Below are 55,118 nucleotides of genomic sequence, written 5' to 3' on the forward strand. Positions count from 1 at the left end.
ACCACGACTCAACCTGCTCAACCGTCAACCCATAGGCACACAGTCAAGACAACGAACACCTACACCCACAGTCACGCCCAGATGCGGTTGCAGTACTAACCGTTCCCGGCGACCAGGGAGTTGGTGAGCCGGTCGGCGACGGTGGCGTCGAGGGGGGCGTGGCCGAGGAGGAAGCGGTACCAGAAGACGCCGTAGACCTGGTCGACGATCAGGTCGAGGTCGGTGTCGTCGGCGAGTTCGCCGCGTTCGCGGCCGCGGGCGAGGAGGTCGCGCAGGGCGGTGCGGCGGGTGGCGGTGAAGGTCTGCATGAGGTCGGCGAGGTGGGGGTCGCGGGCGGCTTCGCGGACGAGGGTGCGCAGGGCGGGGGCGGTGGTGTCGCGCTGGGAGCCGTCGAAGGTGGTGGCGATGAAGGCGCGGAGGTCGGTGCGCAGGGTGCCGGTGTCGGGGCCGGGGGCGTCCTGGTCGGCGCGGTCGGTGAGGGCGTCGAGCAGGACGGCGCCCTTGGAGGGCCACCAGCGGTAGACGGTCTGCTTGCCGACGCCGGCGGTGCGGGCGATGGCGTCGATGGTGACGGGGGTGCCGTCGGACTCGGCGAGCAGGTGCAGGGCCGCGTCGAGGATCGCCTGGTGGGCGGCTTCGTTGCGGCGGCGTCCGGTGTGCGGGCGGGCTTCGGTCATCGTGTTCCCTTTCCTCGTCCCCCGCTTGACAAGACTAGCAGTCTCGATAACATTATTGACGGAACTAGCGGTCTCGACAAGATGAAGGACACGCCACCATGGGCACCACGTCAAACCTCTTCACCGGACAGCGCGTCGTCGTGATGGGCGGCAGCTCGGGCATCGGCGAGGCCGCGGCCACCGCCTTCGCCGCGGACGGCGCCGAGGTCGTGATCACCGGCCGCGGCCGGGACCGGCTGGACGCCGCCGTCGCCCGGATCGGCGGCAAGACCGTCGGCCACCAGCTGGACGCGGCCGACCCCGAGGCCGTCGCGGCCTTCTTCGCCCGGTCCGGCACCGTCGACCACCTGGTCGTCGCGGTCAGCGGCGCGGCCGGCAGCGGCCCGTTCGCCCAGCTCGACCTGGCCGACCTCGCCACCGGGTTCGACGCCAAGTTCTGGCCGCAGGTCCGCGTCCTCCAGGCGGCGCTGCCGCACCTGCGGTCGGACGGATCCGTCACGCTGATCACCGCCGCCTCCGCCCGCGCCGCGATCCCCGGCACCGCCGGACTCGCCGCCATCAACGGCGCGCTGGAGGCGATGGTCCCGCCGCTGGCCGTCGAACTCGCCCCGCTGCGGATCAACGCCGTCTCGCCCGGCGTCATCGACACCCCGTGGTGGGACCGCGTCCCGGCCGAGCAGCGGACGGCGCTGTTCGACGGCCTCGCCGCCACCACCCCGGTCGGCCGCGTCGGTCGGGCCGAGGACATCGCGCAGGCCATCCACCTGCTGGCCGCCAACACCTTCGTGACGGGCGTGGTGTTCGACTGCACGGGCGGGGCCAACCTGCCCACCGGGCGCTGAACGAACCGTCGGCCGACCGGGCCCGCGGCCCGCAGCCGTATCCGGCCCGCAGTCGCGCCCGGTCCGGAGCCGTCTCCGGGCCGGGCGTTGTCACAGCTCAGCCGTACGGTTCGGTCATGAGCGTTCCCGACCTGATCCCCATCCGGTACGAGCCCGACTGCCGCACCCGCACCATCGGCCGGTGCGAGGGCGGCCAGTTCCTCGCCTCCGTCACGGCGGCCTTCCCGGAGGTCGGGGCCGACGTCGAGAACTGGCAGGCGCAGAAGCGCTGGTTCGCGGTGCTCCACCGCTTCGACGACGCCGGCCGGCACCTCGACTCGCGCATCCGCTCGACCGGCACGACGGCGGACGGCGAGAAGGCGGCCGTCGAGGCCGCCCGCGCACTCCTCGCCGACTGGCTCGACGCCCTCCCCGGCCGCGCCTACGGGGACATCGCCATCGCGCCGTTCGCCGTCCGGGTCGAGGGGTCGCTGTTCGGGCTGGTCATCGAGACGGACGAGGAGAACGAGGAAGAGGACGAGGAGGACGGCGAGGGCGGGGTCTGGGCCGAGCTCTACCCCGACGGCCTCGGCTTCCACGCCCCGTGGGACGGCTGCTACGACACCTGAGCCGCGGCCGCCGTCACCACTTCGCCTCCTGGCGGTCCTTGAGGAACACCCCCGACCGCCGGGCCGACCCCCGCCCGCCGAGGCGGGGGTCGGCCCGTGTGGCGCGGTCAGCCCGCGTACTGGGCGAAGATCTTCGCGAACTCGTACGGCTGCTGCGCGATGTTGGTGCACTTGGAGAGCGAGCCGCCGGTGCAGGCGTTGGCGTCGCGGGTGGCGTCCCAGAAGGCCAGCAGACCGAGGTGGTTCTGCCGGGCGAAGGTCACCAACTGCTGGGCGGCGGCCTGGTTGTAGATCTGGTGGTCGTCGTTCTCGCCGATCATCGGGGTGACGCCGACCATGGCCCACAGCTGGGCGTCGGTCTTCGCCGGGTAGAGCGCCTTGAGCTGGCCGAACAGGGCCTGGGCGGCCTGCACGGCGGCGTTGCCGTAGTCGGTGCCGGTCCGGTAGTAGTCCATCGCCATGATGTTCACCAGGTCGACGGCGACCCCGGCGTCGCGGGCGGACTTGACGATGGCGACGCCTTCGGAGGTCAGGCCCTCGGGCAGGACGGGCAGGGTGAAGGAGACCTTGAGGCCGGGGTGGGCCTGCTGGAGCTTGGCGAGCGCGGCGGAGCGGCGGTCGTTGGAGGCGGTGTCGGCGATGGCCGCGCCCTCGATGTCGAAGTCGACGTAGCGCAGGTTGTAGGCGTTGACGACGGCGTCGTACTCGGCGAACAGCGAGTCCACGGTGGTGCAGGCGGCGGCGAGTTCGGTGCCGCTGGCGCCGCCGAAGGAGAGCTTGACGTCGCCGCCGGCCGCGCGCAGCGCGTCGATCTGGTCCTTGGCCCAGCCGGTGCGCGGGTCGTAGGCGTTGAACCAGCTGGCCTTGCAGCCGACGCCGGTCACGAAGCCCATGGTGTAGGCCTTGAGGTTGCCGGACTTGGCCATGTCGGGCATGGACGGGGTGGGCCAGGCGCCCATGTCGATGTAGGGCGCGACGGGGACGGCGACGTTCGGCGGCGGGGTGCTCGGGCCGCCGGTGGGCGTGCCGGTGGGGCCGCCGGTCGGGGTGCCCGAAGTGGGCGGCGGGGTGGTGGGGTTGCCGCCGCCGGGGCCGGTGAGCGTGATGTCGTCGGCGAGGTAGGCGCCCTGCCCGTACCAGCCGTGCAGGTAGACGGTGACGCTGGTGGTGGCCGGGCCGGTGGTGAAACTGGTGGACAGCTGCTGCCAGTTGGCGCCGCCCGGCGTCCAGGTGGCCGGGTCGGTGACGCCGCTGCCGGTGGCGCCCAGGTAGACGTACTGGCCCTGCACCCAGGCGCTGAGGTTGTACGTGGTGTTGGGCTGGACGGTGACGGTCTGGCCGCACTGTGCGGTGTCGCTCGCGCCGACCGCCCCCTTCAGTGCGTAGCTGCCGCTGTGCGCACCGGAGTTGACGACGCTGCCGGTCCCGCCGGAACAGCTCCAGGGGCTGAGCGCGCCGCTCTCCAGGCCGGGGTTGGCGAGCAGGTTGCCGTCGGCGGCGCCGGCGTTCCCGGCGAGCGTGGCGAGGCCGCCGGCGGCGAGCGCGGTGGCGGCGGCGAGGCTCAGCAGCTTGGTGCGACCGGCGGGGCGGCGGTGCGTGGGGGCGGGCTGGGGCGCGCTGGGCATGGGGGTGCCTCTCGGGACGTGGGGCCGCCCGCGCCGCGAAGGGGGAAACGCGGGGCGGGCGGCAGCATGGGGGCTGGTCCGGTGCGGGGGAGGAGCGCGGTGCTGAGCATCAAACTGGACTAGACCAGCTGTGCACGTCAAGCACTTCCGGGGCATCGGAAGCCCGCTGTGGGAAGGTTTTAGGAACGGTTTAAGGCTCTGCAACACCGTTCTCGGAACACCGTTTCGCACCTTCGGGTGGCGCCCCTGTCGACCTTCGGCACCCTGGCAGGAGGATTTTCGGCTCCCGGCAGGCGGCGGCTGCGAAAGTGACGGCGGCGAAGACCGGGCCGGCAGCCCCTCCGGGGAGGAGGCTGCCGGCCCTCAGGGCGTCAGAAGCAGGGGTCAGAAACAGCCGCCAGAAACAGGCGTCAGAAGCAGCCGTCAGGAGCAGGTGTAGTTCGCGGGTCGGGAGTTCTCGTTCCCGATGAGGGTCTTCTCGTCGGTGCTGATCGCCCTGATCGTGAACGAGTCCGAGACCGCGGACAGCGAGTCCGCCACCACGCCGTCACGCCACAGGACAGGCCGTCGAATCGACCCGACGAACGTCGTCCCGCCCACGACTCCGTTGCCGCCGATGGCACTTGCCGAGATGGCGCCCGTACCGATGGTCCGGATCAGCGAACCCTGGGCGTCCCATTCGGCTTCGGTGTAGCTCGTGTCGTTCTGCGTGCCGCCGACGATGCGCCCGTCCCGGATCGCCGCAGGAGTTCCCTTGGCGTTGGAGCCCTGTGCGGCGAGCGCGTGCCACTGGCCGTTGATGTCCGAGACGAAGCCGAACGCGTCGGTGGACCCGACGACCCTGCCTTGCTCGTCGATGCCGTTGAGGAAGAGGAAGCTGCTTGCCGGGATGGGCAGTTCGCGGTACGTTCCCGGCGCGTTCGCCGGCCACACCACCAGGATGAAATTCGTTCCGACTTTGGCCATCCCGGCGATGTCACCGGCGTTGTTGACCACACTGGCGGACGAGCTGTTCCAGTTCGGATTGAACGGCAGCACAGTCGTCGTCCCGGTGTGGCTCACCGTCACGGCCCTGAACTTGTTGTTGACGAGGTCGCCGCCGACGATCAGGCCGGCCGCGTTGATGCCGGACAGGTTGGGATTGCCCGCAGGGAGCCGCAGCACGACCTTCCCGTTGTCCCACAGCGTCCCGCGCCCGTCCGTGAAGTCGTAGGGCCAGCTGGTGGACCGCGTTCCGGTGAGGCCGACTCCGTACCGGCCGCCGTCGCTGGAGGACACCGCGCCGGCCGTCGTGGTGGGCGGCAGCTCCCACGCCGTCTTCTGCCATTGACAGGCCGCCGCCTGGGCGGTGCCGACCGGCACCAGACCGAGTGCCGCCGTGAGCGTCGCCACGGCGAGCGCGGATGCTTTTCGTCGGTTGAATCGGTTCAATCGGTTCAATCGGTTGAACAAGGGATCCACCCTTCCTCACAGGGAGTGCACCTTCCGGTAACTGACCCTGTCAGGGCTCGCCGTGCGGGGTGAAGCACTTTAAGCGAGGGGGAAACAACGGTCGGCAAGGAGGGGGAGGCCCGCCCGCTGGTCCCGGACCGGCGGGCGGGCGGTTCAGCGGATCACCCGCAACACGGCTTGCACTCCTTGACCTGGACGTCGTCCACGACCGGGCCGGCCGCGCCCGCGTTGGTGCTGGCGAAGGTCAGCGTGGTGGAGGCGTTCCGCGCGACGAAGCTGAACTGGCGCCCCACGTAACCCATGTTGGTCGGCGTCTTGCCGGTGATGTCGAAGGAGAAGTCCTGGAAGTCCTGGCCGTCGACGAGCACCCGGCCGGTCTTCACGGCCGGTGCGGCCGACGTGTTGCCGGCCAGCGCGTACGTCACGGAGTAGGTGGTGCCCGGGACGGTGGCGAAGGTCTGGGCGACGGCGCCGGTGGTGGCGCCGTTGAGGTCCACCGACTGGTCGCCCTCGGCGGCCTGCCAGAACCCGGCGCCGATCAGGTCGACGCTGCCGCTGGTGACCGTCCACGGGCCGATGGTCTGTCCGGCGTTGAACTCGGCGAAGCTGTTCGCCGGGGCCTTGGGCGACTCGAAGCTTCCGTCGTCGAAGCGGCTGAGGGCGCGGTGGCCGCCGGCGGCCTGCGCCGGGACGGTCACGGCGGTGGCGGCGGCCACGATCACGGCGACGGCGGCGAGGCGGGTGCGCGAGAACGTCATGGGTTCCTCCCCAACGGAATACCGACTGGACGAGCCGATGATCGGCTGTGCCCAGAGGGTCCGCCGTCGCCGTGAGCCCTGCCAAGACCGGACGGATGGCGCCCGGTGGTGCGGAGGTCCCGCCGACGGGCTCCCACACGCCGGTTTGACGGCTGATCACCCGGTGCCGGCCGGGCGGCCGGCCTGCGCCCGCCCGGCGGCGGGCCGTGGTGCGGACGCACGGTTCAGACGGTCGTGCCCGCGCGCATGGTGGTGAAGTCCGACGTACGCGCTCCACCTGCGCCTCGGGCGCATCCCACCTCCGGGTGAGCCGAGGGCCGCTCATACGATCAACGACCCCTCTGGCGGTCGGCGGATCGGAGGCGGATCGGAGGTGGATCAGAAGCGGATCCGAAGCGGATCCCAAGCGCGTCCGGACGGGCTTGACCTTGAGTGCACTCCAAGGTGAAAGCTGGACGCGTTGATCCACCGCAGCACCCCGCGAGCGGGCAATCACACCACCACGATCGGAGCACCGTCATGCGCAACGCCACGTTCGGTACCAACGGACCGGAGACCGGCGTCATCGGCCTCGGCTGCATGGGGATGACCTGGGCCTACGACGTGCAGAACCGGGACGACGAGAACTCCGTCCGGGTGATCCGGCAGGCGCTGGACCTCGGCGTCACCCTGATCGACACCGCCGACATGTACGGCCCCTACACCAACGAGGAGGTGGTCGGCGCCGCGCTGGCCGGCCCGTACCGGGAGCGCGCCTTCCTCGCCACCAAGGTCGGCATCGTCCCGGGCGGGTCCGGCCAGTCGGCCCGCGACGGCAGCCCCGAGCACGTGCGCCGCTCGATCGACGACAGCCTGCGCCGCCTCGGCACCGACCACGTCGACCTCTACCAGCTGCACCGGGTCGACCCGGCCGTCCCGATCGAGGAGACCTGGGGCGCCCTCGCCGAGACCGTCGCGGCCGGCAAGGCCCGCCGGATCGGGCTCTCCGAGGTGACCGTCGAGGAGATCAAGCGGGCCCAGTCGGTGCACCCGGTGGCGTCCGTGCAGTCCGAGCTCTCGCTCTGGACCCGGGACGTGCTGGCCGAGGTGCTGCCGTACACCGAGGAGCAGGGCATCGCCTTCCTGCCGTTCTCGCCGCTCGGCCGGGGCTTCCTGACCGGCAGCATCGCCTCCTTCGACGAGCTGCCCGCCGACGACTTCCGCCGCCGGCTGCCGCGCTTCCAGCAGGACGCGCTGAAGGCGAACCTGGCACTGGTCGGCAGGGTCAAGGAGGTCGCCGAGCGGATCGGCGCGACGCCCGCGCAGGTCGCGCTGGCCTGGGTGCTGGCGCAGGGCCGGCACGTCCTCCCGATCCCGGGCACCAAGACGCCGCGCTACCTGGTGGACAACGCGGGCGCGGCCGAGGTCGTGCTCTCGGCGGCCGATCTGGCCGACCTGGATGCGCTGCCGACGCCGACGGGCGAGCGGTACTGAACGGCGAGCGGTACTGAGCGGCGAGCGGTACTGAGCGGCGAGCGGTACTGAACGGCGCGGGCTGCCCGGGTCGCCGGCCCAGGTCGCCGGCCCGGGTCGCCGGCCCCGCCTCGGAGCGCCGTCAGGCCTCCCGGACCCAGATCAGCTGCCGCCCGGTCTCGGCGGGAGCCCGGACGGCGGCCTCGGCGACCCGGTCGAGCCGGTAGCCGAGCTTGCGCGGGACGGCCGCGCTGGCGCCGTTCGCCTCGTCGCAGTGGATCTCCACCCGCGCGATGCCGGGCAGCGCCAGGGCGGCCTCGGTCAGCGCCCCGGCCGTGGTGGTGGCGATGCCGCGGTCGGCGTGCCGGGCGGCGACCCAGTAGCCGATCTCCAGCGCGCCGGGGCCGATCCGGCCGTGCAGGCCGAGGGCGCCGACCACGCCGCCGGGTTCGGCGTCCAGGCCGACCAGGTACATGAAGTCGGTGCCGGCCTCCCATGCGAGGGAGCCGGCCCGGGCCAGCTCGGCGGTCTGCGCCCGGGTGGGGGGCTCGGCCGCCCACTCCATCCAGGGCCGCAGGTGGTCCAGGTTGGCGCGGACGGCCTTGTTGAGCGCCACCGCGTGCGTGCTGCGGCGGCGCAGCAGCGAGATCCCGCCGGGCAGCCGCAGTTCCTCGGGCGGCCGCCCGGTGGTGACGGCGGTGGGGCCGGGCACGTGGAGCGGGGCGGGCGGGTACTTGCAGGACCGTGACTGCGGGTGGCTCATGACCGCGATTATGTCCTTGGCCGGGACCTGTCACCAATGAATTCCGGACGGCCTCCCACCAGGCCTCTCACCAGTCCCCGCCGCACCCCGGCGCGCCCGGCCGCACTCCCGGCGCACCGGGGCTCGCACACGCCCGGCGGTCAGAGCCTGATCAGCACCTCGTCCAGCTCCTTGCGCCGCAGATCCGGCACCCGCGCCCCCTCGGCCGGGTAGCCGACCGGGATGACGTACGCGGCGCGCTCCTCCAACGGGCGCTCGCAGACCTCGTTGAGGAACTTCATCGGGCTCGGCGTGTGGGTCAGCGTCGCCAGCCCGGCCTGGTGCAGCGAGGCCAGCAGCAGTCCGACCGCGATCCCCACCGACTCCTTGGTGTAGTAAGGACGCGGCGAATCGGGCCCCTTGTGCACCTCGAACACCACGATCACCGCCGGCGCGTCCTCCAGGAACGGCTTGCGCCAGTCGGTGCCGATCGGCGCCAGCGCGGCCAGCCACTCCTCCGACGCCCGGTGCGCGTAGAACTCGCGCTCCTCGGCCTCGGCGGCCTCGCGCAGCCGCCGCTTGCGCTCCGGGTCGGTGATCACCACGAACCGCCAGGGCTGGACGTGCGCGCCGCTGGGCGCGGTGTTGGCGGTCCGGATCGCCCACTCGACGACCCCGTCCGGGATCGGGCGGGTCGCGTAGTCGCGGACGGTCCGGCGCTGCGCCATCACGTCGTGGAAGGACCTGCTGCGGGCCTCGGCCTCGTGGGCCGGCACCGTCATCGGGGTGAGGGGGACGGTCGGGTAGGGCGTCCCTGCCACTGCACTGTCAACCATGGCCGACAGCACAGCACATGACGGCCGCGCCGGGAAGAGGTCGAGACCAATCCGCAGATCAGGTCCATCCGGCAGGGCCGCCCGGCGGGTCCATCCGGCAGGGCCGTCCGGCAGGGCCGCCCTGCCGGACGGGACTACAGCTCGTGCACCCGCCCGTCCCGGACCTCGATCCGCCGGTTCACCGTGACGGTGTCCAGCATCCGCCGGTCGTGGGTGACCAGCAGCAGGGTCCCGGTGTACGAGCCGAGCGCCGCCTCCAGCTGCTCGATCGCCGGCAGGTCCAGGTGGTTGGTGGGCTCGTCCAGCACCAGCAGGTTGACCCCGCGCGCCTGGAGCAGCGCCAGCGCGGCCCGGGTGCGCTCGCCGGGGGAGAGGGTGCCGGCCGGGCGCTTCACGTGCACCGCCTTGAGGCCGAACTTGGCCAGCAGGGTGCGCACCTCCTCCGGCGTGAACTCCGGGACGGCGGCGGCGAAGGCGTCCGCCAGCGGCTCGCCGCCGAGGAACAGCCCGCGCGCCTGGTCCACCTCGCCGACCACCACGCCGGAGCCCAACGAGGCGCTGCCGCCGTCGAGTTCGAGCCGGCCGAGCAGGGCGGCCAGCAGCGTCGACTTGCCCGCGCCGTTGGCGCCGGTGATGGCGACCCGGTCCGCCCAGTCGATCTGGAGGTCCACCGGGCCGAAGGCGAAGTCGCCGCGGCGGGCGACGGCCGCGCGCAGGGTGGCGACCACCGAGCCGGAGCGCGGCGCGGTGGCGATCTCCATCCGCAGCTCCCACTCCTTGCGCGGCTCCTCGACCACGTCCAGCCGCTCGATCATCCGCTGGGTCTGCCGCGCCTTGGAGGCCTGCTTCTCGGTGGACTCGGCGCGCTGCGCCTTTCCGATCTTGTCGTTGTCGGAGGACTTGCGGCGGGCGTTGCGCACGCCGTGCTCCATCCAGCCGCGCTGCATCCGGGCCCGGGCCTCCAGCCCGGACTTGGTGTCGGCGTACTCGTCGTACTCCTCGCGGGCGTGCCGGCGGGCCACCGCGCGCTCCTCCAGGTACGCCTCGTAGCCGCCGCCGTACAGGTTGACCTGCTGCTGGTGCAGGTCCAGCTCCAGCACCTTGGTGACGGTGCGGGCCAGGAACTCGCGGTCGTGGCTGATCAGCACGGTGCCCGCGCGCAGGCCCTTGACGAAGGCCTCCAGCCGCTCCAGGCCGTCGAGGTCGAGGTCGTTGGTGGGCTCGTCGAGCAGGAAGACGTCGTAGCGGGAGAGCAGCAGCGAGGCGAGGCCGGCCCGGGCGGCCTGGCCGCCGGACAGCGCCGTCATCGGCAGGTCGAGCGAGACCTTCAGACCGAGCGAGTCGGCGACCTCCTCGGCGCGCTCCTCCAGGTCGGCGCCGCCCAGCTCCAGCCAGCGGTCCAGGCTCGCCGCGTACGCGTCGTCGGCGCCCGGGCGGCCCTCGACCAGGCCCTCGGTGGCCTCGTCCAGCGCGGTCTGCGCGGCCGCCACGCCGGTGCGGCGGGCCAGGAAGTCGCGCACCGACTCGCCTTCGCGCCGCTCCGGCTCCTGTGGCAGGTGGCCGATGTTGGCGGTCGCCGGGCTGAGCCGCAGCGAACCGCCCTCGGGGGTGTCCAGCCCGGCCAGCAGCCGCAGCAGCGTCGACTTGCCGGCGCCGTTCACGCCGACCAGGCCGATCACGTCACCGGGGGCGACGACCAGGTCCAGGCCGGAGAAGAGGGTGCGTTCGCCGTGACCGGCGGCGAGGTCCTTGACTACGAGTGTGGCGCTCATGATGAGCCCGATTGTAGGAGGAGCGGGCCGGGTGGCGGAAAAGCCCGGGGCCGCGGCGCGGCTGCCGCGGCCCCGGGGACCGGCCACGCGGGCCGGTCAGGACCTACCGGACCCGGGAGGTCACCCGGGCCTCGGCGGTGCTCCGGGCCTCAGTGGGGCTCCGGGCCTCAGTGGTGCCCCGGGGCCTCGGTGGTCACTTCGACTTCTTCGAGAAGTAGTCGAACATCCGGGCCGCCACGTCGTCCAGGTACGGGCCGGCCTCCCAGGTGCTGGCGCCGTTGCCGATCGAGGTGTCGCTGACCAGGGCCGGCTTGCCGTCCTTGGTCGCGACCCAGCCGCCGCCGCTGCTGCCGCCGGTCATGTTGCAGCCGATCATCAGCATCGCCGGGCGGCTCGGGTCGCCGGTCTTCTTCACCGGCTTCCCGCTGTCGCAGTGGTCCAGCTCGACGCCGTCGAACGGCTTGCCGGCCGGGTAGCCGTAGGCGCTGACGCTGTTGAACTGCTCACGCGGGGCGTTGAACCAGATCGGCACGGAGCCGCCGACGGTCTCCTCCAGCGACTTGCCGTTGCCGCTCGGGTTGGCGACCTTGATGATCCCGAAGTCGTACTGGCTCCACGGGCCGCCGTGCTCCGGGTCGGCCTCGGCCGACCACTGCGGCGAGACCATGCCGGCGGTCGCGCCCCACTCGCCGTACGGCTCGGCGTCGGTCTCGTTGGCCTGCTTGCCGCCGCTCAGCAGGCCGTTGCTGTTGTAGGCCGGGGCGAAGGAGATGTTGGTGTAGTACTGGCCGCCCTTGCCGCCGTTCAGGCAGTGGCTGGCGGTCCAGACCAGGTTGCTCTTGCCGGGGTTGGCCGGGTCGGAGACGACGGTGCCGGAGCACACGTAGTCCTCGTTCCCGTCCTTGAAGAAGAGCTTGCCGTTGACGTGCAGGTTCTTCGCGAACGGGTGCTGGGTCGGCTTGGCCTCGATGACGGTGGGCAGCGCGTCGCCGGTGCTCGGGGGCTGGGCGGTGGTGGGCTGCGCCGGGGCCGGGGTGGCCGGCTTCGAGGTCGGCTGGGCCGGGGCCGCGCCGGTCGGCTGGGCCGGCGGCTGCGTCGGGTCGGGCTGCGGCTGCGGCATCGGCTTGGGCTTGGCGTTCAGGATCCGCTGCAGGGTCCAGTAGCCCTTGACCGCCGGAGTGATCACGTTCTGCTGGGCCCACTTGTCCCAGTCCTCGAACTTCCAGGTCTTCAGCTCTTCGGCGGTCGGCAGCTTGATCGGTGCTGCGCCCGGCTTGCCGGTGGCGCCGGCCGCGACCGTCGGAGCCGTGGTCCGGGCCACGACCGGGTCGCTGTTGTCCGGGCCGCACGCGGTCGCGGCCAGCACGGTCAGCGCGGCGACGGAGGCGCCCAGGACGGCACGGTTCGGCCGGTACATCGGTGACATGAGTTCAAATCCCCCTGTGAATAACCGCCATGCGACCCCTTCCTCGGGTACGGCTCCGGGGAGCCGCAGGCATGGCAGGGGAGGAGTCTGCCATGCGGATAAAGGCCTCCTTGCGCACACCCCCGGACTGGGGCGGGGCCGTCACCGGATGGGCACCGGACCGGCACCCGCCCTCCTCCGGGCGCCCGGAATCCGGTCGGGCGGCCGCTTCCCGGTGCGTGTCCAGGGTGCTTCCCGGTGCGCCGAAATTCGGTTGCCCGCGTCCGGCGCCGTGCGTAGCGTGGACGGAGTCACCAGCCAGACAAGGAGAAGGCCGTTGCTCTACTGAGGTCCCGAGACACCGCCCCCGCCGCGCAGGCCCTTCGCCGCGCGGTGTGCGAGTGTGCGACCTCAGTCACGGCCCCGTGGCGAGCCCGATCCGGCTGATCCGGATCCGCCCCGCCCTCCCCCCGGCCGTACCGGCCCGCACCCGCGGTGTCTCCCCGTGTTGCTCATCGTTCCCTTCGGCAACCACCCGGGAGGCCCTCCATGGCACAACCCACCACCGCCGTCCTCTGCACCGATCTCACCTTCGAGTGGCCCGACGGCAAGCCCGTCCTGGACGGCTTCCACCTCGCCGTCGGCCCCGGCCGCACCGGCCTGATCGGGCTCAACGGCGCCGGCAAGTCCACCCTGCTGCGGCTGATCGCCGGCGAGCTGACCCCGACCGGCGGCACCGTCCGGGTCGACGGCGAACTCGGCTACCTGCCCCAGGGGTTGACGCTGGACACCACCGTGCGGGTGGACGAGGCGCTCGGCATCCGGGCCACCCGCGAGGCCCTGCACGCCATCGAGTCCGGGGACTCCGACCAGCGCCACTTCGACGCCGTCGGCGACGACTGGGACGTCGAGGAGCGCGCCCGCGCCACCCTCGACCGGCTCGGCCTGCACCGCCTCGGCCTCGACCGCACCACCGGGGAGCTCTCCGGCGGCGAGGCCGTCCTGCTGCGCCTCGCCGCCCTGCTGCTGCGCCGCCCCGACGTCCTGCTGCTCGACGAGCCCACCAACAACCTGGACCGGACGGCCCGGGAGCGGCTCTACGAGACGGTCGCCGGCTGGCACGGCGTCATGCTGATCGTCAGCCACGACCGCGAACTGCTCCAGCACGTCGACCAGATCGCCGACCTGCGGGACGGCGCGGTCACCTGGTACGGCGGCAACTTCGCCGAGTACGAGCGCACCCTCGCCGCCCAGCAGGAGACCGCCGAGCGGCTGCTGCGCAACGCCGAGGCCGACGTCGAGCGCCAGAAACGGGACTTGACCGAGGCCCGCACCCGGCTGGACCGCAGCGCCAGCTACGGCAAGAAGCGCTCGGTCACCCGCAACGACCCGCACATCTTCGCGGGCAAGCTCAAACGCCAGGGCCAGGAGACGGCCGGGCGGCTCCAGGGCATGCACACCGAGCGGCTGGAGGAGGCCCGGCAGCGGCTCACCGCCGCCGAGGAGGCGGTGCGCGACGACGCCGAGATCCGGATCGACCTGCCGCGTACGGCCGTCCCGGTCGGGCGCACCGTGCTCACCCTGCAGAAGGTCCGGCTGCCCTACGGCACCACCGCCGACCTCGACCTGCGCGGCCCCGAGCGGATCGCCCTGGTCGGCCGCAACGGCTCCGGCAAGACCACCCTGCTGCGCACCATCGCGGGCGAACTCGCCCCGCTGGAGGGCGAGGTCAGCACCCCGGTGCCGTTGCGCCACCTGCCGCAGCGGCTCGACCTGCTGGACGACAAGCTGACCGTGGCGGAGAACGTCAAGCTGTTCGCCCCCGCCGCCGGGGACAACGCGATCCGTGCCCGGCTGGCCCGCTTCCTGTTCCGCGGCGGCCGGGCCGACCAGACCGCCGCGACCCTCTCCGGCGGCGAGCGGTTCCGGGCCACCCTGGCCGCGCTGCTGCTGGCCGACCCGCCGCCGCAGCTGCTGCTGCTCGACGAGCCGACCAACAATCTGGACCTCGCCAGCGTCCGCCAGCTCACCCAGGCGCTCGCCGCCTACCAGGGCGCGCTGATCGTGGCCAGCCACGACGTGCCGTTCCTGCGCGGCCTGGGCCTCACCCGGTGGCTGGAGCTGGACGGCGAACTGCGGGGGGTGGATCCGATGTAGCCGGTACGGCGCGGGCCGCAGCCGCTGGGGTGGCCGGTACGGCGCGGGCGGCCTCGCCCGCGATGCGGCCGCTACTGCTCGCCGAGGACGCGGCGGGCCGTGCTCAGGGCGGAGTCCTTGAGCCCGGCCGGCTCGTCGTCGGTGAACACCGGCGTGCGGATGTCCGGCGGGATGCCGGGGCCGTCGAAGGTGCTGCCGTCGGGCGTGAGGTACTTCTCGTTCGGCAACACCACCATGAAGTCCGGCGAGAGGGTCTTGATCAGCACGTCGGAGAAGACGCCCTGGGTGTTCTCGCCGATCCGGACGACGTGCGGGGAGCGGCCCATCAGGGTCTGGGTGAAGGTCTCGGCGGCGCTGATCGACAGCGAGGAGGTGAGCAGGGCGACGGGGCCGGTGAAGTGCTCGGTGTGCGCGGGCCGCACCACGACCGGCTGCGGCCGGGTGAACTTCGTGGGGTCGGCCGGGTCGTCGCGGGCCACCTTGCGGTAGGCGACGTACGGGCGGTCGGTGAGCCGGGCGGCGATCTGCTGCCCGAGCGCGTCCGAGCCGCCGCCGTTCAGCCGGACGTCGATCACCAGGCCGTTGAGCCGGTCGGGGTCGGCGAGCAGGGCGTCCAGCGCCCGGTCGAGCTCCTTGGCCTGGGCGGCGAACCCGCCGGTTGCGTAGCCGTCGAAGCCGCTCACCCGCAGGTAGCCGCCGCCGCCCGGGAGCCGGCCCACGCCCAGCCGGCTCACCCCCTGCTCGTTGACGGCGAACTCCTGTTCAGGGCCGATCAGTTGTGCGTCGACGGCCTTGCGGGCCGCGTCCCGTAGGGCGGGCGTCGACTTCAACGAGCCGTCGCGCCGGCCGGAGTAGACGCCGGTCGGGCCGGTACCGGTCACCCGGGCCAGACCGGTGTGCGCGTCCTTGAGCGGGGTCAGCAGGTCGATGAAGATCTGCTGGAGCTGGTCGGTGGTGGTCGCCGGAGTGATCTTCGCGCGCTGCTCGTCGCGGGCCGCGTGCCAGTCGATCCCCTTGGCGGCGAAGAAGGGGTAGTTCTCCTCGAAGGTTTCCCAGAACCGGTCGAAGACCGCGAGCGGGTCGTTGGGGGCGGGCCGGGTGCACAGCGCCGGCAGCGCGTCCAGGCGGCGCAGCGTCTTGGTGCCCGTCCCGCCCTCCTCGGCGTCGATCGCCCGGCGCCCGCCCGGCTGCGGGGTGAGGGTGAGGGCGTTGTCGCCCAGGACGTACCGGATGGTGCCGTCCCGGCCGGGGGCGCCGTCCTGCGTCCCGGTGACCCACCCCGGCATGCAGCTGTGCGTCGTCACGTCGTAGGTGACCAGGCTGCTCCCGGAGACCACGGCCACCAGGCCGTACCCGTCCATCTGCCAGACCCCCTGGAGGGACCTGCCCCGTCTGTCCTGGCCGTCGGCCTGCGTCGCGGCCACCCCCGGCGCCGCCACCGCGACCGTCGTCGCGAGCGCCACCGCCGTGGCCGCCACCGTCCTGCCCACTGCCGCTCTGCCCACTGCCGCCCCGCTCGCCGCAGTCCTGCTCGCCGCGGCCCTGCCCACTGCGGTCCTGCCCACTGTCCTGCGCGTCATCTCCGGCCTCCGCCGAACCGCCCGGCCTCCCCCGCGGAACCGCTCCGCCGCCTTGCCCCCGACGCTACGGCGGCCCCCACCGCCCCGGCGTCATCCCGCGCGCCCGACCCCCGCCCGACTTGGGGGCTACCCGCGGCTGCGCCGAAACCACTCCGCGGGGGTATCGACAGCAAACCCTTTTGACGGCGGGTGAAAATCCTCCGTTGGTGGTCCCAACTCCGGTGCGCTCCAGTACCATCGGCGCCATGCCTGCGCTCAACATCGAGTACACGGAGCACGAGCTCGCCGCGATCCGCGAGGCCGCCGCCGCGGACGGCAAGAGCATCAAGGCGTACATCCACGACCTGAGCGTGCGGGAGCAGCAGCGGCGGGTGTTCGTGGACCACGCGGTGGCGTTCTGGAAGTCGCACCGGGCGGAGTTCGACGCCGCGTTCCCGGAGGACGCGCCGGCGGCGTGAACGGCGCGGCGGGGGTGCGGGGATGATGCTGTTCCACGTCGACCTGCGCTGGCTGCTCGACGTGCAGGAACTGGCCTCGCCGGAGGACCTCAGCGTGCGGGACTACTCCGCGCTCCAGGCCGCCGTCGCCCGGCACCGGGTGAACACCGCGCAACTCGGCCACGACGCCGACGCCGCCTGGTGCGCGGCCACCCTGATGCACACCATCGTGCTGCTGCGCCCCTTGCCGGTGCGCAACAACCTGTACGCCTGCATGACGACGGCCGCGTACATGCACGCGGCCAAGGAGGGCGTCGACCCGCCGTACGGGGCGCTGGTCGAGCTGGCCCGCGACATCGCGGCGGGCGGGGCGGACGTGTTCGCGGCGGCCGACCGGATCCGCTCCTGGCGGATCTGAGGCCGGCCGCCGCGCGGACGGTCACCCGGGAAAGGGCGTTCCCGGAAAGCGCCTCTGTGAAAGGGCGCCCTGGGGAAGAGGCGCCCCCGGGGAGGCCGTCATCCGTGCCCGGGCATTCAGGACTTGGCGGACCTCAGCTTGCCCGCGACCAGCGTTCCCAGCCGGTCCAGCCCGACCACGGCGGCGGCCAGCACCACGAACTCGACCGTCAGCAGGGCTATCTGGCCCCAGACGTAGCCGTAGCCCTTGGTGGTGGGGTCGAAGAAGAAGTAGGGGTAGGGCGTCGGGTAGTCGTCGAACAGCGCGTTCCGGGCGAGCACGATCGCCGCGTAGCCGAGCGGGAAGGCCAGCCAGAGCGGGATGTCCTTCCAGGCCGCCGCGTTGCGCGGCTTCAGCACCAGCCAGTCGGCGATCACCATCACCGGCGTCACGTAGTGCAGGAAGAACGACGACCAGTGCGCGAGCTTGTCCGGCCCGCTGACCAGCCCGGGCAGCGGGTTGGCGCCGTGCTGGAGCAGGACGTGCGAGACCAGACCGGTGATCAGGATGTACAGGGTGGCGGCGCCGCGCAGCCGGGGTGCGGGCGCGTCCACGGTGTCGCGCTTGAGCATCCAGTACACGGCGCCGATGAAGTAGCCGAGCACGATGACGTTGCTCTGCACGGTGAAGAACACCAGCGGCGCGGTTCCGAGGGTCAGGCCGAGGCCCGCCGAGAGCACGATGCCCATGCGCCACCACAGCGCGGGGCGGGTCCGGACTGTCATGCGGCCACCAGTTCGTTTCAGGCGATACGGGAGGTATCGGACGGCTAAGGGGGAACGTCGCACTCTACTCGCAGGTAGCAGCGGGACGGAAGAAACGGTCCTGCTCAGGGCGGTGGCCAGGTCGGCCCCCGGCTCAGGCCATCCGGTGGATCAGCCGGTCCTCGTCGTCGGTGCGGCCGTCCGGGTCCGGGAGCAGCCCGAGCCGCTCGGCGAGCCGGCGGGACGGCACGTTGTCCGGGTGGATCAGGGCGACCACCGGCACGCCGGGGAAGCGCGGCAGCGCCTCCGCCATCGCCGCCCGGGCCGCCTCGGCGGCGTAGCCCAGGCCCCAGGCGGACGGCCGGAAGCGGTAGTAGAGGTTGAACACCCGCTCGCCGTCCAGCGTGTGCAGGTAGAGCCCGGAGAACCCGATGACCGCCTCCGGCTCCTCCCGGGTGGACACGGTGCAGTACCCCACCCCGTCCCGCGCCCAGTCGGCGACGAAGCCGTCCAGCATCTCCCGGCTCGCCGCCCGGTCGCGGTGGGGCCCGTTGGGGTTGTACCGGTTGGTCTCCGGATCCCCGTGGATCGCGAACACCGCCTCCACGTCCCCCTCCTGGGGCCGTCCGAGCACCAGCCGCTCGGAGGCGGTGACGATCGTGCGGGTGGCGTGTCCGGTGGCGTGTCCGGTGGTGGTCATGGCGCTTCCCCCGTGTCGTTCGTAATAGGTCTACCGCACCATAGGCCATTACCCCGACAGTCGCCCGACCATTTCCGCCCACCCGCCCCGGCTACGGGATCGGCTCACGCTCGATCGCCTTGCCCCCGGCGGTGAGGAACCGGCGCAGTCGCTCGGGCGGCAGGCGGCAGGCGGCGGCGAAGTCCTCGGCGGCGGTGTTCATGGTGGGGGAGGAGGTCTTGTTACCGGCGGGTCGCTTCTCTATCATCGCGGGTGTTACAGCTTTACTGTCAAACCCAGAAGGGTTCTGCAGCCAGTGCGTGACACGAGCAGTCCGCCGGGCGCCACAGCCACCGGCCCCGGCCCGTTGGCGGGGGTGCGGGTGGTCGAGCTCGCGGGGATCGGGCCGGGGCCGTTCGCAGCGATGCTGCTGGCCGACCTGGGCGCCGACGTGGTGCGGGTGGACCGGCCGGATCCGTCGCCGCTGGGCATCGATCCGGCGTACGACGTGACCAACCGGAACAAGCGGTCGGTGCTGGTCGACCTCAAGTCCCCGGCGGGGCCCGGCCTGGTGCTGGACCTGGTCGAGCGGGCGGACCTGCTGATCGAGGGCTACCGGCCCGGGGTCGCGGAGCGGCTCGGGGTCGGGCCGCAGGACTGCCTGGCCCGCAACCCGGCGCTGGTGTACGGGCGGATGACCGGGTGGGGGCAGCAGGGGCCGCGCGCCGCCAGTGCCGGGCACGACCTCGGGTACGCGGCGGTGGCCGGGGTGCTCGGCCTGGTCGCGGGGCCGGGCGGGCCCGAGGAGGCGCCCGGCATCCCGGCCAACCTGCTGGGCGACTACGCGGGCGGCTCGCTCTACCTGGTCGTCGGCCTGCTCGCCGGGCTGCACCACGCCAGGAGCACCGGCGCCGGCCAGGTCGTCGACGCCGCGATCGTGGACGGCGCGGCGCACCTGTCCAGCATGCTGTGGGGACTGCTCGCGGCCGGCCACTGGCAGGACCGCCGGGGCGCCAACCTGCTGGACGGCGGCGCGCCGTTCTACGCGGTCTACCGGGCGGCCGACGGCGGACACCTGGCCGTGGGGGCGCTGGAGCCGCAGTTCTACGCCGAGTTCGCCCGGCTGCTGGAACTCGGCCCGCAGGCGCCCGGGCAGTACGACCTGGCCCGCTGGCCCGAACTGCGAGCCCTGATCGCCGACCGCTTCGCCACCCGGACCAGGGCCGAGTGGGAGGCCGTCTTCGCCGGCTCCGACGCCTGCGTGGAGCCCGTACTGACGATGCGTCAGGCAGCCCGGGAGGAGCACCTGTTGGCGCGCGGCACCTACGTCGAGGCGGGCGGTGTCACCCAGCCCGCCCCCGCCCCGCGCTTCTCCGCCACCCCCGGCGCGCTGCGCCGCCCGCCGGCCCGGCCGGGTGCGGACACCGCCGAGGTGGCCCGCGACTGGGCCGTCCCGTCTCTCAACTCCGACAACTCCGATGCAGGACAAGGAGCGTAGCGTTGCAGCGCGAGATCTTCACCGAGCAGCACGAGGACTTCCGGGCCGCCGTGCGGGCCTTCCTCGCCAAGGAGGTGCTGCCGCACTACGACCGCTGGGAGAAGGCCGGCATCGTCGACCGCTCCGCCTGGCTGGCGGCCGGCCGCCAGGGCCTGCTCGGGATGGCCGTCCCCGAGGAGTACGGCGGCGGGGGCGCCCCGGACTTCCGCTACGCCGCCGTGCTGGCCGAGGAGTTCGCCCGGGCCGGCGCCTCCGGGCTGGCGATCGGCCTGCACAACGACATCATCGGCCCCTACCTCACCTCGCTCGCCACCGAGGAGCAGAAGCGCCGCTGGCTGCCCGGCTTCTGCAGCGGCGAGCTGATCACCGCGATCGCGATGACCGAGCCCGGCACCGGCTCCGACCTCCAGGGCATCCGCACCCAGGCCGTCGACCGGGGCGACCACTACCTGCTCAACGGCGCCAAGACCTTCATCTCCAACGGCATCCTCGCCGACCTGGTGGTCGTGGTCGCCCGCACCACCCCCGAGGGCGGCGCGCACGGGCTGAGCCTGCTGGTCGTCGAGCGCGGCACGCCCGGCTTCGAGCGCGGCCGCAACCTGGACAAGATCGGCCAGAAGTCCCAGGACACCGCCGAGTTGTTCTTCGAGGACGTCCGGGTGCCGAAGGCGAACCTGCTCGGCGAGCTCAACGGCGGCTTCGTCCACCTGATGCAGAACCTCGCCCAGGAGCGGCTGACCATCGCGGCCGCGGCGATCGCCGGCGCCGAGTACCTGGTCGAGATCACCACCGACTACGTCAAGCAGCGCGAGGCCTTCGGCCGCCCGCTGGCCAAGCTCCAGCACGTGCGCTTCGAGATCGCCGAACTCGCCACCGAGTGCGCCGTCACCCGGGCCTTCGTCGACCGCTGCATCACCGAGCACAACCGCTACGCGCTCACCCCGGCGGACGCCTCGATGGCCAAGTGGTGGGCCACCGAACTGCAGAAGCGCACCGCCGACCGCTGCCTCCAATTGCACGGCGGCTACGGGTACATGAGCGAGTTCCCGGTCGCCCGGGCGTTCACCGACGGCCGGATCCAGACCATCTACGGCGGCACCACCGAGATCATGAAGGAGATCGTCGGCCGGTCCATCCTCGGCTGAGGCCTCCCGCGAACCCCCCTGCCCCGAAAGGCGTTTGACCGTGACCACCGAAGCGTACGTCTACGACGCGATCCGCACCCCGCGCGGCCGGGGCAAGGCCACCGGCTCGTTGCACGGCACCAAGCCGATCGACCTCGTCGTCGGCCTGATCCACGAACTGCGCAACCGGCACCCCGAGTTGGACCCGGCGGCGATCGACGACATCGTGCTCGGCGTGGTCAGCCCGGTCGGCGACCAGGGCTCCGACATCGCCCGGATCGCGGCCATCGCGGCCGGCCTGCCCGACACGGTGGCCGGCGTCCAGGAGAACCGCTTCTGCGCCTCAGGCTTGGAGGCCGTCAACCTGGCTGCCGCCAAGGTCCGTTCGGGCTGGGAGGACCTCATCCTGGCCGGCGGCGTCGAGTCGATGTCCCGGGTCAAGATGGCCTCCGACGGCGGCGCCTGGTTCGCGGACCCGATGACCGCGTACGAGACCAACTTCGTCCCGCAGGGCATCGGCGCCGACCTGATCGCCACCATCGAGGGCCTCTCCCGCACCGACGTGGACGCCTTCGCCGCCGAATCCCAGGCCCGCGCCGCCAAGGCGCAGGCGGACGGCCTGTTCGACCGCTCGGTGGTCCCGGTCCGCGACCGCAACGGCCTGGTCGTGCTGGAGCGCGACGAGTTCATCCGCCCCGGCACCACCGTCGAGACCCTGGCCGGCCTCAAGCCCTCCTTCGCCGGCATCGGCGAGGCCGGCGGCTTCGACGCCGTCGCCCTGCAGAAGTACCACTGGGTCGAGGCCATCGACCACGTCCACCACGCCGGCAACTCCTCCGGCATCGTCGACGGCGCCGCGCTCGTCGCCATCGGCAGCCGGGAGATCGGCGAGCGGTACGGGCTGCGCCCGCGCGCCCGGATCGTCTCCGCCGCCGTCTCCGGCTCCGAGCCCACCATCATGCTCACCGGCCCCGCCCCGGCCACCCGCAAGGCGCTCGCCAAGGCCGGGCTCACCGCCGCCGACATCGACCTGGTCGAGATCAACGAGGCCTTCGCGGCGGTCGCCCTGCGCTTCATCCGCGAACTGGGCTTCCGGCCGGATCAGGTCAACGTCAACGGCGGCGCGATCGCCCTCGGCCACCCGCTCGGCGCCACCGGCGCGATGCTGCTCGGCACCGTGATCGACGAGTTGGAGCGGCGCGACCTGCGCTACGGCCTGATCACCCTGTGCGTGGGCGGCGGCATGGGCGTCGCCACCATCGTCGAGCGCATCTGACCCACTGTCCCTCGGATCCCCTCGGAGACCCTGAACTCATGAGCGACACCACCACCATCCGCTGGGAGCAGGACCAGGACGGCGTGGTCACCCTCGTCCTCGACGACCCGACCCAGTCCGTCAACACCATGAACGAGGCCTTCACCACCGACCTCGACGCCGTCGTCGACCGGCTGGCCGGCCTCGCCGCCGCCGACGGGCTGCGCGGCGTGATCGTCACCTCCGGGAAGAAGACCTTCTTCGCCGGGGGAGACCTCCGGCTGCTCTCCGCCGCCCGCCCCGAGGACGCCGCCGCCGTCTTCGAGAAGTCCCAGCGGATCAAGCGCGCGCTGCGCAGGCTGGAGACCCTCGGCAAGCCGGTCGTCGCCGCCGTCAACGGCAGCGCGCTCGGCGGCGGCCTGGAGATCGCCCTCGCCTGCCACCACCGGATCGCCCTGGACAACCCCGCCAGCCGGCTCGGCCTGCCCGAGGTCACCCTCGGCCTGCTGCCGGGCGGCGGCGGAGTGGTCCGCACCGTACGGCTGTTCGGCATCACCGACGCCCTGCTGAAGTTCCTCCTGGAGGGCCGCCAGTACCGTCCGGCGCAGGCCCTGGGACACGGACTCGTCCACGAACTCGTCGCCACCCCGGAGGAGTTGACCGCCCGGGCGCGGGCCTGGATCGAGGCCAACCCGGCCGCCGTCCAGCCCTGGGACGTCAAGGGCCACAAGATCCCCGGCGGCACCCCCGCGACCCCGGCGTTCGCCGCCAACCTGCCCGCCTTCCCGGCCAACCTGCGCAAGCAGCTGAACGGCGCGCCCTACCCGGCCCCGCGCAACATCCTGGCCGCCGCCGTGGAGAGCGCCCAGGTCGACATCGACACCGCGATGGCGATCGAGGCCCGCTACTTCACCGAGCTCGCCTGCGGACAGACCAGCAAGAACATGATCCAGGCGCTGTTCTTCGACCTCCAGGCGGTCAACTCCGGCGCCGGCCGCCCCCAGGGCGTCGAGAAGCGACTCGTCCGCAAGGTCGCCGTGCTCGGCGCCGGGATGATGGGCGCGGGCATCGCCTACACCTGCGCCAAGGCCGGCATCGAGGTCGTGCTCAAGGACGTGAGCATGGCCGCCGCCGAACGCGGCAAGGCCTACTCCGCCGGGCTGCTGGACAAGGCGATCGCCCGCGGCCGCTCAACCGAGGCCAAGCGGGACGCGCTGCTCGCCCGGATCACCCCCACCGCCGAGGCCGCGGACCTGGCCGGCTGCGACGCGGTGATCGAGGCCGTCTTCGAGAACACCGAGCTCAAGCACAAGGTGTTCCAGGAGGTCGAGGGCGTCCTCGCCCCCGACGCGCTGCTCTGCTCCAACACCTCCACCCTGCCGATCGGGCTGCTCGCCGAAGGCGTCGAGCGCACCGCGGACTTCATCGGACTGCACTTCTTCTCCCCGGTCGACAAGATGCGCCTGGTCGAGATCATCCGCGGCCCGCAGACCGGCGACGAGGCCCTCGCCCGCGCCTTCGACCTGGTCCGGCAGATCGACCGGACCCCGATCGTGGTCAACGACTCGCGCGGCTTCTTCACCTCGCGGGTCATCGGCCAGTTCCTCAACGAGGGCGTCGCCATGGTCGGCGAGGGCGTCCCCCCGGCCAGCATCGAGCAGGCCGCCGCCCAGGCCGGCTACCCCGCCAAGGTGCTCTCGCTGATGGACGAGCTCACCCTCACCCTGCCGCGCAAGATCCGCGACGAGTACCGGCGCGCGGTCGAGGCCGCCGGCGGCAGCTGGACGCCCCACCCGGCCGACGCGGTGGTCGACCGGATGGTCGACGAGTTCGGCCGTCCCGGGCGCAGCGGCGGCGCCGGCTTCTACGAGTACGGCGAGGACGGCAAGCGCGGGCGGCTCTGGCCGGGGCTGCGCGAGCACTTCGGCGAGCCGGCCGCGGACGTCCCCTCCGAGGACCTCCCCTTCGAGGGCCTCAAGGAGCGGATGCTGTTCAGCGAGGTGCTGGACTCGGTGCGCTGCCTGGAGGAGGGCGTGCTGACCTCGGTCGCCGACGCCAACGTGGGCTCCATCCTCGGCATCGGCTTCCCGGCCTGGACGGGCGGCGTGTTCCAGTACATCAACGGGTACGAGGGCGGCCCGGCCGGCTTCGCGGCCCGGGCCCGCGAACTCGCCGCCGCCTACGGCGAACGGTTCGCGCCGCCGGCGCTGCTGGAGCGGATCGCGGCGGAGGGGCGCACCTTCACCGACTGACCGTCAGTCCTGAGCGGGTGGGGGCCGGGTGCCGGACGGCCCCCACCCGGCTCCTCCTGCGATTCCCTGCCCAGGTCCCCGCCCAGGTCCTCGCCGAGTTCCTTGCTCAGCTCCCTGCTGAGTTCCCCGCCGAGCTCCCCGTTCAGCTCCCCGCCGAGTCCTCCCGCAGTTCCTCGCCGAGTTCCTCCCGCAGCGAGCGCTGGAACGCCGTGACCAGTGCCTGCGCCACCATCGGCTGGATGTGGTCCGTCAGCGCCCTCATCAGGGCCAGCTCGTCCGGCGCCGGCTCGCTCTCCCGGTAGGGCCGCCACACCGTCTCCCGGAACAGCCGCTGCAACTCCCGGGCCGTCGCCCGGCTGTGCTCCAGCACCACCGCCCGCGCGGCCAGCAGCGTCTCCAGCGGGATCGGCACGTCCAGGATCCGCACCCCCAGCGGCAGCAGGCCCGGATCCACCCGGAACAGCTCCGGATCGGCCGTCCGCTCCAACGCCCCCATCGCGACCAGGCGTTCCACCTGCTCCTCCGGCAGCCCCCGCCCGGCCCGCCGCTCCAACTGCGCCCGGCCCAGTTCCTCCGCCGCCTCGGGTGTCCAGGACGCCACCAGCGCTCGGTGGATCGCCAGGTCCAGCGGCGTGCTGTCCTCCGGCAGCCGGGCCAGGTACCGCTCGATCGCGGCCAACGTCAGCCCCTGACGCTGCAACTCCTCGATCAGCTCCAGTCGGTCCAGGTGCGCCGCCCCGTACAGCCCGACCCGGCGCGGCCCCAACTCCGGTGGTGGCAGCAGGCCCTTCGTTCCGTAGAACCGCACCGTCCGGACCGTCACCCCGGCCCGCGCCGCCAGTTCGTCGACCGTCAGCCGCACCCCGCCCCCGTCTCCCACGGCCCCGAGCTCCCCCATCTGCCGCCTCCTGCACTGGCACACTTCCACTGTGACAGCAGCAGTGTGACAGTGCCCGTCCCCCTGGTCCACCGGCTGCTCCACCGGCTGCTCCACCGGCGACGGTGGCCCGCCGCACACGTGAGTCCGCCCCCGCCGCTGGGGAGCGGCGGGGGCGGACTCGGGGTGCTGGTGCCTCTGGCCGGTGCTGCTTCTGTGCTGCGGCGCGACTGGTCTCGGCCTCCGGGGTGTGGGGCTACCGGGAGGCGGCGTCGGCCAGGTCGGCGTGGTGGCGGCGGGTGACCTCGGGATGGGCCCGCGTGTAGCCCTTCCACTCGTTGAGGCCGAACTCGGCGAACAGCGGGTTGTCCGGGTCCGCGGTGGCGCCGGGGGCGTGCCGGGCGAGCGGGAAGTCCAGCGGCTCGATGTGGGCGTCGAGGCGGGGGTTGTAGAAGAACGGGACGGAGAAGCGCTCGCGGGCGCCGACCGGGCTGACCACGCGGTGGTTGGTGGCCTTGAGGTAGCCGTCGGTGGCCACCTCCAGCAGTTCGCCGAGGTTGACGACGAAGGCGCCCGGCATCGGCGGGACCTCCAGGAAGGTGCCGTCCGGGCGCTCGACCTGGAGGCCGCCGACGGTGTCCTGGAGCAGCAGCGTGATGAAGCCGTAGTCCTTGTGGGCGCCGACGCCCTGGCCGGCGCCGTCCGGAGCGGTGCCGGGGTAGCGGACCAGCTTGAGCCGCAGGTGGGGGTGGCCGGCGAAGGCCTCGTCGTAGAAGTCGGGGCGGGCGCCGATCGCGGTGAGGAGCTCGTGCAGCAGCCGGCGGGCGGTGTCGCTGAGGTGGTCGATCCAGCCGAGCGCGGCGGTGCGCAGCTCGGGGAGCGCCGCGGGCCACTGGTTGGGGCCCTCCAGCCACCAGTACGGGGGCTCGCCGGTGCCGGGCACGTGCGAGGGCAGCTCGGCGCCGATGTCCAGCTGGTCGCGCCAGTCCTGGCTGCCGCCGGTGCGCTCGTCGCCGGTGCGGGTGTAGCCGCGGTAGTGGGGGGAGTTGAGGTTGCTCACGGCGAGCCGGTCGGCCTCGGGGAGGTCGAAGAAGGCGCGCATCGCGTCGGTGAGCGCGGCCGTCTCCTCCGGGGTGATGCCGTGGCCGACGAGCTGGAAGAACCCGACGTCGGTGGCTGCGGCACGGAGTTCGTCGTGCAGTCGGCGGCGGTCGTCCGGGCCGCCGTCGGCGAGCGAGAGGTTGATCACCGGGAGGGAGTCGGATATGGGGGTGTACTGCTGCGACATGTGTGACATCCGCTGGTCTCGTCCCGGCCTGTCCCGGTGATCGACCGGGGGATGGCCGGAGTGGCCGCCTGGTGCGGCGGGTGCTCCGGGAGCCGGGAGGTGGAGGCGGCCGGGTGGAGGCTGCCCTTGAGGGTGGGTGGCGCGAGGTTCAGCTGGAGCGTCGACAGGACATGCTTGTCACGCGGAGCAGGTCCACGTGGCGACGGCGAACAAGGATGAGCACGTCACCAGCGTAGATGACCTTGACCGGAGCGGGCGAGCCCCCTGCAGCGGAGGGCGGTCTCTCACTTGGCGGTGGCCCTTCAAGGGGTGGATAGGGTGGAAAGCCTTTGTGTGTCGCCCCTCTCAGCCGTTGTTGAGGTAGGCCAGCACGGCCAGGACGCGGCGGTTGTCGTCGTCGGAGGGCTGGAGGTCGAGTCGGACGAAGATCGACGCGGTGTGCTTGGCGACGGCCCGCTCGGTGATCACCAACTGCTGGGCGATCGCCGCGTTGGAGCGCCCCTCGGCCATCAGCGCCAGCACCTGCCGCTCGCGCGGGGAGAGGGTGGAGACCGGGCCGGCCGAGGAGTTGTGGGTGAGCAGCCGGCTGATCACCTCCGGGTCCATCACGGTGCCGCCCCGGGAGACCCGCTGCACCGCGTCGATGAACTGGGCGCCGTCCAGCACCCGGTCCTTCAGCAGGTAGCCGATCCCGCCGGTGCTGCCGGCCAGCAGCTCGCGCGCGTACAACTGCTCCACGAACTGCGACAGCACCAGGACGGGCAGCCCTGGGTGCGCCTGGCGGGCGGCCAGCGCCGCCCGCAGCCCCTCGTCGGTGAAGCCGGGCGGCAGTCGGACGTCGACCACGGCGATGTCCGGCCGGTCGGCGGCCACCGCGGCGAGCAGTTCGTCGCCGGTCTCGACCGCCGCGGTGACCTCCATGCCGCTGGCCTCCAGCAGCCGGGTCAGGCCGTCCCGGAGGAGGAAGAGGTCTTCGGCGATGACAACGCGCACGGGATCTCCAGGTTCACAATGGTCGGGCCACCGGAGGGGCTGCTGATCGCGAGCACCCCGTCGAAGGCGGCCAGTCGGCGTTCGGTTCCGCTGAGGCCGGTCCCCCGGGACGGGTTGGCGCCACCGCGCCCGTCATCGGTGACCGATATCCGCAGCAGCCCGTCACTGTGCCCTATCTCGATCCACACGTGCGAGGCGCCGGCGTGTTTCACCACGTTGGCCAGCAGCTCGCTCACCGCGAAGTAGACGGCGGACTCCACCGGGGCGGGCGCCCGGCCGGGCAGCCCGCCGGTGAAGGTGACCGGCAGCGGGAGGTCCAGCGCGGTCGCCTCGACCGCGTCGGCCAGGCCGCGGTCGGCGAGCACCGGCGGATGGATGCCCCGGACCAGGTCGCGCAGCTCGCTCAGGGCCTTGACCGAGGACATCCGGGCCTCGACCAGCAGGGGTTGCAGGGCCTTCGGGTCGTCCTTCACCTGCTCGGCCACGGTCAGCAGCATGCCCAGGGCGACCAGCCGGGCCTGCGCCCCGTCGTGCAGGTCCCGCTCGATCCGGCGCAGCTCGGCCGCCCCGGCGTCGATGGTGTCCGCCCTGGTTCGGGCCAGATGACTGACCTGGCGGGCGAGTTCGCTCCGCCGGGACGGGCCGAGCAGGGCTCGGGCTGCCCGCTCGTGCACCCGCAGGATCGGCGGCGCGGCCCACAGGGCGGCCAGCGGGGAGATGTAGAGCCCCATCATGTAGACGGGCCCCAGCGGGAGGAACGGCCCGTTCCGGCCGAGCACCTGGAGGGCGATCGGGGTCAGCACGACGATCACGGCGGTGATCGGGATGACGCAGCCGGAGACGAGCACCCAGAGGAGGTCCCGCCAGGTCGCCGGATCGGCCAACCAGCCGCCGGCGCGCATCCGCTGCCACGGCCCGGCGTCGACGCGGTGGTACGGCACCGGGATCGGCCGGCCGCTCCACCGGCCGACGATCCGCCGGTTCTCCGCCGCGATCCAGCGCGTGCCGAGCAGGCCGAGCACCAGCATCGCCGGCCCCAGGCAGAGCGATCCGGACCGACCGCCGGGCGGGGCGCCGCCGTAGAGGTCGGTGGCCATCAGCGCGAGCGCGCCCGGCGCGAACAGGACGGCCCCGGCCGCCCGGCCGCCGCCCCCGGTGGCCCAGCAGAGCGCCCAGAGGGCGACCGGCGTCAGCGGCACCAGCAGGATCAGCGGCCCGCCCGGACCGTGGGCGAACGGCTCGGCGTCGTCGGGGCCGAGCAGGGCGGCGGCCAGCAGGACCGGCCCGGCCAGCAGCGCCATCAGCCCCGTGACGGCCAACGTGACCATGTAGAGCGCCCGCACGCCGGCTACGACGGCACCCTCCAGCTGCGCGACGGCCCTGGACACTGCGCTCGTCCTCATCCCGCGCCTCCCCTCCGGTCGGTGGCCCCGCGGCCCCGGTTGATCATCCGGCGTCAGTCTGCCGCGCCGTGACGTGCAGCGCTCTAGGTCTGCGCCCCCAATCCGGGGTGTACCTGGATACACCCCCGAGAGGCCGTCCAGGCGGCTGTCCGTGCCCCGCCCCGAATTCGTAGCGTCATGTCCCGTCAGCCGGCCCGGACTTCCGGTGCCGGACCTCGAATCGTGGAGGGCCCGTGAACGCGCCGATCATCCGGATCCGCGGCGTCAGCAAGACGTACGACCGATCCGACGCCGCCCACCCCGCGCTGGCCGGGCTCGACCTGGAGGTCCGGGCCGGCGAGGCGCTGGCCGTGCTCGGCCGCTCGGGCAGCGGCAAGTCCACCCTGCTGAACCTGGTCGCCGGCCTCGACCGCCCGAGCGAGGGCACCGTCGAGGTGGACGGCGTGGCCGTCCACGAGCTCGGCGAGGCCGCCCTGGCCGAGTACCGGCGGAAGCGGATCGGCATGGTGTTCCAGTTCTTCAACCTGCTGGACGACCTGAACGTCGAGGACAACGTGCTGCTCCCGGCCCAGCTCGCCGGGATGCGGCGGGAGCAGGCCCGGGCCCGGGCCGGCGAGCTGCTGGAGCGGCTCGGGGTCGCCCGGCACGCCAAGGCCTTCCCCGGTCGGCTCTCCGGCGGCGAGCGCCAACGCGTCGCGGTGGCACGGGCCTTGATGAACCGCCCGCCGCTGCTGCTCGCCGACGAGCCGACCGGGGCGCTGGACACCGCCTCGGCCGCCGACGTCCGCGACCTGCTCCGGGGGCTCAACGCGGAGGGCCAGACGATCCTGCTGGTCACCCACGACACCGCGCTCGCCGAGGCCTGCGCCGACCGGACCATCGAGCTGCTCGACGGCCGGCTGGTCCGGGACACCGCGGCCGTGCCGGCCCCCGGCGGTGTGCGATGAGCGGGTGGTGGGGGTGCCCCCGGCCGGAGGCCGGGGGAGAGCGGATCACGGGAGGGCGCGTGCGGGCGAACGCCCCCGCCGGGCGAAGGGAGGCGGGCGCATGAGCGTACTGGGCAAGGTGGTTCGCGCCGGGGTCGGCCGCAAGCGGGTGCAGACCCTGGTCATGGTACTCACCACGATGGCGGCCGTGACGGCGTGCATCCTCGCCACGGGCCTGCTGGCCGCCTCCCAGGGCCCGTACCAGCGCACCTTCGCCGACCAGCGCGGCGCGCACCTCAACGTGCTGTACGACCCGGCCAGGGCGAGCCCCGCCCAACTCGCCGCGACCGCGCACGCCCCCGGCGTGACGGCCTCGGCCGGCCCCTACCCGGCGCTCACCGTCCAGCCACGCGCCGGCGACGAGCTCCGGATCCCGCCGGCCGGCAGCCTGCTCCCGCCGGTGACGCTGGTCGGCCGGGCGAAGGACGGCCCGCTGGACGGCCTGCGGATCACCATGGGCCGCTGGCTCGCCGGCCCCGGCGAGGTGGTGTTCCTGGACGGCCACTCGCCGCTGGGCGTCGGCGACAGCATGCAGTTCCCCGACCTCCCAGGGCACCCGGTCCTCAAGGTCGTCGGCCTGGCCGCCTCCCCCTCCTGGAGCGCGGACGGCTGGATCGCCCCCGAACAGGTCGCCGGGCTCACCGCGCCCGGTACGGCGCCCGCCGCCCAGTACCTCTACCGCTTCGCCCACGCCGACACCGACGCCGAGGTGGAGACCGACCGTGCGGCGCTCGCCGCCGCAGTGCCGGGCGGCGCCCTCTCCAGGGCCACCTCGTACCGGCCGGCCCAGACGGAGGCCAACCGGACGGCCGCGACCTTCGTCCCGTTCGTGACGGCCTTCGGGGTACTCGGCCTGGCCATGTCGGTGCTGATCATCGGCGTCGTGGTCAGCGGCGCCGTCAGCGCCGCCACCCGGCGGATCGGCATCCTCAAATCGCTCGGCTTCACCCCGTCCCAGGTGGCGCGCGCCTACGTCGGCCAGGCACTGATCCCGGCCGGGGTCGGCACGGCGCTCGGCGTGCTCGGCGGGAACCTGCTGTCCGTGCCCGTCCTCGGGGTGGCGCACAAGGCCCTGCGCGGCGGTCTGCTCGGCATCCCGCTCTGGGTGGACGTCGCCGTTTCGGCGGTGGCCCTGGCAGCCGTGGCGGGCACCGCCCTGGTGCCCGCGCTGCGGGCCGGCCGGCTGCGCACGGTGGAGGCGCTCGCGGTCGGCCGGACGGCGCCGGGCGCCCGGCGGGCAGCCTCCCGCGGCGGCCCGGGCCGTCCGGGGGCTTCCGGCCAGGCGAGTGCGTCTGGTCGGGTCGACACGTCGGGCCCGGCCGGGGCGTCGAGTCCGGCCGGGGCGTCCGGTCCGGTCGCCAGGGTCCGGCAGTTCATCGGCCGCCTACCGGTGCCGCGCGCCCTGAGCCTCGGGCTGGCGACCCCGCTCACCCGGCCGGGCCGCTCGGCGACCACGGCCGCCGCGGTGGTGCTCGGCACGGCCGGAGTCACCCTGTGCGTCGGCCTGACGCTCTCGCTCGGCTCCTTCCAGGACGGCCTCCAGGCCGGGCGCTCCGGCAAGGTCGTGGTCCAGACCCCGATCGAGAGCTCGACGAAGGCCCCCGACCACGTGGACGAGGCCGCCGCGGCCGGGGCGATCGCCGACCGCCCCGGTACCCGGGCCTGGTACAGCACCGCTCCGACACCGGTCGCCGTGGCCGGGAACACCGGGCGCACCGCGGTGATCGCCTTCACCGGGGACGCCTCCTGGGGCGGCTACCAGCTGATCTCCGGCCGATGGTTCCAGGGCCCCGGCGAGGTGGTCGTCGCCACCGCCTTCCTGCGCGCCAACCAGGTGCGCGTCGGCGACACCGTCACCCTCACCGACCACGGGCGCAGCACCCCGGTGCGGATCAGCGGCGAGGTCCTGACCACCAACGACCAGGTGTTCGTCGACCGGGCCGCGCTGGCCCCGCTCGGCACCGCCGTCCAGGCCGACACGGTCGCCTTCCAGATCGACCTCACCCCGGGCACGGACGCGCAGGCGTACGCGGACGGGCTCGACGACGCCGTCCGGCCGCTGGGCCTGAGCGCCGAAGCGGGTCGGCAGCAGATCAGCATCGTGATGCTGGCCATGAACACCCTCGCCGGGACGCTCACCCTGCTGCTGGCCGTGGTGGCCGGCCTGGGCGTGCTCAACACGGTGCTGCTGGACACCCGGGAGCGGGTGCACGACCTCGGGGTGCTCAAGGCGCTGGGGATGTCGCCCCGGCAGACGGTCGGCATGGTGCTCACCTCGGTCTGCGGCAGCGGGCTGGTGGCCGGGCTGATCGGGGTCCCGATCGGGATCCTGCTGCACCACCAGGTGATGCCGGCGATGGCCCGCGCCGCCGGGGTCGGGGTGCCGGAGGCGGACCTCACCGTGTTCCACCCCTCGGTGGTGGGGCCGCTGATACTCGGCGGCCTGGTACTGGCGCTGCTCGGCGCCCTCCTCCCCGCCGCCTGGACCGCCCGCACCCGGACGGTCACGGCGCTGCGCACCGAGTGACGGCGGGGCGAGGCGGGGCGGGCCCTCCCTGCCACCCCGACTGGGGCGGCGGAGAGGCCGGGCCCTGCCGCCCCGCCCCGCCGGTGGCTCAGGCCAGCCGCGCCTCCGCGTACGCCTCCATGGCGGCCCGCTGGTACGCGGCCAGGCCCGGGGTGATGGCCTCGTACACGGCACTCCACTGGGCGTTCTCCGTGCAGGAGCGCGCGATCGCGCGGAACTCCTCGACGGAGACCGTCCGGAGGGAGGTGAGCGCCAGGTACTCGGCGTCGATGTGGCTCTGCACGGGCTCGGCGTCCGCCGGGTTGCCGGCCGCCAGCAGCTCCGCCAGGCGGATCATCCGCGCCGTCCGCTCGCGCTGTCCGGCCTCGACGTCGGCCTGGCTCATCGCGGCGGTGGCGCGCCGCGCCGCCTCGGCGTGCTCGGGGAAGTCCCGCAGGCTCTCCTCGACGTCGCCGGGCTGGATGCCCTCGAACAGGTTCTCCGGGCGGTTGATGCTGGTCATGGGTGTGCCGTCCTTTCGGGAACGTTCCAGGTCGGCGATCGTGCGGGAGACGGTGGCGGCCAGGGTGTCCAGCCGGTCGCGCTCGGCGAGCAGCCGGTGCCGGTGGTCCCGCAGGGCCTCCAGCTCGTCCACCTGGTCGCCCAGGATCCGGGCGATCCCGGTCAGCCCGACCCCCAGCGCCCGCAGCACGAGGATCTGTTGCAGCTGGAGCAACTGCCGCTCCTCGTAGTAGCGGTGGCCGTTCGAGCCGATCCAGGCCGGGGGCAGCAGGCCGATCTCGTCGTAGTGCCGCAGGGTCCGGGCGGTCACGCCCGACATCCGGACGACTTCCGCGATCGGCCAAGCCGTTGCCATGCGCCGTCTCCCTCGTTCACGTTCGCTTGGACCAGGGCCGGTTCCTCCGGCCCCGGTCACGACGGTAGAAGCTGCCGCTGCGGCAGCTTCAAGCCCCGAGACCGTCCCGGGACCGGAACCAGTGGAGGGACTGCCCGTGCGGTCCGGTGAAGGCCACCGGCCGCTCGTCCAGAGCGAGCGCGAACAGCCCGGATCCGGCGGGCGCCGGGTGGGGGAGTCGCCGCTCGACGGCCGGCAGCACCGAGACGGCCTCGTTGGAGATCCAGTGCCCGGGCAGGCCGCGCATGGTCACCGCGAACTCCTCCCGCGCCTCCGGGGACAGGTAGGCGAGCACCGCGCTGTGGAACACCACCGGCGTGGCACCGGCAGGCACCTGCGCTACCAACTCCCGTACCGTCGCGTTGAGATCGCCGCGCACCAGGTGCGGCGGCTCGGCCCGGGCGACCTGGACGGCGCCGCGCAGCCGCTCCAGCCGGTGGGCCTGCTCGGGCCAGACCAGCGACTCCAGCCAGCGCACGTCCTCCTCGTCCCGGACGTCCAGCGGGTTGAGGTCGATCCCGGCGCGCCAGACCACTTCGGGCAGCCGCTCCCGCAGCGACGCCGGCAGCGGTACCGGCCCGCGCACCGCGCACTCCAGCGTCACCGGGCTCTCCTGGGCACCGAACTCGACTGCCGGGTCGCCCGCTTCGCGCACGTCGCGCACGTCGCGCACGTCGCGCACGTCGCCCACGTCGCCCACGTCGCCCACGTCAACCGTGTACCGGTACCGGTACCGGTCGGGGTAGAGGCAGAGCCCCGCCGAGGCCCCCACCTCGATCAGCGCGAGCGGCTGCGGCAGCGCCGACAGCAGCGGCAGCAGGGTGGCGCACCGGCCGGCCTCGTTGGTCTGCGTCCGCCGTCGCAGCATCGTCGCCGCGACCTCGTCCCAGTGCGCCGATACCCAGGTGCGGAAGGCCGGATAGCCGGCCGTCACCGGTCCGCCGAGGTGGCGGACCGAACCGAACAGCAGGTTCGGCTGCCGCTTCGCGACCGGCAGTCCGTCCAGCAGGGCGCACAACTCCTCGTCTCCGGCGACGCGTTCGGCGAGGTCCTGGTAGCTCGCCGAGTTGCCGCGGGCCTCCCGCTCCGCGAAGGCCCGGTAGAGGTCCCCGGTAGCACTGTCCACGTTCCGTACTTCCTTTCTCTTCAGCTCTCTTCGACTCTCTTCAACGAATTGGCGCAGCCCTGCCTGTGCCCTGCCCGTGCCCTGCCCGTGCCCTGTCCGTGCCTTTGCCGTCCGCTGTACGGGCGCTAACCCGGCCCCCGCGAGAGTGAGATCACACCGCCACCGCCCGGAGGCGGTCGGGCCGGTGGTACTACGGCTGCGCCGCCACCCGCAGCGCGGACACCAGCGCGCCGAGCACCGGCTGTCCCCAGGCGCCCTCGCGTACTGCGGCGTGCAGTGCACGGACCGGCTCCGGGCCGCGGAGCCGACGCACGGTGACGCCCGGGTGGCGCTGGGCGAGCCCGAGGGCGGGGACCAGGGCGATGCCCAGTCCGGCCGCGACGAAGCCCTGCGCCGTCGCGTAGTCGGCGCTGTCCACCGCGATGGACGGCCCGAACCCGGCCGCGTCGCAGGCCCCCCGGACGACCTCCCGGCACGGGCCGGGCGGCTCGGCCCCCACCCAGGGCTCGTCCGCGAGCTCGGCGAGGTCCAGGACGCGCTTCGCGGCGAGCCGGTGGCCCCTGGGCAGCACCGCCCGGTACGGGTCGTCGCGCAGGTGGACCAGCCGCAGGCCGGGGTGCGCGGCGCCGTCGGACCGGACCGCCACCGCGAGGTCGGCCCGGCCGTCCAGCACCTCGGTGAGCGGGTCCTCCGGGTCGGTCATGCCGAGGTCGAGCCGTACGCCCGGGTGTGTTCGGCGGAACGCGGCCACCGCCGGGGCCACCAACGCGGCGCCGGCCGTGGCGAAGTAGCGCACGGTCAGGCTGCCGCTGCGCCCGGCCCGCAGGTCGGCCAGCGCCGCGCCGGCCTCCGCGACCTGCCGCTCGATGACGGCGGCGTGCCCGGCGAGCAGCAGTCCGGCGGCGGTCGGCCGCACGCCGCGCCCGACGCGTTCCAGCAGGGCCGTCCCGGTCTCCCGCTCCAGCACCGCCACCTGCTGGCTGACGGCGGACGGGGTGTAGCCGAGCGCGCCGGCCGCCGCGCTCACCGAGCCGTGGTCGACCACGGCCCGCAGGACCTGCATCCGTCGGACGTCGAGTACCTCAGTCATGTAGCTCAGCTTAAAGGTGGTGAAGAACATTTCGCTTGTGCTACCGGATCCCGTCGCGGGACCGTCGTCGAACACCCCGACACCCCCCGACACCCCCCGACACCCCCTGGCACCCCCTGGCACCCGACACCGCCCCCGGGCACCCGACACCGACACACCCGACACCGTCACCTCGACAGAAGGAGCACCGCCCGTGCTGCGGATGGCCGTTCTCGCCCTGTTCTGGGGCTCGGGCTTCCTCTGGATCCGGCTCGCGCTCCAGCACGGGCTCACCCCCGTGCAGATCACCGTGCTCCGTTCGGTCCTCGGCGCCGCCGTCCTGCTGCTGCTCGCCCGTTCCGCCCGGCAGCGCCTGCCGCGCGGCGCCGCCGTCTGGCGCCGGCTCACGCTGGCGGCGCTGCTCTGCAACGTGCTGCCGTTCCTGCTGACCGCGTACGGCGAGCGCGGCGTCGGTTCAGGCCTGGCCGGGGTGCTGCACGCGACCACCCCGCTCTGGTCCCTGCTGGTCGGCCTCGCCCTCGGCACCGAACGGGCCCTCGGCACCGAACGGGCCCTCGGCACCGAACGGGCCCTCGGCACCGAACGGGCCCGCGGCACCGAACGGGCCCGCGGTCCGCTGCGGTTGGGCGGTCTGGTGCTCGGCTTCGCGGGCGTGCTGCTGATCTTCTCCCCGTGGCGGGACGGCGGCGGCCTCCCGGCCCTGCCCGCGCTCGCCCTGCTCGGCGCGGCGGCCAGTTACGCGATCGCCTTCGCCTACATGGCCCGTGCCCTCACCGGCACGGGAACGGGCCCGTTGGCGCTCTCCGCCGCCCAGCTCACGGCCGCGGCCGGGCTGAGCACGCTCGCGCTCCCGGTCAGCGGCTCGCTCGACCCGGTCGCGGGCGCCGATCCGCTGGGACTCGTCGCCGTCGCCGTTCTCGGCGTCGCCTGCACCGGGCTCACCTTCCACCTCAACTACCGTCTCATCGCCACGGAAGGCCCCACGAGTGCGGCGACCGTCGGCTATCTGCTGCCGGTGGTCTCCACGGCGCTCGGCGCGCTCGTCCTCGGCGAGGAGCTGACGATCCGGACCGTCGCCGGAATGATCGTCGTACTCGCCGGTGTTTTTCTGACGAAACATCACCGGGCCCAGGCCCCCGCCCCCATACCGACCCCCACCGCTTCACGCGACTGAACGGACCATGCACCCCCACTCCCTCTGGCGAACCGCCGACTTCCGCACCCTCTTCACCGCGACCGCCCTCGCCCAACTCGGCACCAACGTCGGCTACGTCGCCGTCCCGCTGATCGCCGTCGAGGCGCTCGGCGCGAGCCCGGGGCAGGTCGGCGTCCTCGCCACCCTGAGCACCCTCGCCTTCCTGCTCATCGGCCTGCCCGCCGGAGCCTGGGTGGACCGGATGCGCCACCGCCGCGTGCTGATCGTCGCCGACCTGGTGAAGGCCGCGTTGTACGCCTCGATCCCGTTCACCTGGTGGCTGGGCGGGCTCACCCTCTGGCAGCTGTACGCGGTCGCGCTGCTCACCGGCTGCGCGACGGTCTTCTTCGACGTCGGCTCGCAGAGCGTGCTGCCCCGGTTGGTCGGCCGCGGGCACCTGGTGCAGGCGAACGCCGCCGTCGTCGGCCTGATGGCGGTCGGCAACGTCGCCGGGCGCGGCGCGGGCGGCCTGCTGGTCCAACTGCTCACCGCGCCGTTCGCGATCGTCGCGACCGCGCTCAGCCACCTCGGCTCGGCGCTTCGCCTGATCGGGCTGCGCCGAACCCCCGCCTCCACCTCCGAGCCGATCGCCGACGAGGGCGGGGACGGGGGCGAGGGCGGGGGCGGCGGCGATCGGCCCGGGGGCGGCGGGCTCGGAGCACAGATCGCCGAGGGGCTGCGGCACGTCCTCGGCAACCGGGAACTGCGCGCGCTCGCTCTCACCGGGGCCCTCACCAACCTGGGCTTCCAACTCGTCAACACCCTGCTCCCGGTGCTGTTCGTGCGGGAACTGGGCCTTCCCGCCGGGGCGTTGGGCCTGTTCTGGGCGGTCGGCGGGGTCGGCACCCTGCTCGGCTCGCGCTGCGCCCGCCCGATCGCCGCCCGACTCGGCTACGGACGCACGCTCGGCCTGGCCGGCGTCTGCGTGGCGCCCGCCGGGCTGCTGGTGCCGCTGATCGGGCACGGCCCCTGGCTGTTCGCGGCGGGGGCGGGCTGGCTGCTGGTCTCGCTCAAGACCGGGATGGACAACGTCCTCGGGGTGAGCCTGCGCCAGCGGATGACCCCGGACGCGCTCCTCGGCCGGATGAACGCCACCTTCCGCTTCCTGCTCACCGGCGCGCTCGCGATCGGCTCCGCGCTGTCCGGGCTGCTCGGCGAACTCGTCGGCCTGCGGGCCACCCTCTGGTTCGGCGGAGCCGTCCTCGCGGTGGCCTTCCTGCCGGTCTTCCTCTCCCCGATCCGCACCCGCCGCCGGCTCCCCGAAGCCGAAGCCGAAGCCGAAGCCGACGCCGAAGCCGAAGCCTCCGAAGGCCCCGTCCCCACCCAGCTCCCCGCGCAGCCCCGACAGGCCTGAAGGCCTACCAGCCCGGCCCGTGCCCCGGCTGCCAGTCCAGCCCCAGGTGCGGGCGCGGGCGGTGGATCCGCAGCAGCGCGGTCACCGACCAGACGACCAGGGTCAGCAGGGCGTAGAACAGCAGCAGCGCCCAGAACGGCGTGGTGGACATGCTCCCGTCCTCGAACCGGCACCACGCGTCCGGCGGAAGCCAGGACGCGCCCGTCTCCAGCAGCCGTCCGCCGCCGGGCACCAGGCCCTGCTCGCAGCGCTCGCCGAAGTCCAGTGACCGCACGTACAGCAGCCCGTACAGCGAGCCCGCCGCCGCGAGGGACAGGACGGCGCCGAAGGTGAGCAGCACCGCCCGCCGTCGCCCGGTCGCCGTACGGATGTTCGTCACCGGGGCAGCGTACCGGCGCACTGTCCGGGGCGCCGCCGGGATCACCCGAGCAGGCCGCCCATGTGCGCGTCCTCGGCGAGCAGCCGCCACGAGCACCCGGGCGAGGCGAACGCCTCCGGGTCGACGGCCTCCACGAGCCGGTCCACCACGGTGCTCAGCAGCGACTGCGGGTCGAACACCGCCCAGGTGTCCCGGCCCCGCCCGCAGTCCCAGCGTTCCCACTCGGCGCGCAGCCGCTCGTACGTCCACAGCGCGTACAGCAGGGCGGACAGGTCGCGGTTGAGGTAGGCCTCCGGCTGGCCGTCGTCGTACCAGTCCGGCAGTTCCAGGCGGCCGGTGATGCCGTCCAGGGCGATCGTCAGATCGGTCGGCCAGTCCCCGAGCGCCAGGAACTCCCGCTGGTACGGGCGCTCCTCCTCGCCGTCGAAGTACTCCGGGTACGCCTCCGCCATCGTGACCAGCGGCTCCTCGCAGACCCCGAACATCGCCCCGCCCAGCGGCAGTCCGATCTCGGTCAGCAGCCGCCGGGTCGGCTCGTGCACCAGCCCGTCGGGCAGTTCCTCCGCCCGGTAGCGGTGCACCAGGCCCGCGCCGCCCTCCTCGCCCGTCAGCGCGGCGAGCTCCGCCACCAGCTCCGGGCCGACCTCGTACGCCGGACCGCCCGGACCGCCGGGCAGCGCGCCCCAGCCCAGCGTCCGCACGAGCAGTGCCGTGCCCCAGTGCGCGGGCGGCGTCGCGGACCGCCCGAACAGCCCGGGGTCGATCTCCCGCATCCGCCGTTCGGCCCCGGCCGTCACCTCGGCGACCGCCGCGGGGCCGCGCCGCCCGTTCAGCGCGTCCGCCCGCCGGGCCGCCTCGGCGACCGCCTCCACCTCCCGCACCAATCCGGCCAGCGCGGGCAGACCGGAGGCCAGCAGGTCCCGCTGCGGGCCCGGTTCGCCGAGGAACACCTCGCCGGTCGTTCCGTCGAGCAGCACCAGGCCGCCGGCCGCGGCGAACGGCGCGCAGTACTCCGTCTCACCTAGGACGAACAGCCGCTCCGCCTCGGGCAGTGCCGCCAACGCCCCGTCGCCGAGCACCCCGAAGTCCAGGAACGCCCCCGAGAGCGGCAGCCCCTCCCGGATCAGGAACTCCCGGCTCCCCGGATGCACCACCCCACTCGGCAATCCGTCCGCCGCCACCCGCGCACACCCCACGTCCCCCATGCCCCCCACGTCCCCCGACTTCCACCGCCCCGACCCTTGACCCCCAGACCCTAGCCGCCCCATCCGACACCAGCGCGGACAAGCCACCGCAAGCCACCGCAGGGCTCCAGCCTGTACCGGGCGGGTCAGACGAGCCCGCCGGCCTCCCGGGCGGCCCGCTCCACGCGGGCGTGGTGGGCCTGCCACCAGGCCGCGTCGCCGGGGGCGGTGTTGATCCCGTCGGGGCGCTGGCCGGTGGTGCCGTCGACGAGTTCGCGGAGCAGGTCGGCGTGGCCGGTGTGGCGGTGGGTCTCGGCGATCATGTGGACGAGGATCCGGTGCAGGGTCTGCTCGGCCCGCCGGCCGAACGGTATCCGGCCGATCGCGTCCAGCGGCAGCGCCTCGATGGTGGCGTCGGTGTGCGCCCAGACCCGGCGGTAGCGCCCGGTGATCTCTTCCGTCGTCTCGTCCGCCCGTGCCCACAGGTCGGCGTTCGGCTCGGTGTCGCCGGTGAACCACAGCGGCGTCGGTTCGGGGAACGGCCGCCCGAAGGTGTCGCCGAAGTACATCGCCTCGGCCCCGGTGACGTGCTTGACCAGCCCCAGCAGGTTGGTTCCGGTCGGGGTCAGCGGGCGCCGGAGGTCGTACTCGGAGAGGCCGTCGAGCTTCCACAGCAGGACGTCGCGGGCGTCCTGGAGGTAGATCCGGAGGTCGGTTTTGGGATCGGTCTTGGGGCTGGTTGCCGTCATGGCATCAGTCTGTTGATCGCGTCGGACCTGTCCATTGATTTCCGTGCACCCAGGGGTTGGCAAGGGGGAACTACGGAGTGTGACGGGCGGGGCGGGGAGGGTGTGGACTTGAATCTTTGCGAACGAATGTTCGATCCTGGGGTTGTGTCCGCTTTCGAACCTGCTTTCGATTCCATCGCCGAGCGACCGACGCTCCGGCCGGTGGCGCCGGCCGCCGTGCCGGCGGCCGGGCAGGCCGGGCAGGACAAGCAGGCCGGGCAGGACAAGCAGGACAGGCAGGACAAGCAGGACAGGCAGGACAGGCAGGACAGGCAGGACAGGCAGGCCGGGCAGGGCGTGCTGCCGGTGGTGCCGGCGCTGCGGGAGGTGCTGCCGGACGGCGGGCTGCGGCGGGGGACGGCGGTGTCGGTGGCGGGCGGGGACACCGGGCTGCTGCTGGCGCTGGCGGCCGGGGTGAAGGAGGCCGAGGGCGGCTGGGCGGCGGCCGTCGGGCTGCCGGACCTGGGGCTGGCCGCGGCCGAGGGGTACGGGCTGGACCTGCGGCGGCTGCTGGTCGCGGACGACCCGGGGCCGCACTGGGCCGAGGTGGTGTCGGTGCTGGCCGGCGCGGTCGAACTGGTCATGCTGCGCCCGGACGGCCCGGTGCCGCCGAAGCTGGCCACCCGGCTGGCGGCGGTGCTGCGGCGCAGCGGCTGCGTGCTGCTGGTGGCCGGGCCGTGGCCGGGGGCGGCCCTGCGGCTGGGGGTGCGGTCCGGGCGCTGGTTCGGGCTGGGGGATGGTTACGGGCAGCTCGCCGGGCGGCAGGTGGAGGTGGTGGCCGAGGGGCGCGGTTCGGCGGTGCGCGGGCGGACCGCCCGGCTCTGGCTGCCGGACGAGCACGGCGCGGTACGGCCGGTCCTGGACCGGCCGGCCCTGGCGCGTCCCGTCCTGGAGCGTCCCGTCCTGGAGCGTCCCGTCCTGGAGCGTCCCGTTCCGGGGCGGCCCGGGGCCGTCGAGCAGCCGCTCGAACGGGTAGCGGTGGTGTGAGCGATGGCGGACGACAGGACACCGCGGGTGCTGGTGGTCTGGTGCCCGGACTGGCCGGTGGCGGCCGTCACCGGCGACGACCCGGTGGCGGTGACCGAGGGCGGGCGGATCCTCGCCTGCTCGGCGGGTGCCCGGGCGGCCGGGGTGCGGCAGGGGCAGCGGCTCAAGCTGGCCCAGCGGCTCTGCCCGGCGCTGGAGCTGCGCGACCGCGACCCGGAGGCGGAGACCGGCCGCTTCGAGCCGGTGGTCGCGGCGGTGGAGGCGTTCACGCCCCGGGTGGAGGTGGTCCGCCCGGGCCTGTGCGCGATCCCGGTGAAGGGGCCGGGCCGCTACTTCGGCGGCGAGGAGGCGCTGGCGGCCAAGGTCCGGACGGCGGTGGCGGACGCGTTGGCCCGGGAGCCGGTCCCGGACGCCGCCCCCGGCGCGGTCGCCGTGCCCGGTACGGATACCACCCCTGCGACGGAGCACCCCCCGCCCCCGCCCGCCCAGGTCGGCGTCGCCGACGGCCTGTTCGCCGCCGTGCTCGCCGCCCGCGCCGGAGTGCTGGTGCCGGCCGGGCGGACGGCGGAGTTCCTCGCGCCGTACCCGGTGGGCGTGCTCGGCGACGAGGCGCTGGCGGAGGTGCTGGGGCGGCTCGGCCTGCCGACCGTCGGGGCGTTCGCCGCGCTGCCGCCCGAGGCGGTCGCGGACCGCTTCGGCCCGGCGGGGGCGGTGGCGCACCGGCTGGCCCGGGGCTTGCAGCCGCGCCCGCTGGTGCCGCGCGACCAGGAGCCGGACCTCGCCGTCGAGCAGCGCTTCGACCCGCCCGAGCCGCTGGCTGAGCCGTTGGTGTTCGTCGCCCGCACGCTGGCCGAGCAGCTGCACCAGCGGCTGGCCGGGGCCGGGCTGACCTGCCGCCGGGTGGCCGTCGAGGTGGCCTGCGCGGACGGGCGGACGGCCTCGCGGCTGTGGCGGCACGAGGGCGGGCTGTCGGCGACGGCGCTGGCCGAGCGGGTCCGCTGGCAACTCCAGGCCTGGCAGGGCGCGGGCACGTTCGCCGCGTCCGGGGAGGCGTCCGGGGAGGCGCCCGACGTCGGGTTCGCCCTGCTCCGGCTGGCCCCCGACGGCCTCTCCCCGGACCAGGGGCGCCAGTTGGCGCTGTGGGGCCAGGCGGTCGCGGACGACCGGGTGGAGCGCGCGGTGGCCCGGGTGCAGGCGGTGCTCGGGCATGCCGGGCTGCGCCGGATCGAGCCGGCCGGCGGGCGCGGTCCGGGCGAGCAGGCGGTCAAGGTGCCGTGGGGCGAACCGTACGAGGCGGCGGGGTCGGTCGGCGCGCCCTGGCCCGGGCGGCTGCCGGACGTGTGGCCGGCGGTGGTGCTGCGGGAGCCGGTGCCGGTGCGGGTGCTGGACGAGGCCGGGCTGCCGGTCACGGTGGACGGCCGGGCGGGGGTGTCGGCCCGCCCGGCCCTGGTGGTGTTCCACGATGGCCCGTCGGGCAGGGAGGGGCAGGGGCGACAGGAGCGGGTGGACGGCTGGACCGGCCCCTGGCCGGCGGTCGAGTACTGGTGGGACCAGTCGCTCGCCCGCCGCCGGGCCCGGTTCCAGGTGGTGCTGGGCGGTGGCCGGGCGCTGCTGCTCACGGTGGAGGGGGGTGCGTGGTACCTGGAGGCCGGCTACGACTGACGGCCACCGGCCCGAGGGGGGAGATCCGAGGGGGCCGAGGGGGGAGAGGTGACGAACCGCGAGAACGAAGGCGACCCCCGATGGGCTTCACCAGCCACCCCACCCTCCCCTGGAGCGAGCTGCACCGCCGCCTGACCGGCGCCGCGCCGGACCGTACGGTCGTCCCCCTGCACCGCCCCGCCCAGGAGGAGCCCGCCCCCGGAGCCCCCGGAGCCCCCGGAGCCCCCGCCCCCGGAGCCCCCGGCGACGGCGGCGAGCCCTGGGCCGAACTGCACGTCCACTCCGCCTTCAGCTTCCTGGACGGCGCCAGCGACCCGGAGGACCTGGTCGCCGAGGCGGCCCGGCTGGGCGTGGAGACGCTGGCGATCACCGACCACGACGGCCTGTACGGCGCGGTCCGGCTGGCCGAGGCGGCCCGGGGGACGGGCGTGGCCACCGCGTTCGGCGCCGAACTGACGATCCGTCACAACAGCGCAGAGGTGGAACACTTGCTGGTCCTGGCCCGAGACCCGACCGGCTACCGCCGACTGTCCGCCGCGATCGCCGCCGCCCAGCTGGCCGGCGGCGCGAAGGGCCGCCCGGCGTACGACCTCGCGGCACTGGCCGGGGCGCACGGCGGCCACTGGGCGGTGCTCACCGGCTGCCGCCTCGGCCGCGTCCCGGCAAAGCTGGACGACGGCACGGCCGGGCACCAACTCCGCACCCTGACCGAGGCGTTCGGCCGCGACAACGTCCACGTGGAGCTGATCGACCAGTGGCTTCCCGGCGACGACCGGCGCAATGACGCCCTCGCCGCGCTCGCCGCCGAGCAGGGCCTCCCGGTGGTCGCCTCCACCAACGCCCACCACGCCGGCCCGGCCCAGGGCCGGCTGGCGCAGAGCCTGGCCGCGCTGCACGGGCGCCGCACCCTCCAGGACGCGGTCGGCTGGACGCGGGCCGCGGGCACCGCGCACCTGCGTTCCGGCCGGGAGATGGCCGCCCGGCTGGCCCGCTTCCCGGGGGTGCGGCGGGCGACCGCCGAACTCGGCCGTTCCTGCGCCTTCGACTTCACCAGGCTGGACCCGGAGCTCCCGGGCTTCCCCGTCCCGGAGGGCGAGAGCGAGATCAGCCACCTGCGCGCCCTGGTCGCCGCCGGGGGCCCGGCCCGCTTCGGGCCCGGCAACGCGGCCGCCCGGCGCCAGCTCGCCCTGGAGCTGGACGTCATCGAGGACCTCGACCTGGCCGGTTACTTCCTGATCGTGCACGACATCGTCGACTTCTGCCGGAGCCAGGACATCTGGTGCCAGGGCCGCGGCTCGGCCGCCAACTCGGCGGTCTGCTACGCCCTGGGGATCACCGCCGTCGACCCGGTCCACTACAAGCTGCTGTTCGAACGCTTTCTGTCCACCGCCCGGGACGGGCCGCCCGACATCGACCTGGACATCGAGAACCGCCGCCGCGAGGAGGTCATCCAGTACGTCTACCGCCGCTACGGCCGCGAGCACGCCGCGCAGGTCGCCAACGTGATCACCTACCGGCCCCGGCTGGCGATCCGCGACGCGGCCAGGGTGCTCGGCTACCCGCAGGGCCAGGTGGACGCGTTCAGTCGGCAGACCGACTTCCGCTCCGCGCCCGGCGCGGACGCCGTGATCCCCGCCGACGTGCTCTCGCTCGCCGCCCAACTCCACGGCCTGCCGCGCCACCTGGGCATCCACTCGGGCGGCATGGTGCTCACCAGGGAGCCGATCGGCGAGATCTGCCCGACCGAGTGGGCCCGGATGCCCGGGCGCTCGGTGCTGCAGTGGGACAAGGAGTCCACCGCCGGCGCCGGGCTGGTGAAGATCGACCTGCTCGGCCTCGGCATGCTCGCCGCGCTGCACGACGCCTGCGACCTGGTCGCCGAGCACCACGGCCTGCGCTACGACCTGGCCACCATCCCGGACGGCGACGCGGGCGTGTACGCGATGCTGCGCCGGGCGGACACCGTCGGCGTGTTCCAGGTCGAGTCGCGGGCCCAGATGGCGACGCTGCCCCGGCTCAAGCCGGACCACTTCTACGACCTGGTGGTCGAGGTCGCGCTGATCCGGCCCGGCCCGATCCAGGGCGGCTCCGTGCACCCGTACCTGCGGCGCCGGGCGGGCGCCGAACCGGCCGGCTGCCCGCACCCGCTGATGGAGAACGCGCTCGGCAAGACCCTCGGGGTGCCGCTGTTCCAGGAGCAGATGATGCAACTCGCCATCGACTGCGCCGGGTTCACGCCCGCCGAGGCGGACCGGCTGCGGCAGGCGATGGGCGCCAAGCGCTCGCACGAGCGGGTCGCCCGGCTGCGCGAGCGGCTGCTCGGCGGGATGGCCGAGCGCGGCATCCCCGAGGAGGTCGCCGAGGACGTCTACGGCAAGATCGAGGCGTTCTCCAACTACGGCTTCCCGGAGAGCCACGCGATCAGCTTCGCCTACCTGGTGTACGCCAGCGCCTGGCTCAAGTACCACTTCCCGGCGGCCTTCACCTGCGCCCTGCTGGCCAACCAGCCGATGGGCTTCTACTCGCCGCTGAGCCTGGTCGCGGACGCCCGGCGGCACGGCGTGCGGGTGCGCGGGGTGGACGTCAACGCCAGCGCGCCGCGCCCCACCCTGGAGCCGCACCGGGGGGCGACGCCGGAGCCGCCGCTGACCGCGGGCCGCCCGCAGCCGGCGATCCGGCTGGGCCTGGAGACGGTGCGCGGCATCGGCGCCCCGCAGGCCGCGGCGATCGCGGCCGGGCAACCGTACGCCGACCTGGAGGACTTCGCGCGCCGCACCGGTCTGCCCGCGCCGGCGCTGGAGGCGCTGGCGACGGCGGGCGCCTTCGACTGCTTCGGACTGACGAGACGTCAGGCGCTGTGGGCGGCAGGGGCGTTCGCCGGGATCTCGGCCGCACTGATCCCGGGGACCACGCCCGGGACGGAGGCGCCGCCGCTGCCCGGCATGAGCCCGGTCGAGGAGACCATCGCCGACCTGTGGGCCACCGGAACCTCCGCCACCAGCCACCCGCTCCAGCACCTGCGCGCCCGCCTGGAGCGCGGCGGCGCCCTGTCCGCCGCCGAACTCCCCGACGCGGCGCCGGGATCGGAGGTGGTGGTCGGCGGCCTGGTCACCCACCGGCAGCGGCCGCCGACGGCCGGCGGGGTGCTCTTCCTCAGCCTGGAGGACGAGACCGGCCTGATCAACGTGGTCTGCAGCCGCCCGGTCTGGGAGTCCCGGCGCCGCACCGCCCTCGACCGGGCCGGCCTGCTGGTCCACGGCCGCATCGAGCGCGACCGCGGCGCCACCAACCTGATCGCCACCCGGCTCACCCCGCTGCGGATCGGACTCTGAGCGGGGTGAGCCGAGGGCGGGACCCTGGACCGCCCTCCACGCCAGGGAATGTGACGATCAGTCAACTCGGGCGGGCGTCCGCCCCTTGCCCGGGGCGCCGGCGAAGACCTGGGCGATGGGGAGCCAGGCGGTCGCGGTGGGGCCGGTGGCGGTGAGGGCGAGGTCGTCGCGGTGGCGGCGCTGCGTCACCAGGAGGCAGAAGTCCAGGGCCGGGCCGGTCACCCGGTCCGTGGCGCCGTCCGGTCCGAAGGTCCACAGGCCGCCGTCGGGCGCGGTCAGTTCGAGCCGGACGGGCGACTCGGGGGCGGGCAGCCCGTGCAGGGTGAACGCGAAGCCGAGGGTGCGCAGCCCCAGGTGGGCGATGTGCCGCAGCCGGGCGGTGGGCTCGCGGGCGGCGCCGAGCGCGTCGGCGACGTCCTGGCCGTGCGCCCAGGTCTCCATCAGCCGGGCGGTCGCCATCGAGGCGGGCTTCATCGGCGGGCCGAACCACGGCAGTCGGGTGCCGGCCGGGGTGGCGGCCAGTGCGGCCGACACCTCCTCCCGGCCGGCGCGCCAGCGGGCGAGCAGGTCCGCGGGTGCGGCGGCCGCGCCGCTCGCCGCGCCCTCGTCCACCGGGTCGACGCCGGCGGCCGGCAGCGTGCCGAAGCGCTCGTCGAGGGTGGCGGCGAAGCCGTCCGCGTCGCGCGCGGCCAGCGCCGTCCAGTCGTCGGTCCAGGCCAGGTGGGCGATCTGGTGCGCGATCGTCCAGCCCTCGGCGGGCGTCGGGCGCGCCCAGCCGGCCGGGTCCAGTCCGGCCACCAGGGCGTCCAGCGCCGCGCTCTCGGCCCGCAGGTCGTCCAGCAGCGCGGCCAGGACGTCCGCCGCGGGCGTCGTCGGGGTGTTCGGGTCCGTCATCGGTTTCCCTCCTTCCGGGTCCGGCGCACTATCCGCCGGTACGTCACGGCCGCACCCTACGCCCGGCCCGGCCGCCGTGCCCGCCACTGCGTCGAAGACGCGGGGAACACCCATGTCAGCACTCTCGCCAGCGGCCGTGCCGCGTGTGACAATCTCGCGATGACAAGGGCGAAGACGGGCCCCGGGGCCGCGGACACCCTCACCACCCCGGCGCACTCGGACGATCCCGGGCTCGCCGCCCGTGCCGCCGAGTTGGTGCGGGACGCCGTGCTCGGCGACCTCGCGCGGCGGGTGGTGGCCGAGTGCGGGGCCGACGTCGGACTGGTCGGCGTGCCGCAGCCGCCGGCCGGGCCCCGGGGGCGCGACGCGGGCATGGTGCTGCGCCACTGGGCCGGCACCCGGGCCGACCTGCTGCACGACCGGGCCGTCCCGACCGGCACCGGCCTGGGCGGGCGGGCGCTGGCCGAGCGGGCGCCCAGCTGGGTGCCCGACTACCGTGCCGCCACCACGATCTCGCACGACCACGACGCCGCCGTCAGCGCCGAGGACCTGTACGCGATGCTCACCGTGCCGCTGCTGCACGGCGACACCGTGTACGGCGTGGTGTACGCGTCGCTGCGTGCCGTCGTCCCGTTCGGGGACGTGCGGATCGCCGCCGTCGGCGAACTGGCCGCGACGGCGACCCGGGCCCTGGCCGGGGCGGCCGCCTGGCGGTCCGCGCCGCCCCGACGGGCCGCCCCCGTACGGCCGTTGACCCCGCGCGAGCACGAGGTGCTGCGCTGGGCGGCGACCGGCCGGACCAATCCGGAGATCGCTGCCCGGCTGGGCCTCACCTGCAACACCGTGACGGGCTACCTGAAGTCCGCGATGCACAAGCTCGGCGTCCGCAACCGCACCGAACTCGCCCTGGCGGCACGCGAGTCCGGCCTGATCGACCGGTGAACATGCCTGGTCGACCGGTGAACGTGCCTGGTCGGGGCCAGTGGGTGCGCCTCAGCCGACCTGCCGCTCCCGCCCCGCCCAGTACGGCTCGCGCAGCCGGAACTTCTGCAGCTTCCCGGTGGCGGTCCGCGGCAGGGCCGCCCGGAACTCGACCGAGGTGGGCGACTTGTAGCCGGCCAGCCGCTGCTTGCAGTGCGCGATCAACTCGGCCTCGGTGACGGGCCCCTGGCCCTCCCGGAGGACCACCAGCGCCTTGACGGTCTCGCCCCACTTCTCGTGCGGCACTCCGATCACCGCGGCTTCGGCGACCGCCGGGTGGCCGTACAGGCAGTCCTCCACCTCGATCGAGGAGACGTTCTCCCCGCCGCTGATGATGACGTCCTTCTTCCGGTCCGAGATGGTCAGTTGGCCGTCCTGGCCGAGGACGCCGCCGTCGCCGGTGTGGAACCAGCCGTCCCGCAGGGCGTCCGCGGTGGCCGCGGGCTGCTGCCAGTAGCCGTCCAGCACGGTGTTGGAGCGCACCAGGATCTCGCCGGAGGCGTCGACCCGCAGCCGGGTGCCGAGCGCGGGGGCGCCCGCCTGCACCAGCTTCTCGGCCCGTTCGGCGGCGGGCAGGGCGTCCCACTCGGCGCGCGAGCGGTTGACCGTGACCACCGGGGAGGTCTCGGTGAGGCCGTAGAGCTGCATGAACTCCCAGCCCAGCTCGGACTCGACCTGCTGCACCACCGAGGTCGGCGGCGGCGCGCCGGCCACCACGATCCGCACCCGGTCCCGGCCGGGCACCGGGCCGTCCCACTCGGCGGCCGCGTCCAGCACCATCTGGACCACGGCGGGCGCGCCGCTGAGGAAGGTCACCCCGTGCCGCTCGACCCGGCGCAGGATCTCCGCGCCGTCGACCTTGCGCAGCACGATGTGCCGGGCGCCGAGCCCGGTGAGGGCGAACGGCAGGCCCCAGCCGTTGGCGTGGAACATCGGCAGGGTGTGCAGGTAGACGTCCCGGTCGCCGGCGCCGTAGTGCAGGCCCATCAGTACCGCGTTCAGCCAGATGTTGCGGTGGGTGAGCTGAACGCCCTTGGGGCGGGCGGTGGTTCCGCTGGTGTAGTTGATCGTGGCGGTGTCGTTCTCGGCGATCTCGTACCGCCGGGGGGAGTTGTCGAAGTCGTGGAGCAGCGCGTCGCTGTCCGAACCGAGCACGAACTTGTGCTTGGCCGTCACCCCGTCTAGCGCGTCGGCGAGTTCGGGGTCGACCAGCAGGACGGACGCGCCGCTCTGCTCGACGATGTACGCCACCTCCTCGGCCTTCAGCCGGAAGTTCACCGGGACCAGCACCCGCCCGTACCCGCTCACCCCGAACAGGGAGGTCAGCAGCCGGGCCGAGTTGTGCGACACGACGGCGACCCGCTCGCCCGGCCCGACGCCCAGCCGGTCCAGCCCGGCCGCTTGCGCCCGGGCCAGTTCGGCGACCCGGCGGTAGCTCAGCTCGCCCCAGGATTCGGCCGGCTGCACCGGCTCGTCGACGATGCCGACCCGGTCGCCGTAGACCAGCTCGGCCCGGTCGAGGAAGTCCATCACGGAGAGTGGAATCTGCATGCGCCCACTGTCCTCTCCCACCCGCCCGCCGGACACCCCCGATCGGGGGTGTCGCCTGAGGGAGCAGAGTGGAAGGAGCGGATTCCGTTTGCTGAGCCCGCCGCGAACAGACGGGCGACCGATGCGGCGGGCCGGCCGGCCACCTGCTAGGAAGATCGCAGCGAACGGCCATGCACCCACGGGGAGAAGCACCATGAGCGACCGACGACCGGGCAGCACCCGCCACGAGGCCGGGGGACTGCGGTGACCGCCCCCGTCACCACGCGCCCGAGGGCCGCGGGCCTGCTGCTGCGCCCCTTCGAGGACGCGGACGCGCCGGCCCTGATCGAGGCGTACCGGGACGAGACGCTGCGCCGCTTCACCCGCACCCCGGTGGGGAACGCCGAGGAGGCCGCGCACTGGCTCGGGCTGCAGTACCGGGGCCGGGCGGAGGGCCGCCGGTACAGCTTCGCGGTGCTCGAGCCCGGCACGGGCGAACTGCTCGGCAACGTCGCGCTCAAGCGCGGCACCCCGGGCGGGGAGGCGGCCGAGGTGGGTTACTGGACGGCGGCCGCGGCCCGCGGCCGGGGGGTGGCCCCGCGCGCGGTGGTGGCGCTCACCGCCTGGGCCTTCGAGGTGCTCGCCGACGACGGCCTGGTCCGGATCGACCTGCTGCACCAGGTGGACAACCAGGCGTCCTGCCGGGTCGCGGAGAAGAGCGGCTACGCCTTCCAGGAGATGCTGACGGCCTTGCCGCCGGAGTTCCCGTTGGACGGTCACCGGCACTCCAGGAAACGGCTGGACGGGGCCGAACGCGGCAGGTCAGAGTAGCCGGATGGGATCTCTGGTACGACACGTGACGATCGACTGCGCCGACCCGCACGGCCTCGCGCAGTTCTGGGCCCAGGCGCTGGACGGCACCCTGGCCGAGCGCATCGCCACCGGCAACGCCTGAGCCAACGTTTGGGCCACTGCCTGAGCCACCGCCTGAACGACCGGCCGCCGAGTCCACGAGGACTTGGCGGCCGTTCGGTTCGCCCCGCCCGGCGCACCCGTCACACGACAGGCCGACGTCTCGGGCCGTCGCAGTGGAACCGTCCGATAATCGAACCTGGCTGATGCCACGTCGCGGCGAGCTTCCCCGACCCCCACCACCCGAGAGACAGGCAGGTACCCCATGGCCAGGATCGCCGTGATCGGCGCCAACGGCACCATCGGCAGTGCCATCGTCGCGGAGGCGGCCGCGCGCGGGCACGAAGTCACCGCGGTGGTCCGCGACCCGGACCGCTACCAGGGCGGGGCGGCCTTCGTCGAACGCGCGGACGTCCTGGACCCGGCCCAGGTGGCCCGGGTGGCGGCCGGCCAGGACGTCCTGGTGAGCGCGGTCGGCGGCGGCGACGGCCCGGGCCACCTGGCACTGATCGGGCCGGCCGCCCGTTCGCTGGTGGAGGGCCTGCGCTCGCTCGGCGACGCCGCGCCCCGGCTGATCGCGGTCGGCGGCGCGGGCAGCCTGGAGACCGCGCCGGGGGTGCGGGTCTGGGACGCGCCGGGGCTGCCGGAGCCGGTGCTGGAGATCATGCACGCGCACGGCGCGGCGCTGGACTTCTACCGGGCGGTCTCCGACGTCCGCTGGACGGTGCTCAGCCCGGCCGCCGAGATCGGCCCGGGGGAGCGGACCGGCCGCTACCGGACGGGCCTGGAGCAGCTGCTCACGGATGCTGCCGGGCGCAGCCGGATCTCGGTGCCGGACTACGCGGTCGCCCTGGTCGACGAGGCCGAGCAGCCCGAGCACATCGGCGAGCGCTTCACCTGCTGCGCGCTGTAACCCTCAGTTACGGTGCGCCCGGTCAGCCGAGCTGGATCGACCGCTTGGCGAGCCCCATCCAGAACCCGTCGATGACGCTGCGCTGGCTGCCGAGGTCGGCCTCGCCGGCGCCGAGGGTGACGAACAGCGGGGCGAAGTGCTCGGTGCGCGGGTGGGCGAGCCGCCCGGCGGGGGCCTTGCGCTCGAAGTCGAGCAGCGCGTCCAGGTCGTGGGCGTCCAGGGCGCGCCGGCCCCAGTCGTCGAACTCGGCCATCACCGAGCTGATCCGGCCGTCGTTGCTGAGCGCCCGCAGGTTGTGGGTGAAGAAGCCGCTGCCGACGATCAGCACGCCCTCGTCGCGCAGCGGGGCGAGCCGGCGGCCGATCTCCAGCAGCCGCTGCGGGTCGAGCGTGGGCATGGAGATCTGGAGGACGGGGATGTCGGCCTCCGGGAACATCTCCACCAGCGGGACGTACGCGCCGTGGTCGAGGCCGCGGTCGGGGATGTCCTGGACGGGCGTGCCGGGGGCGCGCAGCAGCTTGCGGACGCGGTCGGCGAGCGCCGGTGCGCCGGGGGCGGCGTACTGGACCTGGTAGTAGTGCTCGGGGAAGCCCCAGAAGTCGTACACCAGCGGCACGGTGGTGACGGCGCCGAGGGCGAGCGGTGCCTCCTCCCAGTGGGCGGAGACCATCAGGACGGCCTTGGGCCGGGGCAGGTCGGCGGACCAGGCGGCCAGTTCACCGGGCCAGACCGGGTCGTCGGCGAGCGGCGGCGCGCCGTGCGAGAGGTACAGGGCGGGCATACGCTCGGGGGCCGCGGTGCTCATGGCGTCCTCCTCCTGGGTCGAACGGGACTGGTGGCTCGGCAGAGTAGTTCAAATTTGAACCTCTACTCGCTGACCGTACACCTTCGTTCGAATTTGAACAACAGGAGTAGGCTTCACCACATGTCCACACTGAACGAACCCCGCTGGCTGGACCAGGACGAGATGGCTGCCTGGCGGGGCTTCGTCGTCGCGAGCAACCTGCTCAACCGCCGACTGGAGCGCCAGCTCAAGGAGGACTCCGGCCTCTCGCACCAGCAGTACGAGATCCTGGTCCACCTGTCCGCCGCCCCGGCCCACGCGCTGCGGATGACCGAACTCGCCGACAAGCTGGTCACCTCCAAGAGCGGCCTCACCTACCAGGTCACCCAACTGGAGCGGATGGGCCTGGTCGCCCGCCGCTCCTGCCCCAGCGACGTGCGCGGCGTCATCGCCGAACTCACCGACCAGGGGCGGGAGTCACTGCGGCAGGCCGCACCCGGGCACGTCGCCCTGGTCCGCGAGCTGCTGATCGACGTGCTCACCCGCGAGCAGCTGGCCGTGCTCGCCGAAGGCCTCGGCGAGGTCAGCGCCCGGCTGCGCCTCGACGACACACCCTGAAGCCCTGGGCCCCTCAGTCAGTCCCCCCGCAGCAGCCGCCGCTCCCGTCGGCGGTCTACCGAGCCTGAGCCGGAGCCTGAGCCCGGACCGGCTGCGGGGCGCAGAGCAGGGCGGTCCGCAGGTCGAGCCGGTCCCGCAGTCGGGCCAGGCTGCGGCCGGTCAGCTCCTCGATCCGGCGGATCCGGTAGTGCACGGTGTTGACGTGGATGCACAGTGCCTCGGCCGTCCGCGCCCACGAGCCGTCGTGGTCCAGGAAGACCGCCAGGGTGCCCAGCAGCGAGACGCTGTTCTCCCGGTCGTGGGCGGCCAGCGGGGCCAGCAACCGGGTGTGGAAGGCGGCCGTCACCTCCGGCGGGATGCCGCGCAGCAGCCCGTCCAGCGAGTCCAGTTCGGCGGCGCTGCCGACCGGGCCGGCCGAGCCCTCCAGTACGTAGCGGGCCTGCACCAGCGCCGCCCGCAGCGCGGCGGGGGCGGGCGGGGAGGCCGGGCCGACGCCCACCCGCAGGGTGCACCGGCCGGTCAGCCGGCTCTGCAGCGCGGGCCGGGCCCGGCGCAGCCGTTCGGCGACCTGCTCGACCGGCGCGGCCACCAGCGCGGCGGACCGCCCGCCGCGGTCGGTCCCGGCGGCGTACGGCGCGCCGAGCGGGTGCAGCGCCTCGGCCAGCGCGTACGCCGCCCAGGCGACGGGCGGGCCGTCGCCCGGCGCGGCACCCGCCTCGCCCGCCCGGCCGCCGTCGATCCGCGCGGTGACCGCCACCAGCGACTCGGCCCCGCCCAGCCCGCAGGCCGCGAGCGGCTCGGCGAGCCCGGCCTCCCCGGCGAGCGCGTCCAGTAGCCGCCCGGCGGCCCGGCGCCGCGCGCCCGCGTCGGCGTGGGCGCGGGCGGCGAGCGGGGCGAGCAGTTCGGCCAGGGCCTGGAGCGCCGGTTCGGCCGCCGCCGAGCGCAGGTGCGGGCGCAGCCGCCAGCCGTCGAACGGCGAGCCGTCCTGGGGCCCGACGGGCAGCCCGGTGTCGCCGCGCCCGGTGGGCGGGACGGGTGCGGCAGTGGCGGGTGCGGCGGTGACGGCAGCGGCGGTGGCGGCGACGGCGACGGCCCGGCCGCCGGCGGTGGTGATCGAGCAGTCCGGCACCCCGAGCCGGCCGACCGCGTGGGCCAGCACCTCGCCGGCCCCGGCGTCCGCGCGCAGCAGGTCGAGCAGTTCGTGCCGGACGGTCTCCGGGATCGCCGCGGTGTCCTGGGCGCCGGCCCGCAGGTCCCCCCAGAGCCGCAGGTAGACGCGGTCGGTGACGGCACGGAAGCTGACTCCGGCGGGCACCGCCAGCAGCGGGATGCCGTGGGTGCGGCAGGCGTCGGCGAGGCTGTCCGGGACGCTGCCGTGGGTGCCCTCGCCGGCCAGCAGCGCCGCCACGCCCGCGCTGCGCAGGGCGGTGGCGAAGCGCAGCGCGCCGGAGGCGTCGGCGGGCTGCCACCAGACCAGGCCGGTGAGGACGAGTTCGCCGGGTTGGAGGTAGCGGGCCGGGTCCTGGAGGTCGGTGGAGCTGAGCCCGGTGACCGGGCGGTCGAGCAGGTCCGGGGTGCCCCAGGCCAGGCGGATGTCCAGGTCGTCGAGGTGCAGCAGGTCGCCGACGATCATCTCTCGCTCATCTCGCTCTCGCTCTCGCCTTTGTGCGCCGCGCACGGCTGTGCCTCGCAAGTGCAAGGCTCAGGTGCGCATGGGCATCGTAAATGCAAGTCATGCGGCGGTGATTCTTCTTGTCGGATCATCCAGTGCGGGCCCCTCGGCAGGTGTGCGGAACCAGTCGTCCGCCCGATTGCGGTGCCGCTTCCATCGGCTTTCGCGGCTTCCGTCGGCTTCCACCGGTGCGGGGCGCGCCGAGCCGCCTCCTCGGACATGCCCGCCCCTGTCTCCGCAGTTACCAGCTGAAAGCGCTCTGTCCCATCGCAGATGCCGCTGAAATCATCCTTTCAGCGCCGCAGCTGCGAATGCCCGGGCCCTCCCTCGGGTAACCCCCTCCCGGGTCGCAGCGGCGCGGCCCGGGAGGAGGGAGCACCATGACCCCGTCGAGCCCCACCGTCCGGCTGCACGGCCACTTCGACCGGCCCGCCGA

49 protein-coding genes (1 of these 49 running past the window's edge) are annotated in these 55,118 nt (G+C 74.0%); 23 read left to right on the forward strand and 26 right to left on the reverse strand.

Annotated features, from left to right (window positions below):
* Nucleotides 1-95 precede the first annotated feature (95 nt).
* Nucleotides 96-677 (reverse strand): TetR/AcrR family transcriptional regulator, encoded by a 582-nt coding sequence (locus ACFWPI_RS30110; RefSeq protein WP_063347018.1) that lies wholly within the window; start codon nt 675-677, stop codon nt 96-98.
* Nucleotides 678-775: 98 nt separating this feature from the next.
* Here ACFWPI_RS30110 and ACFWPI_RS30115 point away from each other — a divergent pair, with 98 nt between their 5' ends.
* Nucleotides 776-1,519 (forward strand): SDR family oxidoreductase, encoded by a 744-nt coding sequence (locus tag ACFWPI_RS30115; RefSeq protein ID WP_380374736.1) that lies wholly within the window; start codon nt 776-778, stop codon nt 1,517-1,519.
* 116 nt (nt 1,520-1,635) lie between these two features.
* Nucleotides 1,636-2,127 (forward strand): hypothetical protein, encoded by a 492-nt coding sequence (locus ACFWPI_RS30120; RefSeq protein ID WP_380374737.1) that lies wholly within the window; start codon nt 1,636-1,638, stop codon nt 2,125-2,127.
* Nucleotides 2,128-2,234: 107 nt separating this feature from the next.
* On the opposite strand, the gene ACFWPI_RS30125 is transcribed toward ACFWPI_RS30120, so the two are convergent.
* From ACFWPI_RS30125 to ACFWPI_RS30135, 3 genes are all read right to left on the reverse strand, one after another.
* Complete coding sequence (locus ACFWPI_RS30125; RefSeq protein ID WP_363371184.1) at nt 2,235-3,752, reverse strand: carbohydrate binding domain-containing protein; 1,518 nt, start codon at nt 3,750-3,752, stop codon at nt 2,235-2,237.
* Between the two features lie 423 nt (nt 3,753-4,175).
* Entirely contained in the window at nt 4,176-5,213 is a 1,038-nt protein-coding gene (locus ACFWPI_RS30130) for a hypothetical protein (RefSeq protein WP_380374739.1), read from the reverse strand.
* A gap of 152 nt (nt 5,214-5,365) precedes the next feature.
* Complete coding sequence (locus ACFWPI_RS30135; protein WP_380374740.1) at nt 5,366-5,962, reverse strand: choice-of-anchor C family protein; 597 nt, start codon at nt 5,960-5,962, stop codon at nt 5,366-5,368.
* Between the two features lie 519 nt (nt 5,963-6,481).
* Between ACFWPI_RS30135 and ACFWPI_RS30140 the strand changes: the two genes are divergently transcribed.
* Nucleotides 6,482-7,435: an aldo/keto reductase gene (locus tag ACFWPI_RS30140; protein WP_380374742.1), complete on the forward strand. Its 954-nt coding sequence runs from the start codon at nt 6,482-6,484 to the stop codon at nt 7,433-7,435.
* A 121-nt stretch (nt 7,436-7,556) separates the two neighbouring features.
* On the opposite strand, the gene ACFWPI_RS30145 is transcribed toward ACFWPI_RS30140, so the two are convergent.
* The 4 genes from ACFWPI_RS30145 to ACFWPI_RS30160 all read right to left on the reverse strand — a co-directional run bounded on the left by ACFWPI_RS30145 (nt 7,557) and on the right by ACFWPI_RS30160 (nt 12,190).
* Entirely contained in the window at nt 7,557-8,177 is a 621-nt protein-coding gene (locus tag ACFWPI_RS30145) for a GNAT family N-acetyltransferase (protein ID WP_380374743.1), read from the reverse strand.
* 140 nt (nt 8,178-8,317) lie between these two features.
* Nucleotides 8,318-8,992: a nitroreductase family protein gene (locus ACFWPI_RS30150; protein WP_380346220.1), complete on the reverse strand. Its 675-nt coding sequence runs from the start codon at nt 8,990-8,992 to the stop codon at nt 8,318-8,320.
* A gap of 134 nt (nt 8,993-9,126) precedes the next feature.
* Nucleotides 9,127-10,764 carry an ABC-F family ATP-binding cassette domain-containing protein gene (locus tag ACFWPI_RS30155; protein WP_380374745.1) on the reverse strand — a complete coding sequence of 546 codons (1,638 nt, stop codon included), beginning with the start codon at nt 10,762-10,764 and terminating at the stop codon, nt 9,127-9,129.
* A 193-nt stretch (nt 10,765-10,957) separates the two neighbouring features.
* Nucleotides 10,958-12,190 carry a trypsin-like serine peptidase gene (locus ACFWPI_RS30160; protein ID WP_380374747.1) on the reverse strand — a complete coding sequence of 411 codons (1,233 nt, stop codon included), beginning with the start codon at nt 12,188-12,190 and terminating at the stop codon, nt 10,958-10,960.
* Between the two features lie 528 nt (nt 12,191-12,718).
* Between ACFWPI_RS30160 and ACFWPI_RS30165 the strand changes: the two genes are divergently transcribed.
* Nucleotides 12,719-14,326 carry an ABC-F family ATP-binding cassette domain-containing protein gene (locus ACFWPI_RS30165; RefSeq protein ID WP_380374748.1) on the forward strand — a complete coding sequence of 536 codons (1,608 nt, stop codon included), beginning with the start codon at nt 12,719-12,721 and terminating at the stop codon, nt 14,324-14,326.
* Nucleotides 14,327-14,397: 71 nt separating this feature from the next.
* On the opposite strand, the gene ACFWPI_RS30170 is transcribed toward ACFWPI_RS30165, so the two are convergent.
* The gene (locus ACFWPI_RS30170; RefSeq protein ID WP_380374749.1) at nt 14,398-15,816 is read right to left on the reverse strand and encodes a S41 family peptidase; all 1,419 of its coding nucleotides are present in this window, start codon (nt 15,814-15,816) and stop codon (nt 14,398-14,400) included.
* 335 nt (nt 15,817-16,151) lie between these two features.
* Here ACFWPI_RS30170 and ACFWPI_RS30175 point away from each other — a divergent pair, with 335 nt between their 5' ends.
* Together ACFWPI_RS30175 and ACFWPI_RS30180 are read left to right on the forward strand one after the other, a co-directional pair.
* Nucleotides 16,152-16,364, forward strand: a complete 213-nt coding sequence (locus tag ACFWPI_RS30175) for a hypothetical protein (RefSeq protein WP_063351004.1) — start codon at nt 16,152-16,154, stop codon at nt 16,362-16,364.
* Nucleotides 16,365-16,389: 25 nt separating this feature from the next.
* Nucleotides 16,390-16,761 (forward strand): toxin Doc, encoded by a 372-nt coding sequence (locus ACFWPI_RS30180; protein ID WP_363371486.1) that lies wholly within the window; start codon nt 16,390-16,392, stop codon nt 16,759-16,761.
* 116 nt (nt 16,762-16,877) lie between these two features.
* On the opposite strand, the gene ACFWPI_RS30185 is transcribed toward ACFWPI_RS30180, so the two are convergent.
* From ACFWPI_RS30185 to ACFWPI_RS30195, 3 genes are all read right to left on the reverse strand, one after another.
* Nucleotides 16,878-17,525: a Pr6Pr family membrane protein gene (locus ACFWPI_RS30185; protein ID WP_363371201.1), complete on the reverse strand. Its 648-nt coding sequence runs from the start codon at nt 17,523-17,525 to the stop codon at nt 16,878-16,880.
* 133 nt (nt 17,526-17,658) lie between these two features.
* Entirely contained in the window at nt 17,659-18,204 is a 546-nt protein-coding gene (locus tag ACFWPI_RS30190) for a GNAT family N-acetyltransferase (RefSeq protein WP_063347007.1), read from the reverse strand.
* Nucleotides 18,205-18,295: 91 nt separating this feature from the next.
* Nucleotides 18,296-18,451: a hypothetical protein gene (locus ACFWPI_RS30195; RefSeq protein WP_380374751.1), complete on the reverse strand. Its 156-nt coding sequence runs from the start codon at nt 18,449-18,451 to the stop codon at nt 18,296-18,298.
* Nucleotides 18,452-18,499: 48 nt separating this feature from the next.
* Between ACFWPI_RS30195 and ACFWPI_RS30200 the strand changes: the two genes are divergently transcribed.
* The 4 genes from ACFWPI_RS30200 to ACFWPI_RS30215 are packed head-to-tail and all read left to right on the forward strand — an operon-like array spanning nt 18,500 to nt 24,312.
* Nucleotides 18,500-19,681 carry a CaiB/BaiF CoA transferase family protein gene (locus ACFWPI_RS30200; protein ID WP_380374753.1) on the forward strand — a complete coding sequence of 394 codons (1,182 nt, stop codon included), beginning with the start codon at nt 18,500-18,502 and terminating at the stop codon, nt 19,679-19,681.
* 2 nt (nt 19,682-19,683) lie between these two features.
* Complete coding sequence (locus tag ACFWPI_RS30205) at nt 19,684-20,826, forward strand: acyl-CoA dehydrogenase family protein (protein WP_063347006.1); 1,143 nt, start codon at nt 19,684-19,686, stop codon at nt 20,824-20,826.
* 40 nt (nt 20,827-20,866) lie between these two features.
* A complete protein-coding gene (locus tag ACFWPI_RS30210; RefSeq protein ID WP_380341053.1) occupies nt 20,867-22,081 on the forward strand; it encodes an acetyl-CoA C-acetyltransferase in 1,215 nt (404 codons plus the stop codon).
* A gap of 38 nt (nt 22,082-22,119) precedes the next feature.
* Nucleotides 22,120-24,312: a 3-hydroxyacyl-CoA dehydrogenase NAD-binding domain-containing protein gene (locus ACFWPI_RS30215; protein ID WP_380374755.1), complete on the forward strand. Its 2,193-nt coding sequence runs from the start codon at nt 22,120-22,122 to the stop codon at nt 24,310-24,312.
* Nucleotides 24,313-24,454: 142 nt separating this feature from the next.
* Here ACFWPI_RS30215 and ACFWPI_RS30220 read toward each other — a convergent pair whose 3' ends face one another.
* From ACFWPI_RS30220 to ACFWPI_RS30235, 4 genes are all read right to left on the reverse strand, one after another.
* Entirely contained in the window at nt 24,455-25,210 is a 756-nt protein-coding gene (locus ACFWPI_RS30220; protein WP_380374757.1) for a MerR family transcriptional regulator, read from the reverse strand.
* 235 nt (nt 25,211-25,445) lie between these two features.
* A complete protein-coding gene (locus ACFWPI_RS30225) occupies nt 25,446-26,477 on the reverse strand; it encodes an isopenicillin N synthase family dioxygenase (RefSeq protein WP_380374759.1) in 1,032 nt (343 codons plus the stop codon).
* A gap of 345 nt (nt 26,478-26,822) precedes the next feature.
* Nucleotides 26,823-27,470, reverse strand: coding sequence for a response regulator transcription factor (locus ACFWPI_RS30230; RefSeq protein ID WP_063347002.1), 648 nt, complete (start codon nt 27,468-27,470; stop codon nt 26,823-26,825).
* Complete coding sequence (locus ACFWPI_RS30235; RefSeq protein ID WP_380374760.1) at nt 27,422-28,873, reverse strand: sensor domain-containing protein; 1,452 nt, start codon at nt 28,871-28,873, stop codon at nt 27,422-27,424. Before ACFWPI_RS30235 ends, ACFWPI_RS30230 begins: the two co-directional genes overlap by 49 nt.
* A 233-nt stretch (nt 28,874-29,106) precedes the next feature.
* Here ACFWPI_RS30235 and ACFWPI_RS30240 point away from each other — a divergent pair, with 233 nt between their 5' ends.
* Both ACFWPI_RS30240 and ACFWPI_RS30245 read left to right on the forward strand, forming a co-directional pair.
* Nucleotides 29,107-29,820, forward strand: a complete 714-nt coding sequence (locus ACFWPI_RS30240; protein WP_244293320.1) for an ABC transporter ATP-binding protein — start codon at nt 29,107-29,109, stop codon at nt 29,818-29,820.
* Between the two features lie 100 nt (nt 29,821-29,920).
* On the forward strand, nt 29,921-32,386 hold the full coding sequence (locus ACFWPI_RS30245; RefSeq protein ID WP_380374761.1) for an FtsX-like permease family protein: 2,466 nt from the start codon (nt 29,921-29,923) through the stop codon (nt 32,384-32,386).
* Between the two features lie 88 nt (nt 32,387-32,474).
* Here ACFWPI_RS30245 and ACFWPI_RS30250 read toward each other — a convergent pair whose 3' ends face one another.
* The 3 genes from ACFWPI_RS30250 to ACFWPI_RS30260 form a co-directional block, all read right to left on the reverse strand.
* Entirely contained in the window at nt 32,475-33,242 is a 768-nt protein-coding gene (locus ACFWPI_RS30250) for a MerR family transcriptional regulator (RefSeq protein ID WP_380374763.1), read from the reverse strand.
* An 88-nt stretch (nt 33,243-33,330) separates the two neighbouring features.
* Nucleotides 33,331-34,407, reverse strand: coding sequence for a DUF2332 domain-containing protein (locus tag ACFWPI_RS30255; protein WP_380374765.1), 1,077 nt, complete (start codon nt 34,405-34,407; stop codon nt 33,331-33,333).
* A 190-nt stretch (nt 34,408-34,597) separates the two neighbouring features.
* Nucleotides 34,598-35,470, reverse strand: coding sequence for a LysR family transcriptional regulator (locus ACFWPI_RS30260; RefSeq protein WP_380374794.1), 873 nt, complete (start codon nt 35,468-35,470; stop codon nt 34,598-34,600).
* A gap of 229 nt (nt 35,471-35,699) precedes the next feature.
* On the opposite strand from ACFWPI_RS30260, the gene ACFWPI_RS30265 reads away from it, so the two are divergent.
* Nucleotides 35,700-36,671 carry a DMT family transporter gene (locus ACFWPI_RS30265; RefSeq protein WP_380374796.1) on the forward strand — a complete coding sequence of 324 codons (972 nt, stop codon included), beginning with the start codon at nt 35,700-35,702 and terminating at the stop codon, nt 36,669-36,671.
* 7 nt (nt 36,672-36,678) lie between these two features.
* Complete coding sequence (locus ACFWPI_RS30270) at nt 36,679-38,046, forward strand: MFS transporter (protein WP_380374766.1); 1,368 nt, start codon at nt 36,679-36,681, stop codon at nt 38,044-38,046.
* 4 nt (nt 38,047-38,050) lie between these two features.
* Here ACFWPI_RS30270 and ACFWPI_RS30275 read toward each other — a convergent pair whose 3' ends face one another.
* The 3 genes from ACFWPI_RS30275 to ACFWPI_RS30285 all read right to left on the reverse strand — a co-directional run bounded on the left by ACFWPI_RS30275 (nt 38,051) and on the right by ACFWPI_RS30285 (nt 40,358).
* Nucleotides 38,051-38,425, reverse strand: coding sequence for a hypothetical protein (locus ACFWPI_RS30275; protein ID WP_159398386.1), 375 nt, complete (start codon nt 38,423-38,425; stop codon nt 38,051-38,053).
* A gap of 41 nt (nt 38,426-38,466) precedes the next feature.
* On the reverse strand, nt 38,467-39,693 hold the full coding sequence (locus ACFWPI_RS30280; protein ID WP_380374767.1) for an SUKH-4 family immunity protein: 1,227 nt from the start codon (nt 39,691-39,693) through the stop codon (nt 38,467-38,469).
* A 62-nt stretch (nt 39,694-39,755) separates the two neighbouring features.
* Nucleotides 39,756-40,358, reverse strand: coding sequence for a DinB family protein (locus tag ACFWPI_RS30285; RefSeq protein ID WP_380374768.1), 603 nt, complete (start codon nt 40,356-40,358; stop codon nt 39,756-39,758).
* A 201-nt stretch (nt 40,359-40,559) separates the two neighbouring features.
* Between ACFWPI_RS30285 and ACFWPI_RS30290 the strand changes: the two genes are divergently transcribed.
* The 3 genes from ACFWPI_RS30290 (at nt 40,560) to ACFWPI_RS30300 (ending at nt 46,378) form a co-directional block, all read left to right on the forward strand.
* Entirely contained in the window at nt 40,560-41,384 is an 825-nt protein-coding gene (locus ACFWPI_RS30290; protein WP_380374769.1) for a hypothetical protein, read from the forward strand.
* A gap of 3 nt (nt 41,385-41,387) precedes the next feature.
* Entirely contained in the window at nt 41,388-43,046 is a 1,659-nt protein-coding gene (locus ACFWPI_RS30295; RefSeq protein WP_380374770.1) for a DNA polymerase Y family protein, read from the forward strand.
* An 80-nt stretch (nt 43,047-43,126) separates the two neighbouring features.
* The gene (locus ACFWPI_RS30300; RefSeq protein ID WP_380374772.1) at nt 43,127-46,378 is read left to right on the forward strand and encodes an error-prone DNA polymerase; all 3,252 of its coding nucleotides are present in this window, start codon (nt 43,127-43,129) and stop codon (nt 46,376-46,378) included.
* Between the two features lie 57 nt (nt 46,379-46,435).
* On the opposite strand, the gene ACFWPI_RS30305 is transcribed toward ACFWPI_RS30300, so the two are convergent.
* The gene (locus ACFWPI_RS30305; RefSeq protein WP_063346990.1) at nt 46,436-47,272 is read right to left on the reverse strand and encodes a TIGR03084 family metal-binding protein; all 837 of its coding nucleotides are present in this window, start codon (nt 47,270-47,272) and stop codon (nt 46,436-46,438) included.
* 159 nt (nt 47,273-47,431) lie between these two features.
* On the opposite strand from ACFWPI_RS30305, the gene ACFWPI_RS30310 reads away from it, so the two are divergent.
* Complete coding sequence (locus ACFWPI_RS30310; RefSeq protein WP_380341090.1) at nt 47,432-48,214, forward strand: LuxR C-terminal-related transcriptional regulator; 783 nt, start codon at nt 47,432-47,434, stop codon at nt 48,212-48,214.
* A gap of 51 nt (nt 48,215-48,265) precedes the next feature.
* On the opposite strand, the gene ACFWPI_RS30315 is transcribed toward ACFWPI_RS30310, so the two are convergent.
* The gene (locus ACFWPI_RS30315) at nt 48,266-49,804 is read right to left on the reverse strand and encodes an AMP-binding protein (protein WP_380374773.1); all 1,539 of its coding nucleotides are present in this window, start codon (nt 49,802-49,804) and stop codon (nt 48,266-48,268) included.
* A gap of 243 nt (nt 49,805-50,047) precedes the next feature.
* On the opposite strand from ACFWPI_RS30315, the gene ACFWPI_RS30320 reads away from it, so the two are divergent.
* The 3 genes from ACFWPI_RS30320 (at nt 50,048) to ACFWPI_RS30330 (ending at nt 51,608) form a co-directional block, all read left to right on the forward strand.
* The gene (locus tag ACFWPI_RS30320) at nt 50,048-50,614 is read left to right on the forward strand and encodes a GNAT family N-acetyltransferase (RefSeq protein WP_380374775.1); all 567 of its coding nucleotides are present in this window, start codon (nt 50,048-50,050) and stop codon (nt 50,612-50,614) included.
* A 4-nt stretch (nt 50,615-50,618) separates the two neighbouring features.
* Nucleotides 50,619-50,738 (forward strand): VOC family protein, encoded by a 120-nt coding sequence (locus ACFWPI_RS30325; protein ID WP_380374777.1) that lies wholly within the window; start codon nt 50,619-50,621, stop codon nt 50,736-50,738.
* A gap of 222 nt (nt 50,739-50,960) precedes the next feature.
* Entirely contained in the window at nt 50,961-51,608 is a 648-nt protein-coding gene (locus tag ACFWPI_RS30330; protein ID WP_380374779.1) for an NAD(P)-dependent oxidoreductase, read from the forward strand.
* Nucleotides 51,609-51,630: 22 nt separating this feature from the next.
* Here ACFWPI_RS30330 and ACFWPI_RS30335 read toward each other — a convergent pair whose 3' ends face one another.
* Complete coding sequence (locus ACFWPI_RS30335) at nt 51,631-52,413, reverse strand: class III extradiol ring-cleavage dioxygenase (protein ID WP_363631404.1); 783 nt, start codon at nt 52,411-52,413, stop codon at nt 51,631-51,633.
* Between the two features lie 129 nt (nt 52,414-52,542).
* Here ACFWPI_RS30335 and ACFWPI_RS30340 point away from each other — a divergent pair, with 129 nt between their 5' ends.
* A complete protein-coding gene (locus tag ACFWPI_RS30340; RefSeq protein ID WP_380374797.1) occupies nt 52,543-53,010 on the forward strand; it encodes a MarR family winged helix-turn-helix transcriptional regulator in 468 nt (155 codons plus the stop codon).
* Between the two features lie 55 nt (nt 53,011-53,065).
* Here the strand turns inward: ACFWPI_RS30340 and ACFWPI_RS30345 are convergent, their stop codons facing one another.
* On the reverse strand, nt 53,066-54,643 hold the full coding sequence (locus ACFWPI_RS30345; RefSeq protein ID WP_380374781.1) for a PucR family transcriptional regulator: 1,578 nt from the start codon (nt 54,641-54,643) through the stop codon (nt 53,066-53,068).
* Between the two features lie 419 nt (nt 54,644-55,062).
* On the opposite strand from ACFWPI_RS30345, the gene ACFWPI_RS30350 reads away from it, so the two are divergent.
* Nucleotides 55,063-55,118 carry the beginning of a molybdopterin-dependent oxidoreductase gene (locus ACFWPI_RS30350; protein WP_063346982.1) on the forward strand. The gene runs 397 nt beyond the window's last position, so only the first 56 of its 453 coding nucleotides appear in the window; it begins with the start codon at nt 55,063-55,065; the stop codon falls past the right edge of the window.

Source organism: Kitasatospora sp. NPDC058492 (assembly GCF_042720685.1).
GTDB lineage: Bacteria > Actinomycetota > Actinomycetes > Streptomycetales > Streptomycetaceae > Kitasatospora.

Excerpts from the sequence above, each read along its gene's own strand:
- ACFWPI_RS30110 (WP_063347018.1), bottom strand. The coding sequence starts at position 677 with ATGACCGAAGCCCGCCCGCACACCGGACGCCGCCGCAACGAAGCCGCC.
- ACFWPI_RS30115 (WP_380374736.1), top strand. The coding sequence starts at position 776 with ATGGGCACCACGTCAAACCTCTTCACCGGACAGCGCGTCGTCGTGATG.
- ACFWPI_RS30120 (WP_380374737.1), top strand. The coding sequence starts at position 1,636 with ATGAGCGTTCCCGACCTGATCCCCATCCGGTACGAGCCCGACTGCCGC.
- ACFWPI_RS30125 (WP_363371184.1), bottom strand. The coding sequence starts at position 3,752 with ATGCCCAGCGCGCCCCAGCCCGCCCCCACGCACCGCCGCCCCGCCGGT.
- ACFWPI_RS30135 (WP_380374740.1), bottom strand. The coding sequence starts at position 5,962 with ATGACGTTCTCGCGCACCCGCCTCGCCGCCGTCGCCGTGATCGTGGCC.
- ACFWPI_RS30140 (WP_380374742.1), top strand. The coding sequence starts at position 6,482 with ATGCGCAACGCCACGTTCGGTACCAACGGACCGGAGACCGGCGTCATC.
- ACFWPI_RS30145 (WP_380374743.1), bottom strand. The coding sequence starts at position 8,177 with ATGAGCCACCCGCAGTCACGGTCCTGCAAGTACCCGCCCGCCCCGCTC.
- ACFWPI_RS30150 (WP_380346220.1), bottom strand. The coding sequence starts at position 8,992 with ATGGTTGACAGTGCAGTGGCAGGGACGCCCTACCCGACCGTCCCCCTC.
- ACFWPI_RS30155 (WP_380374745.1), bottom strand. The coding sequence starts at position 10,764 with ATGAGCGCCACACTCGTAGTCAAGGACCTCGCCGCCGGTCACGGCGAA.
- ACFWPI_RS30160 (WP_380374747.1), bottom strand. The coding sequence starts at position 12,190 with ATGTCACCGATGTACCGGCCGAACCGTGCCGTCCTGGGCGCCTCCGTC.
- ACFWPI_RS30165 (WP_380374748.1), top strand. The coding sequence starts at position 12,719 with ATGGCACAACCCACCACCGCCGTCCTCTGCACCGATCTCACCTTCGAG.
- ACFWPI_RS30175 (WP_063351004.1), top strand. The coding sequence starts at position 16,152 with ATGCCTGCGCTCAACATCGAGTACACGGAGCACGAGCTCGCCGCGATC.
- ACFWPI_RS30180 (WP_363371486.1), top strand. The coding sequence starts at position 16,390 with ATGCTGTTCCACGTCGACCTGCGCTGGCTGCTCGACGTGCAGGAACTG.
- ACFWPI_RS30185 (WP_363371201.1), bottom strand. The coding sequence starts at position 17,525 with ATGACAGTCCGGACCCGCCCCGCGCTGTGGTGGCGCATGGGCATCGTG.
- ACFWPI_RS30190 (WP_063347007.1), bottom strand. The coding sequence starts at position 18,204 with ATGACCACCACCGGACACGCCACCGGACACGCCACCCGCACGATCGTC.
- ACFWPI_RS30195 (WP_380374751.1), bottom strand. The coding sequence starts at position 18,451 with ATGATAGAGAAGCGACCCGCCGGTAACAAGACCTCCTCCCCCACCATG.
- ACFWPI_RS30215 (WP_380374755.1), top strand. The coding sequence starts at position 22,120 with ATGAGCGACACCACCACCATCCGCTGGGAGCAGGACCAGGACGGCGTG.
- ACFWPI_RS30220 (WP_380374757.1), bottom strand. The coding sequence starts at position 25,210 with ATGGGGGAGCTCGGGGCCGTGGGAGACGGGGGCGGGGTGCGGCTGACG.
- ACFWPI_RS30225 (WP_380374759.1), bottom strand. The coding sequence starts at position 26,477 with ATGTCGCAGCAGTACACCCCCATATCCGACTCCCTCCCGGTGATCAAC.
- ACFWPI_RS30235 (WP_380374760.1), bottom strand. The coding sequence starts at position 28,873 with ATGAGGACGAGCGCAGTGTCCAGGGCCGTCGCGCAGCTGGAGGGTGCC.
- ACFWPI_RS30245 (WP_380374761.1), top strand. The coding sequence starts at position 29,921 with ATGAGCGTACTGGGCAAGGTGGTTCGCGCCGGGGTCGGCCGCAAGCGG.
- ACFWPI_RS30250 (WP_380374763.1), bottom strand. The coding sequence starts at position 33,242 with ATGGCAACGGCTTGGCCGATCGCGGAAGTCGTCCGGATGTCGGGCGTG.
- ACFWPI_RS30260 (WP_380374794.1), bottom strand. The coding sequence starts at position 35,470 with ATGCAGGTCCTGCGGGCCGTGGTCGACCACGGCTCGGTGAGCGCGGCG.
- ACFWPI_RS30265 (WP_380374796.1), top strand. The coding sequence starts at position 35,700 with ATGGCCGTTCTCGCCCTGTTCTGGGGCTCGGGCTTCCTCTGGATCCGG.
- ACFWPI_RS30270 (WP_380374766.1), top strand. The coding sequence starts at position 36,679 with ATGCACCCCCACTCCCTCTGGCGAACCGCCGACTTCCGCACCCTCTTC.
- ACFWPI_RS30280 (WP_380374767.1), bottom strand. The coding sequence starts at position 39,693 with ATGGGGCGGCTAGGGTCTGGGGGTCAAGGGTCGGGGCGGTGGAAGTCG.
- ACFWPI_RS30285 (WP_380374768.1), bottom strand. The coding sequence starts at position 40,358 with ATGACGGCAACCAGCCCCAAGACCGATCCCAAAACCGACCTCCGGATC.
- ACFWPI_RS30295 (WP_380374770.1), top strand. The coding sequence starts at position 41,388 with ATGGCGGACGACAGGACACCGCGGGTGCTGGTGGTCTGGTGCCCGGAC.
- ACFWPI_RS30300 (WP_380374772.1), top strand. The coding sequence starts at position 43,127 with ATGGGCTTCACCAGCCACCCCACCCTCCCCTGGAGCGAGCTGCACCGC.
- ACFWPI_RS30305 (WP_063346990.1), bottom strand. The coding sequence starts at position 47,272 with ATGACGGACCCGAACACCCCGACGACGCCCGCGGCGGACGTCCTGGCC.
- ACFWPI_RS30310 (WP_380341090.1), top strand. The coding sequence starts at position 47,432 with ATGACAAGGGCGAAGACGGGCCCCGGGGCCGCGGACACCCTCACCACC.
- ACFWPI_RS30315 (WP_380374773.1), bottom strand. The coding sequence starts at position 49,804 with ATGCAGATTCCACTCTCCGTGATGGACTTCCTCGACCGGGCCGAGCTG.
- ACFWPI_RS30325 (WP_380374777.1), top strand. The coding sequence starts at position 50,619 with ATGGGATCTCTGGTACGACACGTGACGATCGACTGCGCCGACCCGCAC.
- ACFWPI_RS30330 (WP_380374779.1), top strand. The coding sequence starts at position 50,961 with ATGGCCAGGATCGCCGTGATCGGCGCCAACGGCACCATCGGCAGTGCC.
- ACFWPI_RS30335 (WP_363631404.1), bottom strand. The coding sequence starts at position 52,413 with ATGAGCACCGCGGCCCCCGAGCGTATGCCCGCCCTGTACCTCTCGCAC.
- ACFWPI_RS30345 (WP_380374781.1), bottom strand. The coding sequence starts at position 54,643 with ATGATCGTCGGCGACCTGCTGCACCTCGACGACCTGGACATCCGCCTG.